Genomic DNA, 57,671 nt, shown 5'->3' with positions numbered 1-57,671 from the left:
CAGCAATTGCACCTCATGATTATCAAGACCTGAAACCGTAAACTGAACTAATTTGTAATTGATAGATTGAGAAGAATTGCTTCCTGCGAATGCCAAAATCTTAGCCATAACGTACTTAAATATGTGATTTGGCGAAAATATAGCAAATACAATTGATTTGCGAGTTTTTTATATAATTTTGACCGCGAAAACATCCAAAACAACTGTTTTACAAGTATATAGGTCGAAGACCTAAAACAAACAACAAAGGTGACCAATTCGTCAAAACGACTCTTTTTTATCGATGCCATCAGGGCATGGGCCATTCTTATGATGCTTCAAGGGCATTTTATAGATGGTTTGCTCGATACTGCTTTTCGCGACGATAGCAACGTCGGCTATTCTATCTGGAAATATTTTAGGGGAATCACCGCCCCTGTTTTCTTCACAGTTTCAGGGTTTATCTTCACCTTTCTTTTGGTAAAAGGAAAAGATGGTCAGGGTTTTAACAACCCAAGAGTGAAAAAAGGCATCAAAAGAGGGCTAGAACTCTTGTTTATCGGCTATTTGCTACGAACCAATTTTATGGGGCTGTTGAATGGCCAAATATATCCATCATTTTATATTGTGGATGTCCTTCATTGCATCGGGTTGTCGCTATTGGGCATTATCGGGATCTACTTGCTTACCTATCGCAAGAGAAATCTTGTATTCGGCCTAACACTTTCGGCCATTGCAATTGTTCTGTTTCTTTTCGAGCCGCTATATAAACAGTGGGGCTTTAGTTTTCTTCCGCAAGCGTTTGCCAATTACGTTACTAAAGCAAACGGATCGGTTTTCACCATCATTCCATGGTTTGGATATGCCGCTTTGGGAGCTTCAATATCTTTAATATTCAATAAATTACGTGACCGGAACTATTTCTTTCCGTTGACGATAGCAAGTTTGCTAGCAATAGGTTTCGCTTTGATCAAACTTAGCTCACCTTTCTTTTTGAGCATTTCGGAAGCCACAGGAATTAAATTGTTCTCTGATATTTTTTACAACAATTACCTTTTTATAAGACTCGGTGACGTTTTTGTCGTTTTTGCCATCTTTATGGTATTGGAACGCCTACTTCAAAACAGAACTTTGTTGAAGATTGGTCAGAGCACCTTATCAATTTACGTGGTTCACTTTATTATTCTCTACGGAAGCTTTACAGGGTTAGGCCTATATCGTTTTTTCCACCATTCGCTAAACCCTTATGTTGCGATACCCGGAGCCATTGCCTTCATGTATATTTCTACGTATACCGCCTTGAAATACGAAGACCATAAAGAAGAGATTAAAACTCAAATTGCAAAAGGAACTGAATTTACCATGAAGCAAATAGAATTTGCGGCCATTTATTCATACAACACCATTAAGCCTCGAATCATACGATTGCTTCGCCGTTTCGGATTGGCAAAAAACTAAACGCCCATTTTGGATGTGATATAAAAAATAAAAGCCCCTTTTCAGGGGCTTTTTTAATTGAATCTTGAATCTAACAAATATTTTAGATATGTAGCGCACGGTCTTCAGTAGCGGCCAAGGCTGCTTCTTTAACGGCTTCGGCAAATGTTGGGTGTGCGTGGCTCATTCGAGAAATATCTTCTGCAGAAGCTCTAAATTCCATCGCAGTAACCGCTTCGGCTATCAAGTCGGCGCAACGGGCACCTATCATGTGCACGCCAAGTACCTCGTCAGTTTCTTTATCAGCCAATATTTTAACGAAACCGTCCAAATCCATACTAGCTCTTGAACGACCCAAGGCCCTCATAGGAAACTGGCCCGATTTATAAGCCACTCCTTCTTCCTTCAATTGCTCCTCGGTTTTACCTACAGCTGCTACTTCCGGCCACGTATAAACGACACCTGGTATTAAATTGTAATCAATATGAGGCTTTTGTCCGGCCAATTGTTCAGCGACCAACGTGCCTTCTTCTTCCGCTTTATGGGCAAGCATGGCTCCTTTAATTACATCACCGATGGCATAGATATTAGACGTGGAGGTCTGTAAATGTTCATTGACCTCAATCTTACCGCGTTCGTCAATTTTCACTCCAGCAGCATCGGCATTTAACCCTTCGGTATAAGGTCTTCTTCCTACTGCCACTAAACAGTAGTCGCCTTTAATTTCGACCTCTTGTCCTTTTTTGTCATCAGCCTTTACTATAACTTCATCTCCGCTGCGCTCAACCGATTTTACTTTATGAGAAAGGTTGAACTGCACTTTCTGCTTCTTCAACACTTTGGTCAACTCTTTGGAAAGGGCCCCATCCATCGTTGGAATAATTCGATCCATATATTCCACCACTGTGACTTCAGCACCCAACCTTTTGTATACTTGGCCCAATTCTAAACCGATAACGCCACCGCCAATTACTATAAGGTGTTTTGGTATTTCTTTTAGTTTTAAGGCTTCTGTTGAAGTAATGATCCGTTCTTTGTCCAATTCAATAAATGGCAAAGTAGATGGTTTACTACCTGTAGCAATGATGGTGTTTTTGGCTTCGATAGTCTCCGATTTTCCATCGGTTTTTTTAATATCAATGTGAGTCGCGTCTTTAAAGCTACCGATACCCTCATAAACGGTAATCTTGTTTTTATCCATCAAAAACTCGATTCCTTTTGTCGTTTGGTCTACAACCCCTTGTTTGCGGGCAATCATCTTATCTAAATCGACCTTAACCTCACCGGCAATTTCAATTCCGTGGGCCTCAAAATGCTTTACGGCGTCTTCGTAATGATGTGAAGAGTCAAGTAAGGCTTTAGAGGGAATGCATCCTACGTTCAAGCAGGTTCCTCCTAGGGTGCTATATTTCTCGATAATAGCTGTTTTCATTCCCAATTGGGCGCATCTTATCGCCGCTACATATCCTCCGGGTCCTGAGCCTATTACGGCCACATCATATTGACTCATAAATTTTTCTTTGTTTTAAGTGTACAAAATTAACACATATTTCCCTTTTGACGAACCCTAATGCCAATTATACAATACAGTTGCACAAAGCGGTGTAAAATTGTAATATTACGCATTAGCTAAACCAAATTATATGCAAGAAAGTCAGGACGCCGAGCACAGAGAGAACGAGAATATCGTTGCGAACAAAGATCTTAACCTTTTTGAAGCCCTCATTCCTGTGGTAGCCTTGGTGTTAATGTTGGCATATAACGTTTTTGTTTTCGGCGATGATGCGCTGAGTGGATCGAACCAGTTTATTCTTCTCTTAGGGGGTGCCGTAGCGGCCATTGTAGGATTCTTGAACAAAGTAAGCTACAACCAAATGATAGATGAAGTTTCCGAGAATATCCGATCAACGACCGGTGCCCTTTTAATTCTATTGATGGTCGGCGCCCTTGCGGGAACCTGGCTGGTAAGCGGCATCATTCCCGCTATGATTTATTACGGACTACAAATTTTGAACCCCACCATATTTCTGGCCGCATGTGTCATCATCTGTGCTATTATTTCGGTGGCCACAGGTAGTAGCTGGACGACCTCTGCGACCGTAGGTATCGCTTTAATCGGAATCGGCGAAGCGTTAGGAATTTCTTTAGGCATGACCGCCGGAGCAATTTTATCAGGTGCTTATTTTGGGGACAAACTATCCCCTTTAAGCGATACGACCAATTTGGCACCGGCTATGGCAGGCGGTGAACTTTTCGAACATATCAAATACATGCTGTACACCACCGTGCCTACCATATCGATCACGCTCTTGGTATTCGTCATTATCGGTTTGAATATTGAAACCAGTGGTTCGGCCGAAGTAGGCTCGCTACTAGAATCCATTGAAGCCACTTTTAATATTAATGCTTGGTTGTTTATCGTACCCATCATCGTTATTATTTTGATCGTTAAGAAAACCCCACCTCTTGGGGCACTTCTGATAGGTACTTTGTTAGGTGGACTCTTTGCTCTGATTTTTCAACCCGGCATAGTTGCTGGCATTACGGAAGCAACATCCTTAACTTTTGAATCGGGATATAAAGGCATCTTAAAGGCTATAACGGTTGATACCTCGGTACCCACCGATAATGCTGCTTTGAACGATTTATTCTCATCTAGCGGAATGGCAGGGATGCTGGGCACCATTTGGCTAATCATTTGTGCCATGGTATTTGGCGGTATAATGGATGGAATCGGAGCACTAGACCGAATCACCAAATCATTATTGAACTTGGCTAAATCAACTTTCGGTCTTTTCGCCAGCACCGTTGGCAGCTGTTTGGCCCTTAACGTAACGGCTTCCGATCAGTATCTGGCCATTGTTGTACCCGGTAAAATGTTCAGTAAGGCCTATGCCGATAGAAATCTTGCTCCCGAAAACCTGAGCCGTACGTTAGAGGATTCGGGTACCGTAACTTCCGTATTGGTACCTTGGAATACTTGTGGAGCCTATCACAGCGGAGTTTTAGGTGTGGGAACGGGCGAGTATTTCCTCTATGCCATTTTTAACTGGCTCAGCCCTATTACAACCCTTCTTTTTGCTGCTCTGCATATTAAAATCAAGCAACTTTCCTCGAAAATATCCGCGTAAAAAAAATTTCTCGATTTTATTAAAAAATCACTTTTATCAGATTCAATATTTTGAACTGACATAATTGGGATAATGCCAATTTAGCACCCCTCAAATTAAGGCCTTCTCAACATTCAGAACAAAAGCGCATAGGCATTCATAAATACTATCTATCAATAAGATTTATTAATGTTCAAAGGGCTTTGACATCGTTCAATAGAATGTAATTTTGGGGAAAATAGAAATCACAAAACACACAATTAATTATGGCTTTAGTAGGAAAAAAATTCCCTAATCTATCTGTAAACGCAATGAACGATTTGGGCGATACTTTCAAAATCAACGTTTTGGAAGAAGCTCAAAAAAACAATAAAAAAGTAGTACTGTTCTGGTACCCAAAAGATTTCACTTTTGTGTGCCCAACAGAATTACATGCTTTTCAAGCAGCTCTTGGCGAGTTTGAAAAAAGAAATACAATCGTCATCGGTGCTTCTTGTGATACTGCAGAGGTTCATTTCGCATGGTTGAACACTGAAAAAGACAACGGCGGAATCGAAGGCGTTACGTACCCTTTGATTGCCGATAGCAACCGTAACCTCGCCTCTACTTTAGGTATTCTTGATATTACAAATGAAGAATATGATGAGGCCACAGGGGTTGTAACCGTAGAAGGAGACAATGTAACATATCGCGCAACTTACTTGATCGATGAAGAGGGTACTGTTTTTCATGAAGGAATCAATCACATGCCTTTAGGAAGAAACGTAAACGAATACCTTCGTTTAATCGATGCTTACACTCACGTTCAAGAAAAAGGTGAGGTTTGCCCAGCCAACTGGGAAGAAGGTAAAGAAGCAATGAAAGCCGATAGAAATGGTGTTGCCAGTTACCTTGCTGCACACGCCAACTAAGATTTATTCTGTTATAATGTAGTTTCTGCGCCCCGTCTGCCGGCGGGGCGCAATTCAATCACTAAAACCGAAAAAATAATGGTACTAGAATTAGATAAAGATAATCTACAAGAAATAATTGCGGATAAGAAGAATGTGGTCGTACAATATTCCGCTGGCTGGTGCGGCAATTGTAGAATTATGAAGCCCAAATTCAAAAAAGAGGCAGCGACACATGAAGACATCACTTTTGTAATCGCAGATGCCGAAAAGTTTCCTGAAAGCAGAAAGTTGGCGACAGTCGATAACCTACCGACTTTTGCGGCCTTTGCGAATGGAGAATTCAAGAATCAAGTACAGACCAATAAATACGACGTCTTAAAAGAATTGATCAATGAAGTTGCCAGTAATTAAGCATTTGACCAACTTTATTCAAGAGAATGACGAGGACTATGTTATCGAGACCATAGAAACTCTTGAAGCATTGACTGAGGTACCCTCGCTAAAAGATGAAGAGCTTGATACCATAGGTGAATTGATTTCCAATATGTACGGAGCAATCGAAGTACACAAATCGATCAAAGATGGTAAGCCTCAAAAAGAGGCACTCAACGAATTCATGCAGCGTGTCATGGGTTCAATAGATAAATAACGGATTGACATCTGTATAAAAAACTACGGTCGGTTATTTCTTTTGAAGTAACCGACCTTTTCTTTTTTATAACCTTTGTTTAAGGTAATTCAACTTTTATTTTTTTAATTTCACATCCAATCTTATAAAGAAATAAAAATGGCTACAGTTACCTTAAAAGGAAATGAAATACATACAAAAGGAAGCCTTCCAAGCAATGGAAGCCAAGCTCCTGCATTCACATTAATTAAAAGTGACCTGTCAAGCGCTTCACTTTCAGACTATTCTGGCAAGAAAGTGGTTTTGAACATTTTTCCTAGTGTTGATACCGGAACTTGCGCACAGTCTGTCAGACAGTTCAATGAAGAAGCGGCCGAGTTAGACGACACGATAGTGCTTTGTATTTCAAAAGACCTTCCTTTCGCGCAAGCACGTTTTTGTGGTGCCGAAGGAATAGATAATGTTGAAATGCTATCCGATTTTAGAGACGGGAGTTTTGGTGATGCCTATCAGCTGACCTTTACAGATGGCCCCCTACAATCTCTTCTATCTCGCTCAGTAGTGGTTATTGATGAAAACGGAAAAGTCATTTATTCCGAACAAGTTTCTGAAACGGTCGATGAACCTAATTATAAAGCTGCTTTAGAGGCATTGGCAGATGCGTAAAGAAACTTTCGTAGAAAATAGAATCAAAAGTGTGGGCTTCGCATTACGTGGAGCCCTTCTTCTGATTCGAACGGAAGCCAGCATCAAAATTCAGGTAGCACTTGCCGTTTTGGTAACGATTGCCGGCTTCTATTATCAGATTTCGAATACCGAGTGGATTTTACAGGTTTTGGCAATATCTCTGGTAGTCGGCATTGAAGGTGCCAATACAGCTATTGAGAAGATTTGCGATTTCATCCATCCAGATTTTGATGAACGCATAGGTTTTATAAAAGATGTTTCCGCCGGTGCCGTGATGTTGGTTTCTATAGGGGCCATTATTGTAGGGCTCATCATTTACCTACCAAAAGTATTTTAATGTACCGCCCCCAATAATTGTAACGATAACCACGTCCTTCCGCAAACGAGACAATAATTGTCTTTTTTATGTGTTTCTATTTGAAAAGACACCTATTAAATAGAACACTATCATGCCTTCTAAAAGTAGGTACAATCCCCAGCAAATAAGCCCTTTAAGGGCGACTTTTCAACAAACAAAAAAGACTTTAGGTAAACTTCGTGCCGAAATGCGCGTAATACGTACTTTTGCACACAGTGGAAAAATGTAATGGCGAGAAAGAAAACAACAACCAAAAAAAAGACCACAACGAAAAAGATGAGCCTTCGCCCATCTAAACAGAATACCATTATACTGGGCAGTTTATTGATTCTGTTTAGTATGGCGTTATTTTTCTCATTTGTATCCTTTTATTTTACCTGGCAAGACGATCAAAGCCTCTTGAGCGAGTTCGCCGACCGAAATGAACAAGCAAAAAATCTTCTAAATAAGTTCGGGGCCTCTGTTAGCCATTTTTTTGTGTATAAGGGGTTTGGGTTGGCTTCGCTTATTTTTACGGTCCTCCTTTGTATTACAGGCCTATACCTCTTCTTGAACCTGGATAAAAAAGGGTTGTTGAAGAAATGGATCTGGGGTCTCATTTTTATGATATGGATTTCAGTCGCATTTGGTTTTGTAGCAGAAACGCATCCCCTTCTTGGTGGTCTGGTTGGCTATGAAATGAATGATTTTTTAAAGGATTATACCGGAACCATCGGGGTCGTTCTTATTCTAATCTTCGGTCTGGTATTTATTTTGGTGAGGTTCTTTAAATTTTCGCCGGATAGCATGGCAAAAGCTTTTGCTAAAGGAGAAAAGACCATTAAGGACTCTAAATCAACAAAGACGGTCAAAGAAAGTATCAATGACGAAAGGGATACTCCAATAACCGAACCTGTGGAGGAAAAACCCGTGGTAATTGATACTTATACCCACAAGAAAGATATTCCGCATCTAGAGAAAGAAGATAATCCAAAGGACGATTTTCAGGTCAACGTTCCTGTTGAAGAAGAGGAATCGGAAAACCTGAACATGGAGGTAGAAAAAATTGTAGAGGAAAAAGAAGAGACCGACAACATTGCCGACAAATTGGTGCAAGATTTTGGCGAGTTCGACCCTACCCTCGAATTGGGCAATTATAAATTCCCTACTATTGAATTGCTTGATCAGCACGGCAGTACGGGCGGAATCACTATCAATCAAGAGGAGTTAGAGGAAAACAAGAACAAGATTGTCGAAACCCTCAAGAACTACAAAATTGGCATTTCTCAGATAAAGGCGACCATCGGCCCTACGGTAACCTTGTACGAAATTGTTCCGGAGGCCGGTATTCGAATATCCAAGATTAAAAATTTGGAAGACGATATCGCGCTTTCACTGGCGGCATTGGGTATTCGTATCATAGCCCCGATTCCCGGCAAGGGTACCATCGGTATAGAGGTGCCCAATAAAAATGCCTCTATCGTCTCGATGCGTTCGGTCATAGCCTCCAGTAAATTTCAAAAGGCCGAAATGCAGCTACCGATTGCGTTCGGTAAAACAATCAGTAATGAAACCTTTGTAGTCGATTTGGCCAAAATGCCCCACCTTTTAATGGCCGGTGCCACTGGTCAGGGTAAATCGGTCGGTTTGAATGCGGTTCTTACCTCATTATTATATAAAAAGCATCCGGCAGAAGTAAAGTTCATTTTGGTTGACCCCAAAAAGGTAGAACTTTCAATTTATAATAAAATAGAGCGACACTTTTTGGCGAAATTGCCTGACAGCGAAGAGGCAATTATTACCGACAATGCCAAAGTAATCAATACTTTGAACTCGCTATGTATCGAGATGGATAACCGCTATGAGCTCTTAAAAACGGCCATGGTACGGAATCTTAAGGAGTACAACGCCAAATTTAAGGCCCGAAAACTGAATCCGAACGACGGCCACAAATACCTACCTTATATCGTTCTGGTAATCGATGAGTTTGCTGACTTGATCATGACCGCAGGTAAAGAGGTAGAGACCCCTATCGCCCGATTGGCACAATTGGCCCGAGCCATTGGTATTCACTTGATTATTGCTACACAGCGACCTTCGGTGAACGTTATTACAGGTATCATTAAAGCCAACTTCCCGGCCCGAATAGCTTTTAGGGTAACTTCGAAAATCGACTCCCGCACTATTTTAGACACTCAAGGTGCCGATCAGCTGATTGGGCGTGGTGATATGCTATACACCCAAGGTAACGATGTTACACGTATACAATGTGCGTTTGTCGATACGCCAGAAGTCGATAAGATTACCGAATACATCGGTTCTCAAAGGGCCTACCCCAATGCGCATGAGCTTCCCGAATATTCCGGTGAGGAGTCTGGCACAAGTATTGATTATGAAATAGCGGATAGGGATGCAATGTTCCGCGAGGCGGCCGAGGTGATCGTCACCGCCCAACAAGGCTCTGCATCGCTCATCCAAAGAAAATTAAAACTTGGTTACAACAGGGCGGGTCGTATTATCGACCAACTAGAAGCCGCTGGTATTGTGGGTCCCTTTGAAGGAAGTAAGGCACGCCAAGTGCTGGTACAAGATTTGGTGGCTCTTGACCATTTATTAAGCAATGAAGGAAATTAAAATAGAAACAAAATAAGAAAATGAAGAAACTAATACTCGCATTGACCCTATTGTTAAGCTTTAATTCGCTTACCATTTCTGCCCAGAATTCGGAAGAGGCCAAAGCACTCCTGGAAGATGTATATAATAAGGTCAAAAGCTATGACAACATACACGTAGATTTCAAATATGTTCTCAATAATTCTGAAGCTGGCATCAATCAAGAAACTCGCGGCGATGTAACCTTACAAGGCGATAAATACCTAGGTAACTTCTTCGGGGCGACCCAATTATACGATGGCTCAAAAGTTTACACTATTGTACCTGAAAACGAAGAGGTTACTATCGAAGACAAATCAAATGATGAGAATGCCCTAACACCGGCAAAAATGCTTACTTTCTATCGTGAGGGCCACAATTATGAGATGGATATATTGCAAAATGTAAACGGTAGAAAAATCCTATTCGTCAAATTGACCCCAATAGATACCAACTCAGAGATAAAGAATATTTTATTGGGTATTGATGCCGAAACAAAACATATTTATAAGGTTATCGAAACCGGAAAAAACGGCACGACTACAACCATCACAGTTAATACTTTCAAAACGGACCAAACATTGTCAAAAACCTTGTTTACTTTTGACGAGGCCAAATATAAAAGCGACGGCTACTACATTATAAAAAACTAAGTCCGCAGCATTGAAAATTCTAGACCGATATATTCTATCGCGATTTCTTTATAATTTTCTCAGTTCGTTCGTCATACTGATGTTTATTTTCATCTTTCAGACGATCTGGCTTTTTATTGACGATTTTGCAGGTAAAGGACTGGATATCATGATTATAGGAAAGTTCTTTTTCTATATGATGCCTAGCCTAACGGAAAAGGTTCTACCCCTCACCGTTCTTCTGGCCTCTATTCTCACATTTGGTACTTTTGCCGAAAATTACGAGTTCGCCGCCATGAAGGCTTCTGGCATATCGCTACAACGGGCCATGTTAAGCTTAATCGTCTTTATGGTACTGTTGGGTGGTGTCACTTTTTATTTTGCCAACAACGTCATACCCGCTTCAGAACAGAAGATTTATAACATGCGGCGAAATATTGCCAAGGTAAAACCGGCCGCAGCCATTGAAAAGGGTGTTTTTAGTGACTTTGAAGGCATGAGTATCAAGGTCGATGACAAGTACGGTGAAAAGGATCGCTTTTTAAGGAATGTCATCATACATCAAAAATCAGAAACCAATGTAAACACCACGGTCATCAAAGCTAAGACCGGTGAACTAATCAGTAGTGAAGAGTCTGAATTGATACAATTGGTCTTAAGAGACGGCCATTACTACCGGGATGTTGAGAATAATAGTGACGACAACAAGAGAAAGTATCCTTTCGCTAAATCAAATTATGAGATTTATCGAATGAACATAGAGATTCCTGAAATGGAGCAAGATCTTGAAGAAGAAAATGTTTCTAACAGGGAAAAAATGAAGAATGTTTCCCGCTTATTGAAAGATATGGATTCTTTGGAAGACGATAACCGAAGAATTGTAACGGCCTTCTCAAAGAATATCGTCAATAGAATGGGTGCGTTTACTCCTATTATAAAAATCGATACTACAACGGCCAAAAAAGGCAAGGAACGAATCAAAGATTCCATTGCTCTTCAAGAATCTCCAATTGAGAAAGATAGTGCCCTCATATCAAAAGATTCAACCAATGCTTTAGCCACCTCTTCGGAAACAGAATTTTTTACCGGAGACATTATTGAACTATTCAAAGATTACCAAAAAGGACAAATTATTAATGCGGCGAAGAACTCCGTATCCAACATCATGACATCAATAGATGGCAAAAAAATGGAGCTAGACAAGCGCTATGAAATACACCGCAGGCATATTTTTTCTTTACATGATAAATACGCATTAGCGCTTTCTTGTATTATTCTGTTTTTTGTGGGCGCACCCTTGGGTGCAATTATCAGAAAAGGAGGCATAGGTCTGCCCATGGTGGTGGCCATTCTCTTATTCCTGGTCTATTATTTCTTGGGCGTTTTTGCCGAGAATTACTCTTACAAAGGCAACATTCACCCTATTTTGGGCGCATGGTTATCTTCAATGATAATGTTACCTTTGGGCATCTATTTAACACAGAGAGCTACTGCCGATCGGGGCATGATGAGTTTTGGAAACGGAATTGACAGAATTAAAAGAATTTTTGTTAAGAAGGCTAAACCAGCAGAGGAATGATTACCGATACTGAAAAGAAGACGAAATTGAATACCATAGAAGAGGCCATAGAAGATATTCGTAACGGAAAGGTCATCATCGTGGTAGATGACGAAAATCGCGAAAATGAAGGAGATTTCTTGGCTGCCGCAGAGTTGGCCACTCCTGAAACGGTCAATTTTATGGCTACCCACGGTAAAGGACTGATCTGTGCCCCTTTGACCGAAGGCCGATGTAAAGATTTAGGTCTCCACAAAATGGTGACCAACAATACCGACCCTATGGAAACCGCTTTTACCGTTTCCGTTGATTTAAGGGGAAAAGGGGTTACAACAGGAATTTCAGCTTCCGATCGTTCAAAAACCGTTTGCGCTTTGGTCGACCCAGAAACAAAACCGCATGATTTGGCCCGTCCGGGACACATTTTTCCGTTGATTGCCAAAGAAGGTGGTGTACTCAGAAGAACAGGCCATACAGAAGCTGCCATCGATTTTGCCCGTTTGGCAGGTCTACAACCCGCTGGAATCATTGTTGAGATTATGAACGATGACGGTAGCATGGCCAGATTGCCACAATTGTTCGAAGTGGCCAAGAAGTTCGACCTCAAAATAGTATCCATTGAAGACTTGATTGCCTATCGAATGGAGCATGACAGTCTAATATCTAAAAAAGAGGATTTCGAAATAACTACCCGATTTGGAAATTTCAGGCTCCGGGCCTATCAACAGACCACCAATGAGCATGTTCACTTGGCTTTAACCAAGGGCTCATGGACCAAAAAGGATGAAGTATTGACCCGTATTAATTCTACCATGGTCAATAATGATATCTTAGGTACCTTGACCAATAACATTGATAGTAAGCTAGAAGATATGTTTAAGGCTATCGATAAAGAAGGCCGCGGTGCGATTGTATTTATCAATCAAAACCCTGAGTCGTTAAATTTACTGGGGCGTTTAGCAGAACTTAAAGAACTACAGAAAAAGGGTGTCTACAAAGCTCCAAAAGTAGAAATGGATGCAAAAGATTTTGGAATTGGGGCCCAAATACTTCATGACTTAGGTATTGTTAAGTTGAAGGTACTTTCGAATTCCCCGCAAACGAAGAGAGTGGGCATTGTAGGTTATGGGCTTGAAATAGTGGATTACGTAGGTTATTAATTAACTAATCACCCATCCTAACAGCATAAAAAAAGGCAAGCTTTAGCTTGCCTTTTTCATTTGGGTAGTTGCCCCATTACAATCTTCTGATCCAAATATTTCTAAACTGTGTTTTATTTCCATGGTCTTGAAGTGAAATAACATCTTCGCCATGAGCCTCCGGGTAATTGTGAAGACCTATATAATAAGTGATCCCATTAATGTCGACATCGTTTTGTACCAAAACCCCATTATGTAAAACGGTAATGGTCGCTTTGGTGTCAATGGTACCATCTTCCTTAAATCTTGGCGCACGGTAAATAACATCATAAGTATTCCACTCTAACGGGCCGCGCATGGCATTTACCAATGGCGCATGGTCTTTGTAAATACTACCTGCCTGACCGTTTCGGTAGGTTCTGTTGTTGTAAGAATCCAAAACTTGCAGTTCGTAACGGTTTTGAAGAAAAACACCACTATTACCCCTACCCTGACTAGCACTTTCTACTTTATCGGGTGCACTGAATTCAATATGTAACTGACAGTCTCCGAACTTCATTTTAGTACTGATACCCCCAGAACCAGGCTCCACCTCCATATGATCATTATTAACAATATTCCAAGGTGCAGGTTTACTAGGGTCTTTTTGGCTTACCCATTGATCCAAACTGCTTCCGTCGAAAAGGATAATGGCGTCAGATGGGGCATCACCTAATTTTTTTCCAGGTGTAACCACTGGCACTTCAGGTTCCCATATCTCCGTCATTTCTGGTTTCATCGGCATCGGGGATTCTTTTGGAGGAACACTTGTATAAGTGTTTTGAGCCTGCAACTGCATCCCCATAGTTAAAGCAATCAAGAGAATGGAAATTTTTATAGATTTCATGTTCCTTTTAATTTTGGTTTGATAAATTTTATAGCTAATAAATATAAATAAATTAATTAAGTGCTTCCCCTATTATCTATCGGATAATGGCCGATAGTACCTCTACCATTTTATTGGCCCTTTCAAGTACTTCATTTTCAGACCAGCTCAATTTTATCAAGCAAGATATATTTCTACCGACCCAATGGTCAGATTTTGAAAAATCGGCCTCCGAATAGTCAGGAAGCAGTTCATTGACCTCAAAAGATAACTTTGTGAGCGATTGTTTTGTAGAAAGATGTTGCCACTTTCTATAATAGTGCCAATTATTATCGTACCAATAAAAGCAACCATCTACACCTGATTTTTTAAGAAGATCAGACGCCTTTTTAGCTTGCTCGCTATCGGGCATAAAAAAACTCAGAAAAGCATAACTTTCTTCACCTCCCTCAGGAACCGACCTAAAGGTAATTCCTTCTACTTTTGATAAGGCCTCTCTAATAATGGTGTAATTCCTCTTTTGAATGACTATAAAATCATCCAATCGTTTTAATTGCGCTAAACCTACCGCAGCGTTCAATTCTGAAATACGGTAATTGTATCCCATAAAAGGATGACCTTCGGCACCTCTATCTGAACCTATGTGATCATGCCCATGATCAGAATACCGGTCGGCATTTATTTTAAACTTTTCATTATTCGTAACGACGGCACCACCTTCACCACAGGTGATGGTCTTAACATAGTCAAAAGAAAAGCAACCTAAATCGCCGTAGGTGCCAAGAGCCTTACCTTCAAAGGTTCCTCCTATGGCTTGGCAAGCGTCTTCTAACAGAAGAAGCGAATGCCTATCACAAATAACCTTTAACTCTTTAAGATTCGCCATTGAGCCGCACATATGTACTGGCATAACCACCTTGGTTCGGTGATTGATTGCCTTTTCAACAGCCACAGGGTCAAGGGTAAGAGTCTCATCAACATCTACCAATATAGGAATGGCCCCTAGGGCCAGTATCGATTCAAAACTCGCAACAAAAGTAAAGGTGGGCATTATAACCTCATCACCCGCGCCTATACCTGCACTTGCCAATGCTACGGTCAATGCGGCTGTACCACTACTGACCAATTGTACATGGTCAACATCCATTTTCTTGGATAAGGCGGTTTCAAGCTCTAAGGCCTTATAATGTCCGTTTCTCATGGAGTCAAATCCGTAGCGCATTAAAACTCCAGACTGCAAAACGTCATTTACTTGGGCACGCTCTAGGTCCCCAAAAAGTTCAAATCCTGGCATTTATAAAATTTACAGTGATTATTTATTAATTGATATCTATAATACTGTCTTCTAGTTTTTTACGTACTTTTTTAAACTCAGAAAACATATCATCTTCGGCCCGATAGCCGACGGGAAGTACAAGAACAGGCTCGAGCCCTTTTTCTGCTAATTTTAGGTGATTTGTATATGCCTCAGGAACAAAGCCCTCCATAGGGCATGAATCGACTTCTTCCATAGCACATACGGCCAACAAATTCCCCAAAGCAAGGTAGGCCTGGTTTTTCGACCATTGCCTTATTTCTTCAACCTCTTTACTTGAAAAATCTTTGACCAAAGCCTCTCTAAAGGGGTTCAAAATTTCATCGGAAGTACCGCGAACGGTTCTTACATTTTCGAAATACTTTTGAATATATTCTTTATCTATTCTATTTTGGGTGCAGATGACCAATAAATGAGAGGCTTGCGCCACCTGCTCTTGACCGTAAGAATGCTGTACCAACAGCCGCTGCAATTTTTTATTGGTGATGACCAACAGCGTAATGGGCTGCAGACCATAGGAGGTGGCCGTTAGGTTAAACGCTTTTTTTAATCGCAATAACTTTTCGTTTGGCAACTCTCTATGCTCATCAAATTTCTTTACCGCATATCGCCATTCTAACTGTTTTACACTATCCGTCATATTCAAATTTCAATGTGCAGGTCTTTCGGTATTTTAAGGTACTACGCAAAGAACCTACTCTTACATTTAATAGCACTTTTAACAAAAATAGCCTTATTTTAATTCTTAAATCAAACCAATTTAGCAATTTAACGTCGGTTTATTGTAGAATATAAAAAGGGACCGTTGATTACGGTCCCTTAGCAGGAGTAACGGGACTCACCTTGTAAGTCCGCCAAATCATAAGTTAAGTAAGTTAAATTAGGGCACGGGAAAATTCCATTTCCTGCAATTTTCTTAAAGCCTCCGATTTTGAATTCACGTTCAGTTTCAGGTAAATATTCTGAATATGAAAATTCACTGCGCTGGCCGTCACAAATAATTTTTCGGCAATAGTCTTATAAGTGGCACCTTGACATAGGTATTCAACCACTTGGTTCTCTCTTTCAGAGAAAAATTCATAGGATTTACCTTGAAATTTTGAAATAATTTGACTGATAATGTCATTGCTCATGGTGGCGCCATCGCTTTTTATAGAATCTAAGGCGTTGTAAAGCGTGCGTTCGCTCACCGGTTTTGATAGATAGCCATTGGCGGTATTTTTAAATGCCTTTTTGACCATATCAAAATCTTTGTTTTTGCTGAGCATAATGATTTTAACATCAGCGTCTTTTTTTCTGAAAAGTTGAATGCCCTCAATACCAGAGGTGTCAGGCAATTCAACTTCAGAAAAAACAATGTCGGGCCTAATGGAATCGTAATCCGCCAGTGCGTTCTCTACGGTGGTGTAGATTCCCATTAATGAGTATTCTAAAAATGATTCAAAATACGTTTGGTAGGCCGAGTGAAACTGTACATCATTATCAATGACAATGATTTTAGATAATGTGGTATTCATGGTAAGATGGGATTTTAGAAAACAAGTTTCAAATCATTGATTTTAAACAAGTTATCATGGTTAAACTCATTTCAAAAAGTTCAACAAGCCCCTGTTGCCCAGCCCTCTATAATTTAAAATTAGGCATAGGTAGTTCATTCTTCATAGGTATCAACCTGTAAAGCGACAAAATAAGGTGACTGATTAAGCATCAATTTTATCAGGAGGGTACCCCTTTACAATCGAATCTTAAAGGCAACAGTAAATAATTTGGCTTTTGAACAGTTTACTCAAAAACTTGGTAGGGTTTTGAACAAACTTTAAATTTCACTCTCAGGAGATGAGAGGTTCTGCACTTGATTTAAACTTTAGACCAGTGCTCTTTTTTCGGAAATGTTTTTGGTAGTACTTCATGGTAAATGGGATTTGGGGGTTCATAACATAGGTTATTTCGATTTGGTTTACCAAACATACTAATTTTACTTTCCGAGCTAGTTTTTCACTATCTGTTTTCGTTAAAATACACCAAAAAACCACAGATAACTTCCATTCATCGGAATAAATAAACCACTTATCGATACTGTTTTACCTGTTAAAATGAGGGTTTTACCATCAAAAAATCGTCGTTCAAATGTATATAAACGAAAAAACAGCGGAGCCTCCCCCACTGTTTTCGCCTAATTTTCTACCAAAAAAATCAGGTCCCACTAACCATAAGTTAATATTTTAATCAATCATCATAGCTGTTATGCACTATTGCTGATTGGTCGTCAACTTGCATGATCCATTTTTCATTCAGGTACTTACCGTTCATATTGGATATGTAAGCTGTTTTTGCATCTTCTTTAAAATTGTAGTCTGCCAAGTACACATAGTACAGTCCGTTTTCTTTGTTATAGAATTGACCTGCTTCCAAACCTTGTTTCTTAAGGCTGTCCATAAAGGCATTCATATACTTTTTATTACTGTACACATTAGCTATTACATAGTAACCTGACTGTACACCGACGATATCGGCCTGGTTCAATACTCGTATCGGTAAATCAACTTGTTCTTTTAAGTCTTCGGCAACGTTCGTGTTCGCTTCTTTAAGAGGCTTAGACTCTGATTGAGCCACTCGTTGCTCTCTTTGAAGCTTTCTCGCTTCTTCTCTTTGATTGAAGAAAGCATCTACCGATTTATGAATCTCGTTCTCTACAACTGCATTCTCAATAGCGTCGCTCTGTTCTTCGGCCACATCTACCTGCTTAACTTCATTCGGCTCAGCCTTGGCAAGACGGGTTTCGGTAGCCTTTTTCTCCATTGACTTGACCGCTACGCCGGTATAATAGGTACGAGTACCTCCTTTTTCTTCTTTCGATTCAACACCACTACCTTTTACCTGACGTATCTCATCTTTCAAGACATCTACCAAGCTTGCCAATCGCGCCTCGAAGGCGGCATCTCTGGCGGCATCTATAGAGTCTTGTCTTAATATCATTTCATCTAGTATCAATCTGTTTTCGTATGCTAATGCATTACTTTCATCTTTTACAGCAAGTGAACTCGTAGCCTCTTTTTTCAAGGTTGTACGGTTATTGGCCCTTGCCATCTCATTTTCTTCTTTCAGCTTTAAAATCTGCTCCTCATAGTTTCTCACTATTCTATCTATCTGGGCATCGTTAGAAGCGTCTACAAGGCTGTTTACCGTTTCTCGATTGTCATTAAAGTTATAGGCCAATGAAACTTCGTGGTTCCACCCTAAGTCGGCATCATCTTGATTCAAGTCTTTTTCTAAAATGTAGCCTAAAGACATTCTTTTACTCAAATTAAAGCCTAAACCTCCACTAAGTCCATAAGTGTCATCATAATTGGCCTGAAACCATCCGAAGGTCGGCATATCCAACAAAATAGATCCTACATAATCAATACTACCATCTATGTTTTGGCCTACTTGGACCAGCGGCATTAGCCTAGCGTCTGCAAACAGACCTCTATTGGCCATAAAGCCATAGCTATATTGTACCGAAGCTTTGACGCTTTTTGTACTTAAATTGGTCATAAAAGAGTTCGCCGTCTGGTTGTACTTAAAGAGGTCGGTAGCATATAGACCGAAGTCAAAACTTCCCCAGGAAAGTGTTACACCTGGCTGAATGGCTACTTTGTTCTCTTTTTTAGAATCCAATATTTTGTTATCGTTTTCCACAGCTATAATTCTATTGCGATCCAAGCCCTCGCTGTAATAAGTGACGTTGGTACCAAAAGTGAGCTTCTGTTTGTCGCCCAATTTAACGGCCGTAGCATAGTTGGCATTGAAGCCGAACTCTTGTACAACCCCAGACCATTGGCTATATACACTGATACCCAATGCGGTATTGTTGTTCATGCGGTTGCTGAAGCCCAGAAAGTAATTCTGGTCGTTGTCTTCAAAAGTCGCATACTGGTTTCTGTGCAATATATTTATGTACGACTTGTTCTCTCTCACCAATGAAAAGGTAGGGTTGATCAAAAAGCGGTTATAGAACAACTGGTTGTGATATGTGCTTTTTGAATTGAACTGGGTGGTCGGCGCTTCTTGGGCCTTACCCATCTGTATCCCGATATAGGCGCAGAACAGCAAAAACAGAACGGTTCTCTTGGTAGTGTTACAATTATAGCTCATGGTAGTGATATTTGGGATTAACTGGTTGACCTATTTCAAGGCCGGTAAACGGGCAATAGCTTTTTATGTAGGCCGCAGGCGGTAACCGAACGGCCTACACTATTGTTCCATTTTTATTCATCTTCGAATACCGAAGTGGTATAGCGAATCTGTGACTCCGAATTCAAAGCCTCCATTAGGTTGTATTCGTTCTTATCTTCGGAAAGATTTTGGGTCTCTTCAGCGTAAGTGAAAGCAATGCGCTCAACCGAGTTTTTACCTTTACCTCTGTTCGACATGACATAGGCCTTACCGTTCTCGCTGGTAAATGCTATGGCAAAATCATCGTGATCGCTGTTAATCTCACTTCCTAGGTTTACGGCCAAGTCAACCTTTTTCTTGCTTACCTGCGTCATGTAAACATCTAAGCCACCATAACCTCTTCTTCCTTCAGAAGCGAAAAACAATGTTTGGTTACCCACCACTTTTGGGTAAAGGTCATTCTTCTTAGAATTCACTTTAGGGCCAAGGTTTTTGGCTACTCCCAAACTTCCGTCAGGGTTGATATCCGAAACATAGATATCGAAATCGCCATAACTTCCTGGCATATTCGAAGCAAAGAAAAGTCTTCTTCCATCAGCAGAAATTGCAGGATGCTTCGCCGATGAATGGTTTGGTGCTACGGCCACTTCATTAATATTGGTCCAGTCACCATTTACTCTTTCGGCACGGTAAATTTTATGTACTTGCTCCTTTTTTGAGAAAATACCGGTCAATGGTTTTTCTTTTACGGTCTTGCTGAAATAAGCCACATTACCGTTTGGCGTTACGGCCACGGGCATTTTATAGGCATGCTCTTTATCAACATCTTCGCCGATGTGAGCTCTTAGGCCCTCTTCGGCCACGCTTTGGTCATCGACCACGAAGGAACCGTTGGTGCTTTCAAAATCTAACTCTCTATATCTTTCGGTGACAGGTCTTTCTAAAAAGCTGGCTACCGTATTATTATCAATCTGATAATCGCTTCTTACTTCGGCTACCCAGTCGGTAGTTTCATCTTTTGAAGCATCAGCGGTCGCACCTGACATTTTCATAGCGTAATGATAACGCTTTTGGTAACTTTTGCTCAACGGAGCACCTTTTTTCGACTCTTTTAACTTCTCATACCAAAAAGATGCCGCAGCATAATTTTCGTTTAGAAAGTTGGCATTGCCCAAGTCTTCAAAAATTTCTTGGTCTTTGTAACCTTGTTCCTTTAAAATTCTGTAATGCTCCATCTTTCTTTCGACTTGATGGTCTGCCACAGTATTTGATTTGGTAGAGTACTGTGCTGTAGCGGTACTACAGTAACAAGTGATCAAACATGCAAAAAACATGTTAGAGGTTAGCGAATTTTTCATAACTAATTCGATTAGGGGTTCATATCTGTCGACAAAGTTCACTAAAACCCTCCTTCACCTACTTATTAAAAATTCATAGGTTTCACTCAATTTTCCTATAAATTATGTTAAAATTGGTATTTCAACGCTTATTTTTGACGCTTCAACCGAAAATTTAGAGGTGAAATAGGTTGAATGAGCTATGAATTTTTAGCTATCCTCTAAACATATCAACTAAAAACTTAAACGACCAACTAAACTACCTTAACGTGAAATTTGTAATAGCACCTGATAAATATAAAGACTCACTTACCGGATTTGAATTTTGTAACTGCGTAGAAAAAGGTATTCGACAAGTACTTAATGATGCCGAAATCGTAAAGATGCCCCTGGCGGATGGTGGGGACGGAACTATTGACGTGGTACAACATTATATAAAGGGTAGCAAAGTTCAATTGACCGTCAAAGATCCCCTGTTCCGACCAATTACCACATCTTATCTATATTCTGAAGAAGAAAAGATAGCCTACATTGAAATGGCGGAAGCCTCAGGCCTTAAGATTCTGGCAAAAAACGAGCGTAATTGTATGTATACTACAACTTACGGTACGGGAGAGTTAATTTTACATGCCCTAGATAAAGGTGCAGAAGAGATAATACTAGGCATTGGAGGTAGCGCTACCAACGACGGTGGTATAGGCATGGCGACGGCTTTGGGCTTTAAGTTTTTAGATTCTTTTGGAAATGAACTCAAACCAACTGGTGAAAACCTACAACATATATATAGTATAGATAAAAGCTTCGTACACCATCGCTTAAACGAGGTCAGCGTAAAAGTTGCTTGTGATGTTACCAACCCCTTTTACGGAGAAAATGGTGCGGCCTACATATATGGTGCTCAAAAAGGAGCGTCACCCAGTGAAATTAAGTTCTTGGACCAAGGTCTACGCAATTTGGCAAAACTTGTTGAAGATATAATGGACTTGAATTTGCAGGAAGTATCTGGAGCAGGTGCTGCCGGTGGTTTTGGAGGGGGTGCCATTGCCTTTTTAAACGGACAATTGGAATCCGGAATCAACATGGTCAAACACTTGGCGAACTTTGATGAAGCTATTATTGGAGCTGATTGGATTATTACGGGAGAAGGTCAGTTAGATGGACAAACCCTATCGGGAAAGACTATTGATGGTGTTGTTCAATCGGCAAAACAAAAGAGTATTCCGGTAGCTGCATTTTGTGGATCAGTAGCCATTAATCAAAATTTACAGGAGAATTTGGGCATTTCATACGCCACATCAATCATCAAAGGTATTTGTACGCTTGAAGAAGCTATGGCCGCCAGCGCCGATAATCTGACTTTCGCAAGTTATAATTTCGCCAAGTTGTTATAAAAAACTTCATTTCCCTATCGTTCTTGTTAGGCATAAAATTCTTAAGAAACGGACAAGAAGTTAAGCTTAAGGCCCTTGATTGTCATTTAATTTTTTACAATAATTAGCAAAATCTCAGGGTATTTTGCTCTGTTTTCTCATTTCCCAGAATACTTATTACAAGAACTTTTCAAAATTGAGCCCCTAGAAAATAAATGAATATTTATTATGTAGTTAAATAACTTCATTTATATTTGTAGTCAAATAGCTTCATAAAAAAATTCTTCATTAATCTAAAAACTCATTAAAATGAAAACTAATTTGCTTTTTGACTTTAAAGTCGACGAAGAAAACAATACCATTGAAATCAAAAGGGAGTTCGACACCGATTTACCCTTGGTTTGGAAAGCATGGACTACCTCAGAACTGTTAGATCAATGGTGGGCTCCTAAACCGTACCATGTAGAAACTAAATCTCTAGAGTTAATTGAAGGTGGTACTTGGTTGTACGCCATGGTCAGTCCTGAAGGTGAAAAAACATGGTGCAAGGCCGATTATAAAAAGATAGAAATGAATGAAGAGCTATCATGGCTTGACGCTTTTTGCGACCAAAATGGAAATAGTAACACGACAAAACCAAGGTCGTTATGGAACAATAAATTTTCTGCCAAAGACGGGCGAACATTGGTGAATATGACTTTACACCATGATAAATTGGAAGATATTCAAACCATGATAGAAATGGGCTTTAAAGAAGGCTTTACAATGGCTTTAGAAAACCTAGACCAATTGCTAGAGCGTTAAATTATGGTGTATCTTGTCGGTTTAAAGAGAAACCATTCATAATGCATTTTAAAAGATTGCCAAAACAATTTAATTGGACTAAAGGACATGCTATTCTCATGTTCTTTTTCTTTTTCGCCCTATACTCAACAGCACAATTACAGTCGAAACCCACCTTTAAATTTACGATTTCTGTCGAAAGGCCTGAATCTCATAATTATGAGATACAATTTGATATATCTGACGTAGAAAAAGATACGATTCTGCTCAAAATGCCAAATTGGATGCCGGGCTACTATCAGTTTATGAACTATTCCGAAGATGTTAAAAATATCTCTGCCACTCTTTCCGGTGGGGAAACAATACCAGTTGTAAAAAACTCGGATAATTCATGGCAGGTCGTAAATGCGACAAACAAATCAATAAGTATTTCCTATCAAGTTCAGACCCACAAAGAATTTGTAGCCAATAGCTATGTTGATATTGAACGTGCATACATCATACCTACAAATTCTTTCATGTATGTCGATGGATACCTAGACTACCCCGCTACTGTTCGAATAAACAACAACAAAATATGGACGTCGATTGCTACTGGGCTTCCAGAATCGGAGAATACCAAAAGTACTTTTCAATCACCAAATTTTGATATACTTTACGATTCCCCAATTCTTTTGGGCAACTTAGATTCCCTAACTTCCTTTTACGTGAATGGAATAGAACATCGCTTTTTGGGCTATAAACTTGGTAATTTCGACAGAAATTCATTCGTCGAAAAGCTTCGCCGTATCGTACAGTCATCAGTGAATGTTATTGGTGATATACCTTATAAGAATTATACATTTATAGGTATCGGCCCCGGACAAGGCGGTATTGAGCATTTAAACAATACCACAATTAGTTTCGATGGTAATCAATTGAACAATGAGGACCACCTTATGAAGGTGCTCAATTTTTTGGCTCATGAATATTTTCATCATTACAATGTGAAACGTATTCGTCCCTTTGAGCTGGGTCCTTTTGACTACGATGAGGGCAGTAAAACTACAATGCTATGGGTGAGTGAGGGGTTAACCGTTTATTATGAGTATCTGGTTGTGAATCGCGCACAAATATCTGATGATAAAACGTTGCTCCGCAATTTTGAAAGGCACATCAATCACTTTGAAAACAATCCGGGAAAAGCATTTCAATCTCTAGTACAATCAAGCTTTCAAACATGGAGCGATGGTCCGTTCGGCAACCAAGGCCCCGAAAAGGGAAAAACCATTTCTTACTACCAAAAGGGTCCTATAGTTGGATTGCTATTAGACTTTGCCATTAGAAATGCTACCCAAAATAAAAAATCGCTTGATGATGTAATGCGTTATTTGTATTGGGAATATTATAAAAATTTGAACCGTGGTTTTACCGATGCTGAGTTTCAACAAGCATGTGAAAATATTGCGGGCACTAAACTGACATCAATTTTCGAGTATGTATATACTACTAAACCATTAGATTATAAGGTTTATCTTGGTTTTGCTGGTTTAGAACTTAAAAAAGTAGGCGAAAACGAGAAGACCTATAAAATTGTTCCCGTTGATAACCCCACTTATTTACAGAAAGAGATATATAAGGGATGGATAATGGGTAGTAATTAAATATCTAAGCGAAGCGACCAAATTATTAATTTTAGCTGCGAAGAGCTATAAAACAATCGAATAGCCAATTTGGTGTGTCATTTCAAAAGTAGTTTGTGGCTATGAAACCAACAGATAATGAAATTTTTAGCTCGCGGATACTGAATTATTCTGTTGAGAAAGTATATCTGGCTTTCGAGAACCCTGACCATTTAAAAAACTGGTGGGGACCAAATGGATTTAGCAATACTATTCACGAGTTTGATTTGCGACCAGGTGGAAAGTGGGATTTGACCATGCACGGACCTGAAGTTGGTAATTATCGAAATACTTCCGCGTTTAAAATTGTGATACCTCAAAAATTAGTTTCTTGGAGACGCATCACCCAACCTTATTTTGACATGGAAGTTGGCTTCGAAAAACTGAGTGAAACAAAAACCAACATTTCTTTTCGAATGGTTTTTAATACACCAGAAGAATGTGCTAAAATTAGAAAATTCGCACTTCCGAAAAACGAAGATAATTTTGACCGATTGGAAAGAGTATTAGAAAATACACAATAGTTATATTAATTTCAATATGCTTATTATCAATTTATTAAATACCTTAATCTAAAGATAATTCTCTTATCTTAATTCTTAAAGTTTTACTTTAAGCTGTAACATTCCTTTCAATTACAATACAAATCTTTTATATTAATTATTCAAGCGAGTTCTCTTTGCAACTTCTCACAAACGACGTTATACTTCCGCAGAAAAAATGAACCATCAAAAAGTCGATTTACCTTATATCGTTATGGCTATGGCAGCCGTACTTTCCACTTGGCTTTTGCACGAATTTGCGCATTGGTTGACAAGCGTTTCTTTGGGCTACCAAAGTGCGTTGTATCTAAATGGCACCTCATTTGAAGACGTCGCCTCCCCAACTGAAGTACATCGAATACTGGTTTCAGCTGCTGGGCCTTTAATAACCATTATACAAGGTTTTTGCTTTTATTTTATCCTGAGCAGTAAGGGTTGGAATAAACATCTTTACCTTTTTCTTTTCAGCGCTTTTTATATGCGGGCTCTAGCGGGTTTTATGAATCTCATCAATGCCAACGACGAAGGTAGAATTAGTGAGTTTTTTAATCTAGGAACTTTCACCCTCCCTGCAATCGTTAGCCTTCTCCTCTTCTTTTTGGTTTACAAAATTGGTAAGATGTTTAATCTTAGTCGGAAATTTCATTTAGCGACTACTTTTTTGATTATGCTTTTCAGTTCTATCTTAATTATAGCCAATCAAATGCATGCCATAAGAATCATTTAATTATCTTTAAGTACGATAGAGCATTATAACTGCCATTCTTACTACATATGAAAGGATTCTTGTTCACTTTAAGCCTTGTCATGCTACTTTTAGGCTGCTCCAATGATGAAAAAGATTGCTGTACCTTTATCGATACTGCCATTACCATCAAATACCTCAACGCAGAAGGAGAAAATTTGTTTGAAGTAGCTAATGGGTACAAACTTTCAGAACTTACCGTATACCATAATATTAATGGCGTATGGGAAAGATATTACGAGGGAAACTTAGATTATCCCAAAGGATTAAATACGGTGGAAACAGACGGTGGCGTTGAACTTATAGTTTTTCCTAGCACGAACATGGTAGAAAATCATATTTCGGAGACGAAAATTCAATTCTCAGAGTCCGAATCAGATATCATCAAATCTCAGATAGAAAAATCCGGGTCCACTGAAATCGTCACAAAAGTTTGGTACAACAACGAACTAAAGTGGGAAAACAACCAGGCTGAAAGAGCTTTTCAAATTATCAAATAGGGTAACTATTAAAATCCTACCTTTTTATTAGTCCACCAACTTTTTAGGGTCAATCACCAAATATTTCACAGATTCCCGATTAAAGGTATAAGTAGCATGCACTAAACCATCTTTCGACTGTATTATTGCCGGATAGGCGTAACCGTGCTCTGATTCTTCATTTTCGATAGTCATAACGGGTATCCATTTAATACCATCATCTGAAATGGCTAAATTTAATAAGTCCCTACCCCTATTCTCCTTGGTGCGCACTTTATGATTATATATCAGCAGTTGTCGACCATCTTGTAAGGTTACGGCATCGGTTCCGGAATTCGGATTCGGCAAATTGATGCTTTTGACATCGCTCCATGTTTTACCATTGTCGCTCGACCATGATTGGGCCAAAACCCCCTGCCGGGTTCTCGCCAACACCATCAGTCTACCATCAGCTAATTGCATAATACTAGGTTGTATGGCATCAAAAGTAACTCCGTCATGAATAGGACCAATTACCTCCCAATTTTTCATCTTGGCGTCCGATTTTTCAAAATGTATTTTCCAAAAAGTCTCATCACCTTCAATTCTTTCACTGCTAGATGGGTGCAAAATACTTCCGTCTGCCAATTGAAACGATTTGTTCTTTACGGGACCCAATAAATGACCTACTTTCTCGTCTTCTCCAATCTTCTCACCATAAGACCAGGTATAACCATCGTCGGTAGAATACTTCATCATACCCCACCAGTCACGAGGGTTGGGGCCTTCCTTATAAAAAAGATAGAGAGGACCTTCTTTTGGTTGAAATAGTACAGGATTCCACGTGGCATACCGCAACGTATCATTATGAAAACCGTTAGCCACCTCCACCGGCCATGTCCACTTACCATCTTTTAAATGTGAAACCCGAATGCCTACATCGGGGTGATTCTCATGCGGACCGGCGAAAAAAGCAGCAACCATACCTGAAGGGGTCTCAACAATGGTCGAAGCGTGGGCGCTGGCCTCCGGTCTCTGGTCTAAGGGGTAGATGAACTCTCGTTTTAAGAGGGCCCCTTCCCCTACTTTCTCCATCGGAGGAATATAAAACTTGCCTGTTACATCATTAGGTTTTTGACCCAGAAGACAAAAATGGGTGATAAAAAGCAGAATTACTGCGTAATTAAGTCTCATAAAATTCATTTGATTTTTGCCAATATCTCAGCAATTGTCATAATAAACGCGAAAGATACGAAAGAAGCCCAGTAAAAAACTGCCTAATTCTTATCTGAAACTTATAGTTTTTTGGCTTTGCCCTAAAAGGAAATAGATGATAGAAAACATAACCTCGACTGACATTTGTCATATTTTTTAGATACCGATACATTTAAGTTTGCCCTAAAACGTTCATATGTGCCAACTTATTCAAAAATATAATGTAGCGGGGCCCCGTTACACGAGTTACCCAACCGTACCCTTTTGGAATATAAAAGAATTTTCAGGTAAAAAGTGGAACCTTTCGGTACAACAGAGCTTTAAAGAAAGTAGTGAAGAAGGTATAAGCCTGTATATACATTTACCATTCTGCGAAAGCCTATGTACTTTCTGCGGATGCCATAAGCGAATAACCAAAAGGCATGAAGTTGAAGTACCCTATATTCAATCCGTTTTAAAAGAGTGGCAACTTTATTGTAATCTATTTGGTAAGAAACCCATCATTAAACAATTACATCTGGGTGGTGGCACCCCCACATTTTTTTCTTCTGAAAATTTACAAATGCTCGTCAAAGGAATCTTTCGTAAAGCACACAAAGCAATAGATTATGAATTCAGCTTTGAAGGCCACCCCAACAATACTACCTACGAACAATTAGAAACCCTTTTTGAACTAGGTTTTAGAAGGGTCAGTTTTGGCGTTCAAGATTATAACCTGAAAGTTCAGAGAGCCATTCATCGCATTCAACCTTTTGAAAATGTAAAACGGGTTACCGAATGGGCCAGACAAATCGGTTACACGTCTATCGGTCACGATATTATTTTTGGCCTACCACATCAATCAAAAAATGATGTTATTGAAACAGTCAATAAAACTAACTTGCTTAGGCCCGACCGTTTGGCATTTTACAGCTATGCCCACACCCCTTGGCTTAAGGGTAATGGTCAACGAGGCTATAAAGAGGAAGATTTACCTACTGCCGATGAAAAACGTGAACAATACGAGGTGGGTAAGTCGCTTTTACAACAACATGGCTATTATGAAATAGGCATGGATCATTTTGCTCTACCCAGCGACAGTCTTTATCAATCGGTTAAAAGTGGTTCTTTACATCGTAATTTCATGGGGTATACCGATGCCACGACCCAGTTAATGATAGGCCTTGGCGTATCAAGTATTAGTGATAGTTGGTACGGTTTTGCTCAAAATGTCAAGAGCATTGAAGAGTATCAACACTTGGTCGATAATGAGGTAATCCCCATATTTCGTGGTCACATATTAACGGATGAAGACCAAAGCATTCGCCAACATATCTTGAACCTAATGTGTCGCTTAGAAACCAGCTGGACCAGGGAAGATAACGGATTGATGCAACCCGCCGCCCAAAAGTTAGAAGAAATGGAAAAAGATGGATTGGTCAATATTGGGAAAAATAGAATTGTTATAACAGAAAAAGGTCGACCCTATGTCAGAAATGTGTGTATGGCATTTGACCTTTATTTACAAAGAGACAAACCTACCAATCGCCTATTTTCGATGACGGTATAAGTTGGCAAACACGTTCGACCAACATTTTTAAATAGAATAGAAAAACAGAAATATCCGATTTGAAATATTCCGTAAATTAAAAAGTAAAAGAGATGATTGAAAATTTAGAAATATCAGGCTGCCTTGAACTACTTGGCGACAACTATATCGGGCGATTGGGCTTTATTTCCGGAAAGAGCCCTTGCGTTATACCCATCACTTATTTTCATGATGCAGAAGATAAGTGTATCATCAGTTACTCCTACGTGGGTCATAAAATAGAATCTATGAGGCGTTTTCCTTCGGTTTCGCTTCAAGTAGACGATATTAAAGATGTGCAACATTGGCAGTCTGTGTTGATACAGGGCAAATTTGAAGAATTAAAAGGAAGTGATGCCAAAAAATACCTTCATAAGTTTTCCGAAGGTGTCAAAATGGTCATCAATCAAAAAAAGAATGGGGAAGCAAAATTTATAAGTGATTTCTCGAGCAAACTCACCGGTGCAGAACCTCCAATTGTCTACATCATCCGCATAACAGATATCACTGGAAAATACAGAGGGAAGGAATAAGTATTTTATTTACACGGGGCTACTGGTTCTTAAAGTGGAGTGCTTACAAATGGTTTTAATTTATAATTTTCGATACAACCACCAGTTCATGTCCCTCGTTAGTTCAAAACCTAATTTTTCATATAATGAAATAGCCAAATTGCCCTTGTTCGTATGTAAAATCGGGGTTTTTCCGTCTTTTAGAATCTCCTTGGTCGTATGAGCGATCAATTGCTTCGCTAAGCCCTGTCGGGTATAATTGGGGTGGGTTACTACGGCGCTTACTTCAATAAATTGATCGGTCTGCATACGCTGCCCGGTAACTGACACCAATTTACCATCTCTGAAAATACCGAAGTACTTACCCATTTCATAGGTTCTTTTTCTGTAATAGCCCGGCATCACCATCCAAACCAAATCATAGATCTCATCCATCATTTCTTTTGCCAGGGGAAAGATTTTCTCCGTGATTTCAACATTTGCCAATTGGTTCAGTACCATCTGGCAACCGTCTATTTTTTTAACGAGCGCTACTTTCGTATCGTCTACCAAAGGAATTTGATTTTCAGAAACATAGAAAAATTCATCGGTTCCTTTTACATATTCATTGGAAGCTACAACAGTTTTCCCCACATCTTCAAAAGAACCAAAAGGGCAAACTTCAGGGTTGTAAAAACGTACCCCGTTTATTTCAACCGCAAATTTTTTGTGGGTTTCATTTAAGGAATGCCAAACAGGGTTTTTGAGTTGTTTCTCTAAAGCTATCATTATCAAATTGTATCTATGCTTTGGTAGAAAAAATGCAAAGATAATTGAAATGAAGCCTTAAGTTACCTTTTAATCCACAATAGGCACCAACTTAAATTTGAATCAATTATGGCACTCTATGGTAGAAGTGGCGGCTATTTGATGTACCGGTGCAGGAGAAACGTAGGGTATGCCCAAACCAAGACCTCGAAGAATGAAAAGACAAGCTACTAAAATCACAAATACGGGAATCAATTTTTGAACTTTCAATCTACGCTCTCCTCTTATCAACCCGCTAAAATAAACTACTCCGGTCATTAAAGGTACGGTGCCCAAGCCAAACAGAACCATGTACAAGGCTCCTTGACCGGGGTTTCCCATAGCTATCGAAGCAAATAATGACATGTAAACAAGGCCGCAGGGCAATAACCCGTTTAAAAACCCAATGGTCAAAAAAGTATCCGGTGTTTTCTTTTTCAATTCTTTGCCCAATCGTGATTTTATTTTGGAAATCGACCTATATATCGGTTTTGATAAACTATACTTGTCTAAGATTTTTGAAGGAAGCAATACCAAAAGAATCATTAGCAAACCTGTAGCGATCGATAGTTTTTGCTGTAAGCCAAAAACGTAAAGTCCTCTTCCTAACCAACCAAACAGTAACCCCAAAAGACCGTAGGATAAAAGACGCCCCACATGATAAATCGCTATTTGCAAAAGCCTCTTCAGACCTTTATTTCTATCAACTGGCAACATAAAGGCTATGGGGCCGCACATACCGATGCAGTGCAAACTGCCCATTAACCCTAAAATGATAGCCGAATAGAGCATTTTAATAAACTAAATTTTCTTTTTGTAAATAATCTTGGCCTTCGTAAGACCAGAATACCTTAATGTCCCAACGGCCACCCAACAAACGGTTGTCAGGTATAAGCAAATAATTGTTGGACAGACGTAAATCGAGGTCAAAGTCCAGATGCTTGTCGGATGGCCTGTAAAGGGACACTCTTCCTTTTATTTCTTGAGGATGTATTTCTTTTGGGAAGGCTATTAAAAGTCCTTCTTCCGTTTTTTCAATCGATAGTTGCTTGCCATTCTTGGCATTCTTCTCGGCATCTATTTCATGCTGATAGGCAAGTTCGTGCCTATAGTATTCTTCGGTAACCAAATCATGGTCTGCCCGATGGTCAACGCTCATTCGAATAACGAAAAAGAGTATAAAGGCAATAAATACAGTAAATGCCAGTACTATCGATGTTCCCCAATTGATTTTCATAATTGTTTATTTATAACTTCTAGGGCCTAAAAAGGCGGTAGAGGTTGTTTCTATTAATTGGTCACCACTATAGACCCCTATTTTTATTTTTTCCTTATCACTTTTTATAGCAGCTTGATCGATTTCAATGAACAATGTACCTTCGGCCAAATCTTGGGCGGGAACGGTAAACTTGTTATTACTGACCAAATTGATTTTTCCTTTATGAGAAATTAGTTTAAAGCCTACATTATCGATATCTTCAATCGTCTTGTTTACCAGTTTATAGGTATAGACATTACTAATTATATTATTCTCTTTATGCTCGTAAAGCTGACCTGGCAATCTAAGTATGTTGGCCTCTACATCGTTTCTCAAGAACAACATGCCCAAGAGAATGCCTGTTAAAATGGTCAATACCGCCGTATAGCCTTTTAGCCTTGGTGTAAACCTGAACTTTTCTTTTTTTTCAATATTGGCTTCACTGGCATAGCGAATAAGACCTTTGGGCAAATTCACTTTTTCCATAATGGTATCGCATTCATCAATACAAGCCGTACAGTTCACACATTCAAGTTGGGTACCGTTGCGAATATCAATTCCAGTAGGGCAGACATTAACACATTGAAAGCAATCGATACAATCACCAAAACCTAGAGACTTTCTATCTTCATTTTTTCTAAATTTCTTTCTCCCTTTTTCAGCCTCACCACGTTTATGATCATAGGCCACCACTACCGATTTTTCATCGAGAAGAACCCCTTGCATACGCCCATAGGGGCACGCGATTATGCAGACCTGCTCGCGAAACCAAGCGAAAACAAAGTAAAAGACACCTGTAAATATTAGGAGGGATAGCATGGTGCTCAAATGATCAAAAGGCCCTTCAGAGATATACCTCAGCAAACGGTCACTTCCGATTAGATAGGCCAAGAATACGTTGGCTATCACAAAGGAGATAATGAAAAAAAGAATCCATTTTAAAACTCTCTTTTGCACTTTTTCAGCATTCCACGGTTGACGGTCTAACTTTATTTGCGCTCCTCGGTCTCCCTCGATCCAATATTCGATTCTTCTAAAGACCATTTCCATGAAAATAGTCTGAGGGCACATCCATCCACAGAAAATACGGCCGTAGGCAACCGTAAACAGAGCCACAAAAATGACCCCGATAATCATTGAAATAACGACTAGATGAAAATCTTGGGGCCAAAACGGAAATCCGAAAATATTAAAGCGCCTTTCCAATACATTGAACATGAAGAATTGATTACCATTGATTTTCAAGAACGGCCCTGCCACCAATGTGGTTAGTAGCAGATAGCTGACATACTTGCGGTATCGGTAAAACTTTCCGCTAGGTTTCTTTGGGAATACCCATGCCCTTTTACCTTCATCATTGATGGTACCAATACTATCGCGAAAATGTTCTTGATCTTGAGACATGGTTCTAACTAACCCTTTTCGGTCAAAATAATTGAAGTCTTGATTATTCGGCACTTTCCGGTTCATCCCAGATATCGCCTTCAGGATCCTTCGGATTAGCGGGGGCCGTACCCTGAAAGCCGAGTACGTAACTGGCCACTTGTGCAATTTCCGCCGGCTTTAGGGTCTGTTTCCAGGCAATCATACCTTTACCATCTCTACCCCCTTCAGAAATGGTGTTAAAGACATTTTTGATTCCACCTCCAAGAATCCAGTGCCGGTCGGTCAGGTTAGGGCCAATACCCCCGCCTCCATCCGTCATGTGACAGGCTATACAATTACTTTCGAAAATGGCCTTCCCAGCGCTCAGGTCACTGGCATCGGTCAATAAGGTAACCGTATTGGCATCTACCAAATCTTTGGCGTTTTTCTTATACTCTTCTACTTCTTTAGCGGCCATACTCATTTCGGTCAAAAACTCTTCTTCTTGATCATAGTCATTAAAAATGTGAAAGCGGACCAAATAAATAATACCGAAGACGATAGTCGCATAGAACATATAGACCCACCACGGTGGTAGATTGTTATCGAGTTCTTGAATACCATCATAATTATGGTCGAGAATAATTTCACTTTCTTCTTCAATCGGCCTTGAGCCCAAAAGCTTTTTATACGTCTTTTTGCCCCATTGCCACTGCCATTGGGTATTTTTAGACAATAGGTATCGTTCTTTGGCCTCTTCTGAAAGTGTTTGATACATTACATTTTCAATAGCATTGATTATCAAAGCGATGGCTATCAGGAGTAATAGTACAAAAACCAAGAAAGCCTGAACCATCTTGTTCGATAAGAACGCGGGCATTTCACCAGAATCAACAAAGTACTCCGTGAGACCCAAAATCAAAAAGAAGGCAACCGGTATTTTAATCCACCAATTATTTTTCATAATTCCGTTTTTATTGGTTGTTTTCATCTAATGGTAATTCACTCATTTCGCGTACGTATCTTTTTGAGGCCGTGAAGACCCACCAAAAAAGCAAGGCGAAAAAGACAAAGAATATGAGCAATGAAATCATCGGGTAAGTGGCAATACCCTCAATACTTTCCATATGGCCTTTAACAAACTTCAACATGGTTATTGGTTTTTAGATAGTAATTCTTCAGTTTCCTTCACCTTTATGTCGGTGCCTAATCGTTGTAAATAGGCAATAAGGGCTACTATTTCACGATCTTTCATTTCAATGAAGGGTTCTCCGTTGTCATTGGCATACTTTTTATCCGCCTCATATGATTTGGCAAAATCTGGGTCGGAATAAAGGTTTTCTTCAATGCCTTTCGCTTGCGCTTCCATAGAAGAATTGGCATTATTAATATCATCTTCAGTATAGGGTACCCCAAGTGAAATCATGGCCTTCATTTTATCTTGAACCCCGCTACGATCATGTTCGTTTCGCACCAACCATTGGTAGGCTGGCATAATCGACCCAGATGAGGTACTTTGGGGGTCGTACATATGATTGAGGTGCCAATTATCGGAATACTTGCCCCCGACCCTCAAAAGGTCGGGACCGGTACGTTTACTTCCCCAAAGAAACGGATGGTCATAAACAAATTCTCCTGCCTTGGCATACTCGCCATATCGCTCGACCTCGCTTCTAAAAGGGCGAATCATTTGAGAGTGACATCCGACACAACCTTCACGTATGTAAAGATCTCGACCCTCCAGTTCCAATGGAGTGTACGGTTTTACACTCGTAATGGTCGGAATATTCGATTTCACCAAAATAGTTGGCACAATCTGTACAATGCCACCAATCAGAATGGCTATAGTGGCTAATATGGTTAACTGAATAGGCTTACGTTCCAACCAGGTATGTAAGGTTTCCCCAGCTGTTCTTCGTTTAGACACCCTCGTAAGAGCAGGTGCCTCGGCTAACTCATCCTCGACCTTACTACCCTTTTTGATGGTAACCACCACGTTATATATCATTATACAGGCACCGACTATGTATAAGCTTCCACCTATGGCTCGCATCCAGTACATGGGCATAATCTCGTTTACGGTTTCCAAAAAATTACCATAAACCAAGGTGCCATCGGGGTTAAAGTCTTTCCACATCAAAGCTTGGGTGAACCCGGCCACGTACATAGGCAGGGCGTATAGCACTATACCTAAGGTTCCGATCCAAAAATGAAAGTTGGCCAGACCTTTTGAATACAGTTGCGTCTTGGTCATTTTCGGAACCAACCAGTACACCATACCAAAGGTGAGAAAGCCGTTCCATGCCAAAGCGCCTACATGTACGTGTGCAATAATCCAGTCACTGAAGTGAGCAATGGCGTTGACGTTTTTAAGGGATAACATCGGACCTTCGAAAGTGGCCATGCCATATCCGGTAATCGCTACCACCATGAACTTTAAAACAGGGTCGGTTCTAACCTTGTCCCAAGCCCCTCGCAAGGTCAAAAGTCCGTTAATCATACCTCCCCAAGAAGGTGCGATAAGCATAACCGAAAAAGCGACCCCCAGGTTCTGTGCCCAATCGGGCAGCGAGGAATACAAAAGGTGGTGCGGGCCGGCCCATATATAAATAAAGATCAATGACCAGAAATGTACTATCGACAGACGATATGAGTATATAGGCCTATTAGCTGCTTTTGGAATAAAGTAGTACATAAGCCCCAAAAACGGTGTGGTCAAGAAAAAGGCCACGGCATTATGGCCATACCACCATTGCACCAAGGCATCTTGAACCCCGGCATATACCGAGTAACTTTTTAATGCACTAACAGGCAGCTCCAGACTATTAAAAATATGTAGTACTGCCACCGTGACGAATGTAGCCAAGTAGAACCAAATGGCAACATATAAATGGCGTTGGCGTCTCTTGAACAAAGTACCTATAAGGTTGGCTCCAAAAGCCACCCACACAACGGCAATAGCAATATCAATAGGCCATTCTAATTCGGCATACTCCTTAGAAGTAGTATAGCCTAAAGGTAGGGTAATGGCTGCTGCCACAATAATGGCCTGCCACCCCCAAAAATTAAAATTGCTCAAGAAATCGCTGAACATTCGGGCCTTTAACAAACGCTGGGTAGAATAATAGACCCCAGCGAATATAGCATTGCCTACAAAAGCAAAAATAACGGCATTGGTATGTAATGGCCTTAGACGACCAAAACTCAACCAAGAAATACCGTCCGTCAGGTTGGGGAACATGAACATGAAGGCCAATAAGAGACCAACCGACATACCCACGATGCCCCAAACCATGGTCGCATAAAGGAACTTCTTAACAATCTTGTTATCATAATAAAATTGCTGTACTTCCATAATCATTTATTTAGTTCGATAGGTTTATTTTGTTTCTCACTTTTTGATTTTGAGACCGGCTTTACAACTTCATCTTCAAACAGCATTCGCACCGAGGGCGTATATGAGTCATCATACTGCCCACTTTTAACCGATAGAATAAAGGCTAAAAAGAATAGTATGGCAACCGTAATACTTATGGCCAATAACACATAGATGACACTCATGCTTTCTTTAATTTGATGTAAAACTACTGTGGGTAAAACCCATTAAATATGATATTCATCAGGTTTTAAAATTATTTCAACTTGCGCCCGATGATATTGGTAGCAATGGTGGTAAAGGCCACAATACTAATAGAACTTAAAGGCATTAAAATGGCGGCGATGACAGGCTCTAGTTGGCCTGTGACCGCAAAATAAAGTCCGATGAGGTTGTAGAAGAGAGACAACAAAAAGCTGAGTTTTATAATCTTCAAGGCCTTTTTGGAAGCTTTGATATAATCGTATAGTCTCGTGAATTTTGAAGCATCTAAGATGGCATCGCAGGCGGGAGAAAAGACATTGATATTCTCGGAAATGACCAAACCCACATTTGCTTGGGCCAAAGCGCCGGCATCGTTGAGCCCGTCACCTACCATCAAAACTTTTTTTCCATGTTTTTGGAGGTCTTCAATAAATTGCAGCTTATCTACAGGTTTTTGATTGAAAAACATTGGTGTAGTCAAAGGCAATAGTTCTTGCAACCTCGCTTTCTCCCCATCATTATCTCCGGATAGAATGGCCAACTGCATGTAATCGGCCATTTCTGTAAACAGCCCTGAAGCACCGTCTCTGTATTGGGTATTGAAAACAAAGCGCCCCTTATACTCATCGTTCGATTGAATATGTACCGACGTCTTATTATCCTCTTCATTTCCACTTCTACCTACATAATGGGCCGAACCAATTTTCATTGAAGATGCCCCTTCCTGGGCGGAAATTCCCTTTCCGGTATGTTCTTCAAACTCATCTAAGGTCATGATATCATGCTGCGACAACATTTCATAGAGACTGCGGCTAAGGGGGTGATTCGAAGAACGCAAGGTACTTTTGAGCAAAGATTCTTCCTCCGGGGTAAGCGGCATACCTTGGTAGGCTGCCACAGTTTTGGCAGCTGTAGTAATGGTTCCGGTCTTGTCAAAAATAGCTGTATCGATTTGGGCCAATTGCTCAATCGTGTGGGTATTTTTCAGATAGAATTTTCTTCTACCAAAAATGCGAAGCAAATTTCCTAAGGTGAAAGGTGCCGCTAGGGCTACGGCACACGGGCAAGCGATAATCAATACCGCCGTAAATACGTTTAATGCCAGTTCAGGTCGATATACCAACCAAAACAGGGAAGCAAGAAAGGCAATACCTAGAACGGCGATGGTGAAGCGTTTTCCGATGCCATCGGTAAGGGTTTGAAATCGACTTGATTTTTCGCTTCCGAATACAGAATTGCCCCAAAGCTGGGTCAAGTAGCTTTGGGATACGGGCTTTGTAATTTCAACCTCTATGGCTCCGCTTAATTGCTTTCCACCAGCAAAGACCTTCTCCCCCACTTTTTTATAGACCGGTTCAGCCTCCCCGGTAACGAAACTATAATCGATATGGGCGTTACCTTTCAAAAGAATGGCATCCGCAGGTATCAATTCCTCATTTCTAATCAACAGTCGGTCGCCACGCTTCACATCATAAACCTGAACTATTTCTTCGTTTTCAGCATCGTTCAACCTTGTAACCGCAATAGGAAAGTACGATTTATAGTCTCGCTCAAACGAAAGGAAGGAATAGGTTTTCTGCTGAAAAAACCTCCCCAACAAAAGAAAAAATACCAACCCCGTGAGGGAATCAAAAAAACCTGGTCCCCGATCAAGCGAAATGTCAAGGGTACTTCTGATGAAAAGAACGAGAATTCCCAAAGCGATGGGCACATCAATATTGAGCAACCTACTTCGCAGACCTTTAAAGGCAGATGTAAAATAATCGCGAGCCGAATAAAATACTACCGGCAAAGAGAACGCGAACATAATCCACCTGAAAAGCGATTCGTATTCGTTAAGCCAAAATTCGCCTCCTGCCTCTCTATTCGCACTTAAATCAAAATAATCGGGGAAACTCAAGAACATGACATTGCCAAATGCAAAACCGGCAATACCGAGTTTGTAAATCAAACCTCGACCGACTGACTTAGGTCTTTTTTCGATATCGGCCAGAGTGATTTGGGGTTCGTATCCGATTCTGTTCAACAGCTGTACCAATTGCTTCAACTTCAATTTTTCTGGGTTAAAAGTGACCCTAACGGATTTCTTGGGAAAGTCGACTTGACAAGAAGAAACGCCTTGATGAAGTCTATTCAAATTTTCAAGTACCCAAATGCATGAGCTGCAATGAATATGAGGTATGTACAATTGAACAATCTGTAGGTTGCCATCGTTGAATTCCAACAACTTATCGGCTATTTCCGGTTGGTCTAGAAAGTCATACTTACCTTCTTGCTCCAACGGAGTGGCACCGGCAGCCGCCTGAAGTTCGTAATAATACCCAAGGTCGTTCTCAGAAAATATTTCGTAGACCATCTTACACCCATGACAACAGAACCATTTCTCATCGTAATGAAGAGACGATTTACCACAGTCGTTGCCACAATGGTAACAATCAACAGTTTTCATACACTTTGCTTATACCCTGCAAAGTTCTGATCAACAAAAAAGAAGGAATATGATTTTTGTCAGGTTTTAGCTAAATTAGGGGAGTTACCTTTGTAAGGTCAGGTATAAAAAAGTAAATAATGGAAAGCAGATGTGAAAATTGCATTGTACGGCAATTCAATTCGCTACGGGCCATGAGCAAAGAGGAACTTAAAAAAGTTTCTGATGCAAAGGTTTTCAAAAAAGTAAAAAAAGGGGAACCTCTTTTTGAAGAGGGACAAAAACTGGATGGTGTGTTTTGTGTTCGCGATGGCGTTTCGAAACTCTCGAAACTAAGCACCAACGGTAAAGACCAAGTAGTGAAATTGGCCACCAAGGGTGCGGTTATCGGTCAGCGTTCGGTCATTGCCGGCGAACACACCAATTTAAGTGCAGTAGCCGTCAACGATATGGAAATCTGCTTTGTACCCAAAGAAAACATTTTAAATACGTTACAGAAAAATCCTGAATATGCCGTTGAGGTATTGCGCCATATGGCCCATGACCTGAAAGAGGCCGATGACGTAATCGTGAATATGAGCCAAAAAACGGTAAAGCAACGAATTGCCGAAGCCTTTTTATACCTTCAACAGAACTTTGGGGTCGACAAAGAAGGCTTTTTGGCCCTGACCCTTTCGCGAGAAGACATCTCAAGTGTTGTAGGAACGGCCACTGAATCTTGTATTCGAATCATTTCAGAATTCAAGAAAAAAGGTTATTTAGAAACATCGGGCAAGCGAATTAAGATTGCCGACGAAAAGGGTCTTCAAGAACTGGTACAAGGTTTTTAGGGCCGCCCCGACAATTACCGAAACGGCCCCAATACTTTAAGCATAATTTTTATACTTCTTGTTGATTCCAGAATTGACAAATTCATACCTAGAACTGTGTTTCATTCTTCGGTACAGGTCTTCATTTACGTTTACTGGAACCTTTAGATTAGGAAATTGAATCTGGTAGGTATTGTCGGCCGATTTGCCAATCAATGAAACTTTGACAGGTTTATTCTTCATAATCTAATGAATTTTAATGATTAAACTATTTAAAACAACCAATTGTTGACCGGACAAAGGTTGTGCCACGCCATCTTTTAAAAGATGATAAATGTCATAGATTCAGCCTACTGACATTTCTACCTTTATCAACGTTCACTTTGACATTTATTTTATGAAACAAATCTTGATACCTACCGATTTTTCAGAAAATGCTTGGCTGGCTACCCTTTATGCATTGCGATTGTATCAAAACGAAGAGTGCGTTTTTCATCTCTTAAACACTTACACCCCCGCTATCGTGAGTTCTCGTTTCATTGCCGAGAACAAGTCAAATGCCTCCTCTGTTCAAACGTCTGCCGACTATTCAGAAAGACAGCTCAAAAGTCTATTGTCTAAAATTGAAAATGAGTACCCGAACGCCCGACACTATTTTGAGACCTATTCATCATTCAGCTTACTCGGCGATGAGGTTCGGTATCTGGTCGAAAAAGAGCAAATCGACCTAATAGTAATGGGTGCCAAAGGCATTTCAAACGAAGACTATGTTTTCATGGGTAAAAATACGGTCAAACTTCTGAAGTATATTCGCCATTGCCCCATATTGGCCGTACCGTCGAATGCTACTTTTGAAGTACCCAACGAAATTTCGTTCTATACTAATTTCGATAAATTCTATACCCGCGCCGAATTGACACCCTTGTTAGAAATGGTCGATACCTTTAAAGCTACCGTGCGTGTCGTTCATCTGCAACACGAACTACGGCCATTGAACGAATTGGAGCAGTTTAATCTAGGAATGCTCAGAAAATACTTTGGTGAACGCGAACATTACATTCATACCATTTCACAAATCAACACGGTTTCAAGAACCTTACGGCATTTTAACCGTGAACTGAACATTCACCTTTTGGCATTATTAAATTTCCGGAACAGTTATATGGATGTCGTCACCTCTGAACCACAGGTAGAAAAAGAAGTGTTCTCTTCCCATGTACCCTTTCTCGTAATACCTGAAATGACTATGGCCTTAAAAAATGTAAGAAACCGCACCCTTGTGGGCAGCAACAGTATTAATGGCTAACTATCAACTAACACTTAGTCATGTAGAAGCCCCTTAGCCGGGGCTTTTATTTTCAAAAACAATCTCATGGATTAGCTGCATTATGGGATACAAGAAATAAGTCTTGAGGACTTGTTTAATCTCCCTTCAAAGTCCATCGACTACCTCCACAAAGCTTGCAAGTTTTAAAATTTCCGAAAATAGCTACTGTAACACATCGCGAAAATAGAATACTCATCTTTCGATGATAAAAAATATATTACTGCCCATCAAATATGCACTACCTCAATTATTTGTTTACAGAAAAAAGGCAGCAACCAGAAGACCAGTTGCTATATAATCGAATTTCAATTCTTACCTTTCCAAAGAATTTAATATAGGTTAATGACGATTTTAGATACGATTAAAAAAGAAACCAAGAGCCATCACCAGCAGGTAGAAACAGTATTAGTTTCTGAACTTAAAAGCCTCAAAACCAAAGATGACTATGCTGGGCTTCTTGCACGACTTTATTCTTTTTACAAACCCATCGAAGATGAAGTGCACCGTACTATCGATGCAGAAATAATTACCGATATATCAAAGCGTGAACACACTTCTCGCATTGTAGAAGATTTGCAGCTTTTGGAGCATAGAGAAGAGACGCCCTTACCCGAGCCCCAACTGACCATGAAATCTCTATCCTATGCGCTAGGGGTGCTGTACGTGATGGAAGGTTCTACTATGGGCGGACAAATTATCTCTAAAATGATTCATAAGAATGTAGATATGAACGGCGCAGATGCCGTAAATTATTTTAGCTCTTATGGTGACGATACCCATAAAATGTGGGCAAAATTCAAGATCCAAGTAATAAAAATAGAATCTACATTAAACCATAAAGAGGTCATTAGTGGTGCCGAAGATACTTTTAACCAATTAAGGCAATGGCTATTGGCTACGAAACCTTTGGAAAGTACAAGCGTATAGTGGCACCTTCGTTGGGTTGACCCTGGGCATCGATAAAACCACGATGCTTCAACATGATCTTTTTACAAAATGCCAAACCGATACCCGTACCCTCGTAATCGGATTTACTGTGCAGCCTTGAAAAGATCTTAAATATCTTTTCATTGTGCTGGTTGTCAAACCCAATGCCATTATCTTGAATTGATATAACCGAGTACATGTCTGATTTAGAATGATTTTGGTCATCGAAAATACGAATCCGCAATCTTCTATCAGGATGTTTAAACTTTATGGCATTATGAATGGGGTTGAGAAGGCATTGCTTGATCAGAAACTGTAAACCAGAAACTTCTGGCAAATACCCTTCTATAACGAGTTCGGCTTTTTCTTCCTCTAAAGTTTCTTTCAGTTCTTTTTTAATTTCTTGAAGCAAATCGTTTAAATCGACCTTTTCAAAATTATCCTCTTCTGAGCTGGCCCGATTATATTCTAAAATATCCTTAATCAAAGTCTGCATGCGTTCAGCCGACTTCGACATTCTTGAAATTCTTTTCTCGGCCACTTCGGTTACTTGAAACCTTTGCTGGTCTTCAAGCATTGTTGACGCCATCATTCGAATCTTTCTTAGGGGCTCTTGCAAATCATGGGCACTGATCCAACCAATATTTTCTAATTCGCTATTGACCGCTTTTAGGTTTTCGGTGAGAATTCTTTGCTTCTCCTTATCCTCATTGGTTAGAATGGCCCTAAGAAATGATTGAAAGAAAAACTTAAACTTGTTACAGGCATCTATTTCGGGTTGTAGCCAAGGTTTACTAGTATCCTTCACATTCTCGGTGAAGGTTTCAAAAGACTTTCTAGGGGAGAGTCCCTTTTTATCCTTTTCAATCGCTTTAGAAGGGTCACCGGCCCATTTGATGTTCTTAATGGTAGGCTCGCGAAACCACATGAGGTAATTGGTATCATCCAGCATATGAAAATTGATACCTGGGAATTTTTCCGCCACCGAGCCCAAACCTTTGTTTTGACGGGGAAACGTAGAGGTTATCACCTTTCCGTCACTTTGTATATCAAATAGAACTTCCGATATCAGTCGAATATCCTCTTCGGTGGGTGTTTCACCGTTACTATAAACTTTTCCATCGATGCAGGCCGAAAAGCCACTACCATTACATAGTTGATAGATAGCATCATCCTGAAAAAGCGATGTTAATGAGTCTCGTTTAAATTCTAGACTTTTAGAGGATAGCTTATCTACATATTCATTCGCTTTCTTGGCAACTTCATACTGCTCATTTAAAATTCTAACATCAATCTGTGAAGTAATAAAGTACCCATAGAGCTTTACCGCATTTCTGGTTTCTTGGCTTAAAAATTTGGTCGAATAATGATGGCACGCCACCAGGCCCCAAAGTTTACCTTTATGTATCAAGGAAACCGTGAGGGTGGCCCCTACCCCCATGTTCTTTAAATATTCTACATGTATGGGGGAAACGCTTCTTAAAACTGACAAGCTTAAGTCTAGCGTATCTACTTTGCTTTCTACATAAGTGTAAAGTTTAGCAGGCACATAGTCGATGTTGCCAATGATACGCAACAAATTCTTGATATATAAGGCCCTGGCCTGTGGGGGAATATCTGTATGCGGATAATGTAGCCCTAAAAAGGGTTCTAAGTGCTCTTCCCTGACCTCGGCATAGACTTCACCATTATACTCATGGTCAAACTTATAGATCATCACTCGGTCGTAACCGGTGATATTCTTGATGGCAGTAGCGACCGATTGGCTTAATTCTTTAAGACTGTTGGTGTCTTCAATAGAGCTCAATAATCTTTTGCTCGATTCAAAAAGGTTGCCTTCTTCGTTTAACGGAACCTTATTAGGTTCTGCCTCGAAGATTATGTTTTCTTGACTCTTATGAATCGTAAGGGCGTAGGATTGATCGTTGTAAGTAAGAAAGACTGTTTTCTTTTCTAGAGAGTTGCTTTTGAATTCTCGTAACGTCTCTTTAAAATCTTTCCCAAGAATGTCATCAATTCTTTTTCCTAAGATTTCATTGTATCTATAATCGAGAAATTGAGAGATGTTTTCGCTACAGACATTAATAATCTCCTTATCCGCATCTATAGAAATTAAAAATCCATGAGGTTGTATCAATCCGGGGATGTGTATCGCCTCATCTTCACAATTTTCAAGATTGACCACATCCCTATTAACAATATCCTTTATCTTCATTAATCTATATAGCCAGCTTATTCAGTAAAAAGTCGTTTGGTGGGGCAGTATCGGTATTAAAATCTAGCGAAAGAGCTTTGCTTATTAATTTGATAACATCTCTAAAACTGCTCGGTTTAACGGCATAATAATTGGCGCCTAACTTCTTACTCTTTTCAATATTTTGCTTATCGGCACTAGTGGAATACATAATGACCGGGGTTGTAGCGACTAAACTATTCGATCTAATGTCTTCTAAATGCTCAAAACCTGACTTGGCCGGCATATTCAAATCCATAAAAACGACGCTATTGTTCGCTGCGGTTTGGCTAATGACCTCTAAAAGATTTTCACCATTTTTTACAAGATGAAGATTTATCTTGACGGCCTCATCACCTGATAAGGAGTAAACGGCCTCTTCAAAAAACATTAAATCATCTTCATCATCATCTGCATAGAAGATCGAATATTCTTTCATTTTAATTTAAGCAGTATGTTAAATTTAAAACCATTGCCAATCTCTGAAGGATTAGCATCAATAAGATGCCTGTAAAATACTAAAATTTTGTTAAATATCCACAAGGGGATACACGCGCCCAACTTACTGAAAGTCAAAATATTTGAAAAACAGAAAGCTTCTTTGGGTTAAATAAAATCTCATCAAAAGGTCAAATTCCGTCCCTTCCTATCGCATGGAAAGCCCTATTCGGAAAGGTCTTTCGATTTTCTACATTCTTAAAGACTTAGTTGATTAATGGTGCTAAGATAAATGAACTTTTGAGATTCCAACACTCAACCAAACTGACTAATCCAAATAAAAAAAGCCCCTGATTTAGGGGCTTTACAATTTACTCAGCGGAGGAAGAGGGATTCGAACCCCCGGAGGTGTGACCCTCAACAGTTTTCAAGACTGCCGCATTCGACCACTCTGCCATTCCTCCTTAAGCGGGTGCAAATATAAAAACCTTTTTCTGTTCATTAAAGTAAAAATTGAAATTTATTCTCACTTAAGTTTTATGGCCTACCATAAAAGCAATAAAAACGGTGCTTTTCATTAAATTGCCAACATGCAGCAACCACTGGTCAGTATACTGATTCCCTTCAAGAACACCGCGCCATTTTTAAAGGAATGTATTGAATCGATCATTCAACAGACTTATACAAATTGGCAGGTTTTAGCGGTCAATGACCATTCCGAAGACCGCAGCCTTCAACTTGTTTCAGATATGGCTAAAAAAGATGATAGAATTTTGGTTTTCGAAAACAGGGGAAAGGGTATTATTTCTGCGCTTCAAACTGCTTATCAACAAAGTAGCGGAGACTTAATCACCCGTATGGACTCTGATGATGTAATGGTGAAAACCAAATTAGAGGTTCTCGTTACCTCTCTACTTAAAAATGGTAAAGGCCATATAGCCGTAGGCCAAGTAAAATACTTTTCACATCGTGGTATCAGTAATGGTTATGAGCGTTATGAGCAATGGTTGAACCATTTAACATCTAAAGGTTCTAACTATACTGAAATATATAAAGAATGCGTAATACCTTCCCCTTGTTGGATGACTTACCGCGATGACCTGAACGCATGTCAAGCTTTTGAACCCGACCGCTACCCTGAAGATTATGACCTTACTTTTCGTTTCTATCAGAATGGTCTTTCGTGCATACCATGCGATACCGTATTACACCACTGGCGAGACTACGATACCCGTACCTCTAGAACCAGTGAACACTACGCCCAAAATTATTTCTTGAACATCAAACTTTTTTATTTTTTAAAAATCGATAGAAAACCGAATCGGGTGTTGACCGTTTGGGGAGCGGGGAAAAAAGGAAAGGAGATCGCCAGAGGACTTAAAAAAAGAGGAATTGATTTTTTTTGGTTGTGCGATAACCCAAAAAAAATCGGTAAGAAAATCTATGGCATAAAAATGCATCATTTTTCAATTTTAAAAGACCTTAGATTACCGCAAAGTATTATTACCGTAGCAAATGAAGAATCACAATCTGTCATTCGAGATTACCTTACCCGATTAGGTCACCTACCAATGAAAGATTTCTTCTTTTTCTGTTAAGGGGCCATCATGCAATTCTCCTCCTTTTTTAATTATCTTTGTGCACTCAATTCAGGACATGCAGTTTAAACATCCAGAACTTCTTTGGGCGCTATTCTTACTCCTGATTCCTATTTTCATTCATCTTTTTCAGCTCAGAAGGTTTCAGAAAACTCCTTTTACCAATGTCAAACTTTTAAAAAAGGTAGTAGTTGAATCGAGGCGTAGCCAAACTTTAAAAAAATGGCTGCTTCTGCTCACAAGATTATCTTTGTTGGCCGCATTGGTTATTGCTTTTGCCCAACCTTTTTTTGCATCAAAAGTCGCGTTAAAAGAGAAAGAAACCATTATCTACTTAGATAATTCGTTCAGCATGCAACTGAAGAATAACGGTGCGTCCCTTCTACAAAACGCGGTTCAGCAGTTGCTGAAAGTGCTGCCCAAAAATGAGCGAATCACTATTTTTACCAATGACCGAACGTTTAGAAATGTACTTCTGCAAGACTTTCAAAACCAACTTTTAGAAATCAATTTTACCGACGAACAACTAACCCTAAATCAAATACAGTTTAAGGGAGAGACTTTATTCTCTGAAAATAGCGATACCGATAAAAATTTGGTGATTGTTTCAGACTTTCAAAGGTCATTACAATTTAATGGGTCGGATTCTCTAAGTACCGTTAAAAAGCATTTGGTTCAACTTTCAGGTGATTCAAAAAATAATGTCTCAGTAGATTCCGCCTATATAAAGACCAATGATGAAAATCATTTAGATTTAAACGTATTGTTGTCGGCAAAGGAAGAGCTTGAAAGCATACCGGTTTCCCTTTATAACGATACCATCTTGACAGCAAAAAGCTCAGCGAAGTTTGATGAGAACTTAAGCGGTAGCATACAGTTTACAATTACTAATTTTGAAGAGTTTAAGGGAAAGATTCAGATCACCGATAACGCGCTGGATTATGATAACCAGTTGTATTTTTCAATTGGTGAACGCCAAAAAATAAAAGTATTAGCTGTAAGTGATGCGGATGACAGTTTTCTGAAAAGACTTTTTTCAGATGATGAGTTTGAGCTCACAGCCGTTTCGATAAACCAATTGAACTACAGCGATATTTCCCGACAGAACTTTATAATTTTCAACGAATTAACATCGATACCCTCACCTTTGGTCTCTAGCATCAAAGAGTTTACAAATGACGGAGGACACTTGTTGGTCATACCTCCTATTGAAATCGATTTACAATCCTATCAAGTGCTCACCTCACAATTTTACGGTACGGCGTTTGGCGAGAAGAACGCCTCTGAAAAAAATATTACACAGATTAATTTTGCCCATCCGTTATACCAAAACGTATTTGACAAAAAAGTAGATAATTTTCAGTATCCGAAGACTTCCTCTCAATATACTTTAAAATCGGCCGCCCCTTCCATTTTACGTTTTCAAGACCGCACCCCCTTTCTGATAGGAGACAATAACTTTTATGCATTCTCGGCCCCCTTATCCTCAGAAAATTCAAATTTCAAGAATTCACCATTGATAGTTCCTACCTTTTACAACATGGCCATCAACAGCTTAAAATCTCCTGAACTATACAACCAATTGAGAAAAGATGTATTTGTTGATGTGCCCATTTCTTTAGAACAAGATGGTATTTTAAAAGTGGTTAAAGGTGAAATTGAGTATATACCCCAACAACAATCGATGGCTCAAAAGGTACATATGGTGTTTAATGATGAATTAAACGAAGATGGTATTTACAGCATTGATTATCAAAATAAATCGTTAGGCCTCTTAAGTTTCAATTACGATAGAAAAGAGAGCATGCTAGAATACTTGCACCCAGAAGAACTAGAATCGACCAGTTTAGATACCTCGATTACCTCATTGTTTGAAACCTTCGAAAAAGACAATCGCGTAACCGAGCTTTGGAAATGGTTTGTTATTTTAGCGCTGTTATTTCTAATGGTTGAAATACTCATTCAAAAATTTCTTAAATGAACATCCTTTTAAAATCGGCCATAATTATTGATCAAACCCAAAAGGACCTTCATTTAAAAAAACGAGACATTTGGATCAAGAATGGAAAGATAGCTAAAATTGCCTCTAAAATAGAAGCAGAATCAAGTACGAAGGTTATTCAACTTGAAAATTTGCATGTATCCATCGGGTGGTTCGATAGTAGTGTGAGCTTTGGTGAACCAGGCTTTGAGGATAGGGAAACCATCGAAAATGGCTTGCTCACCGCCTCCAAAAGCGGATTTACGCAAATAGTTCTCAACCCGAACGTACAACCCGTTCCTGATTCTAATTCCGATATTGTTTTTCTAAAAAATGCATCAAAAGATGCAGCTACTGAACTATATCCTTTAGGCACCATGACCATGAAGGCAGAGGGCAATGACCTTGCAGAGCTTTATGACATGAAAAATGCCGGAGCCGTCGGGTTTTACGATTTTAAAAGTCCGGTAGATAATGGCAATCTGCTAAAAATTGCATTGCAATACACGCAGAATTTCAAGGGTCTTGTCTATTCTTTTCCAATGGATAAAAAGATTGCTGGCAAGGGCATCGTAAACGAGGGAGAAGTTTCTACCAAGCTTGGTTTAAAAGGTATCCCTTCATTGGCTGAAGAACTACAAATCATACGAGATTTGTTTATTCTTGAATATGCTGGGGGAAGGCTTCATATACCCACCATTTCAACTTCCAATTCGGTAAAGCTTATTGCAGATGCCAAAAAGAAAGGGCTTAATGTAACTTGTAGCGTAGCGATTCACAACTTGTTTTTCACTGATTCGTGTTTAGAAGAGTTTGATTCCCTTTTTAAAGTACTTCCACCCTTACGAACGGAGAAAGACACCAAAGCGCTTATGAAAGGTTTAAAGGATGGCACCATCGATTTTGTGACCAGTGACCATACGCCTCTAAATATTGAAGAAAAGAGAGTGGAATTTGATAATGCCGAATACGGAAGTCTTGGGCTAGAAAGTTCTTTTGGTGTAATGAATAAACTTTTTGGTACCGAGACCGCTATTGAACTGTTATCAAAAGGTCGGGAAGTTTATGGTTTAGATATACCTGAACTGAAGGAAGGTGAAAAAGCCAACCTTACCATTTTCAATCCTGAGAAAAAGTTTACACCTGCCGAAGAGAATCTTTCATCAACCTCTAAGAACAGCATGTATCTAGGCAAATCGCTAAAAGGGATTGTTTATGGTACAATCAATAACGGAAAAGCGGTGTTAAATTAAACTAATATTGAGCTCGATTTATAAACCAAAATCAACCTAATTATGGACCAATTTACAGTTAAGGAAGGTAAAACTATAGCTATAATCAGTTATATTACTTTTATTGGGCTGATAGTAGCTGTCATCATGAACAACAGTAAGAACAACGCTTTTGCCCAATTTCACATAGGGCAATCGTTCAGAATAGTAATAGCAAGTCTTGCCAATTCGGTGCTATCATGGTTTTTACCATCTTCATTAATGATGATTTCAACCATCATCAGTCTTCTAATTTTGGTACTCATTATTCTAGGTATCGTAAATGCAGTGAACGGCAAAGCAGAACCGCTACCTGTTATAGGTACTATAGGTGATTAATTTTACTGTTTATATTTTAATATTCCTTATTCGTATTAAAGGAAGCTTTAAAGATTATTTATGAGTACTGTTAAAGATGGTAAGACTGCTGCCATAATTGCCTATTTTACGATTGTAGGGGCATTGATTGCCATAAGCATGAATGCCGAACCAAAGAATGATTTCGCAAGATTTCACACCAGACAAGCATTTGGTCTTCACCTTCTATTTATTGCTTTCGGAATTCTTTCCAGTAATTGGGGAAATATCTATTCTTTCTTTGGTCTCATGTTGTCTTATACCATATTATGGTTTTACGGTTTCTTTGGCGCATTGGCAGAAAAGAAGCAATCGATACCCGTATTAGGCCCCTATTTTCAAAAATGGTTTACCTTTATCGGCTAACTTTTTTAGCAATTACCGTGTAATCAATTCTCCCCGACCAAAATGACCACAGCACCACTATCATTAGAACACATCATAAAACCTTCTTCTATATCGGAAGGAAAAGCACCTGTTTTGTTTATGTTTCACGGGTATGGAAGTAATGAAGAAGACCTTTATTCCTTTGCCCCGGAATTACCTGAGGAACTCTGCATTATATCGGTACGGGCACCTTATACCCTAGAACCCTTCGGATACGCTTGGTATGCCATCAATTTTGATGCGGTTCAAGGCAAATGGAGTGACGATTCGCAGGCTAGAGAATCAAGGGAAAAGATAATCGCTTTCATCGACGAGGCCTGTAAAACCTACGGTTTAGATGAGAAAAGAGTCACTTTGTTAGGTTTTAGCCAAGGAACCATCCTCAGCTATGCCGTTGCACTTTCATATCCTGAAAAAATTAAGAATGTTATTGCCCTAAGCGGCTATATCAATGAGGCCATTATTGCTGAGAATTATACAGAAAAAGAGCATCAAAATCTAAAGATATATGCCTCACATGGTCAAGTAGACCAAGTAATCCCGCCTGAATGGGCCCAAAGAGCACCTGAGTTTCTTTCTAAATTAGATATTGAACATATTTATGAAGAATTTCCGGTAGGTCACGGGGTATCACCACAGAATTTTTACTCTTTTAAAAAGTGGCTTTCGGATAAGATTTAGAAAAAGGAATAGAGGTTGACTAAGTTTTAATTGCTACGGGTATATAGCAAATGATCAAGGGTAGTAAAATCGACTCCTAAATCATCTTTCAATTCATATTTTATCAAAAGCTCGCCCCAATATTTTCCATCGGAAAAATCGGTGATTATCCACTTATGGTTCAGCACCTTGATTTTATTAATTTTAAAATCACTTTCCATTCCCTCATAGGGCACCAAAGGGTTATCGCCCTTTGTTTCATTGGTTTCCAATAACTTGTCGGAAATATAACGAGAAGGATCATTCATTTGTAAATGGTCATAATAAGCCAAGGCATCATCATTGTTCTCTAAAGAGAAATACTGCATTTCAAGAACCTTTAATTGTAAGGCCTGTACCGAATCTTGTAATTGTGTAACATCAGCATTCAATTTTATGATTTGGTCATCTTTAGCCTTCGCCATTTTACCACTACTCACAAAAAGATAAAGGCATATTAGTGAAACGAATACGAATAGATAAAGAAAGATTTTACTTTTCATGGTAAATAAACTTGAATTATATTTTTCAGATGTTCAATATTAAATTGTCATAGGCAAGGTGCACCCCTTTTGGCAATTTTTTCTCAACTTCTTCATGAAAACCCAATAGGTGGCTAATGTGGGTGAGATAAGCCTTTTCGGGTTTTATATCCTCAATAAAGCTTAAGGCCTCCTCTAAATTAAAATGTGAATGATGGGCTTCTTCCCGAAGGGCGTTTACAACTACTATCCTACTTCCCATTATTTTGCTTTTTTCCTCCTCTGAAATAGTCTTTACATCGGTTAGATAGGTGAAATCGCCAAAACGAAAACCAAAAACCTGAACCCGATTATGATTGGCCTCAATCGGTACTACCGAAAGGTCTCCTAATAGAAACGGCTCATTCTTTTCGATAGTATTTACCGCTACGGCAGGAGCTCCAGGGTAACGGTTGGCATCGGTAAAAATATAATCAAAACGCCGCCGCAGCGAATCGGCTACTCGTTGGTGGGCGTAAATGGGAATATCGCCTTGTCTAAAAAAAAAAGGGCGTATATCGTCGAGACCCGCAGTATGGTCAGAATGTTCGTGGGTAAATAGAATTCCGTCAATTCTCGAAACATCATGGGTAAGCATTTGCTGTCGAAAATCAGGTCCGCAATCAATCACATAATTGTACTTGCCCCAACAGACCATAACGGAAACCCTAAGTCTATTATCTTTAGGGTCAGAACTTAAGCAAACAGGGTGTTTACTGCCAATAATAGGTATGCCTTGCGAAGTGCCCGTACCCAAAAAAGTGATTTTCATTGGCTCTTTCATGTGCACTCAAATTTATAACTAAATAATTTAATAGGTGACCCGAACTTATTAACTTTGTTTTCATCAAAATCGTGAAAATGGCTTCAGTTCTAAAAAGGGACTCCACCTTTGAAAACATCCCATCCATTAAGGCTAAAACTCTGAGAATCAACCTAAATCCGGATATTTATGGCACTTTTGCCGAAATCGGTGCAGGTCAAGAAACAGCCAGACATTTTTTTAGGGCCGGAGGGGCTTCTGGAACCATTGCCAAGGCAATGAGTGCCTATGACAAAGATTTTAGCGATGCCGTTTACGGTATAGAAGAAGATGGGCGTTATGTAACACAATCAAGATTAAAGAAGATGCTTTCGCATGAGATGCGGTTAATGGAGGAACGTATTAGCCGAGAAAGGCATCCTGACCGATTGTTTTTTGCATATGCCAACACGGTGGCAACCATAGACTTCTCAAAACGATACAAAGGCCATGGTTGGGTGGGTATACGATTTCAATTAGACCCTACGCAAAAAGAGTTTGACGAAATTGTACTGCACATTCGATTTAAACAAAACGAAGCACGTCTACAGCAAGAAACACTGGGCATGCTGGGTGTTAACTTGATTTATGGTGCCTTTTACAAGTATCATAAACCTCGTAAAATGCTGAAATATCTGTATGACCATATCGATAAGGATACAGTCGAAATAGATATGATCAACTTTTCAGGGCCTAATTTTAAAGATGTAGATAACCGTTTAATGAGTTTGCAACTCATTCGAAACGATATGACCGATGCGGTAATGTTCGGCCCAGATGGTAACAACCTATTGCCTGCCGCAATTCTTTACAAAAAAAATATCTTGGCGTTAAGAGGTAGTTTTAGACCGGTGACCAAGGTTAATATGGATATGTTCCATAAATCACACGATATTTTTATTCGTGATCCTGCCGTTGACCAAGATAATACCATGGTCATTTTTGAGATTACCCTCTCGAATCTAAAAGCAGCGGGCGAAATAGACGAGCAAGACTTTATGGATCGGGCCGAATTATTGTGTGCCCTTGGCCATACCGTAATGATATCGAAATTTCAAGAATATTATAAGTTGGTCGAATACCTTAATAACTATACTAAGGCCAAAATTGGTCTTACCATGGGTGTGAACAACTTGGTAGATATTTTTGATGAAAAATACTATCGTCATTTAAGTGGTGGTATTCTCGAGGCTTTCGGAAAGCTGTTCTTTAAAGAGCTTCAAGTTTATCTCTACCCGATGAAGAATGCGGAAACAGGTCAAATTATGACCAGCAACAACGTCAAGGTACATCCACGGATGAAAGAACTCTACAAATTCTTTAAGTACAACGGTAAGGTGATGGATATTATAGATTACGATCCTGAAATTATGCATATTTTTTCTAGGGATGTACTTAAGAAAATCATCAATAATGAAGAAGGTTGGGAAGAGATGCTACCTAAGGGTATCGCCGAAACCATTAAGGATAAAAATCTCTTTACCAGAAAAATATTGAAAGGCGAAGAAGATAATGTCTAATTAGACAAATCAGGTAAAAACAAAAAAGCCGAACCATTTAAGGTTCGGCTTTTTTGTTCATGCTTCTTTTACGAATCAATCTAATAATTGGGCCGCATGGTCTTTGGTCTTTACCTTATCGATGACCCTCTCCACTACTCCATCTTCATCTATAAGAAAAGTGGTTCTAAGAATTCCTTCAAATTCCCTACCCATAAACTTTTTAGGCCCCCAAACGCCAAAGGCATCGATTACCGTATGGTCTTCATCTGATAAAAGAGGAAATGGCAGCTCATACTTATTTTTAAAATTGGTCTGCTTTCTAGCAGAATCTTCACTTACCCCTAAAAGCTCGTAGCCCGCTGCTTTTAAAGAGTTATAATTATCGCGAAGATTACAGGCTTCGGCTGTACAACCGGGTGTATTGGCCCTAGGGTAGAAAAACACTATCAGTTTTTTTCCTTGAAAATCGGATAATTTGATAATCGTACCGTCTTGGTCTTTTGATATAAAATCAGGAACCTGATCACCTACTTTCAACATAGTCATTCTTATTTTTGAGTTACCTTCGCACCGCGAATAAATTTCAACGAAACTAAGTAAAAATGACCAAAGCCGAAAAGGTTGAGTTTGTAATAAATACGCTTCAAAAATTATATCCTGAAATACCTATTCCCTTAGACCATAAAGACCCCTATACATTATTGGTAGCCGTACTCATGTCTGCCCAAAGTACCGATGTAAGGGTCAATCAAATTACCCCTTTGCTTTTTGCAAGGGCAGATAACCCGTACGATATGATTAAACTTTCGGTAGATGAAATTCGGGAAATCATTAAGCCCGTAGGGCTTTCACCTATGAAATCGAAAGGTATTCACGGGCTTTCGCAAATTTTGGTCGATAAATACGATGGTGAAGTGCCACAAGATATCTCATTGCTTGAAGAACTGCCGGCTGTGGGCCACAAAACGGCCAGCGTAGTGGTCTCGCAAGCTTTTGGGATTCCTGCATTTCCGGTAGATACTCATATACATAGGCTAATGTACCGATGGGGATTTTCAAATGGGAAAAATGTGGTTCAGACTGAAAGAGATGCCAAAAGACTTTTTCCTGAGGAAATATGGAATGACTTACACTTACAGATTATTTGGTACGGTAGACAATACTCACCGGCCAGAGGTTGGAACCTAGATCAAGATATCATTACCAAAACAATTGGTAGAAAATCAGTTCTCAAAGAATATTTAAAATCAAAAAAGCCCCGTTAAATGGGGCTTTTTGTAATTAATTTAAACTGTTTTCAAATCGGAGGTTTCTAAATTCCGTTACATGAAACTGTTTGGAGAAATCCAATAAAAATCGAATTGTCTCAGCACTAGTTTTTACGAATTTACCTTTTTCAAGGTTTTCAGAGTAGATTTTTTCCATATCAGTAGCATAGTTATACAAGGATAACGCCGCTACATATGAAATATTGTTGTAAACCGGTCTCTAATTATTAATTTGTTAGAACAATGTTGTTCTTTTCAATGATTTTTCTAAGGTTGATAAGGGCATATCGCATTCTTCCTAAAGCAGTATTAATACTAACCCCAGTGTTTTCAGAGATTTCTTTGAAGCTCATATCTCTGTAGATTCTCATGATCAAAACTTCTTTTTGGTCATCTGGTAATTCTTCTACCAAATGTCTAAGGTCGCTATCGATTTGATCCTTGATCAATTGCTTTTCAGCATTCAACTTCTCATCACCGATTACCGAAAAGATATTGAAATCTTCGTTTCCTTCGAACATTGGCATTCTTTTGTTCTTTCTGAAATGGTCGATGATCAAGTTATGGGCAATTCTCATTACCCAAGGCAAAAATTTACCTTCTTCACTGTAGTTGCCTTTTTTCAAGGTACGTATTACCTTAATAAAGGTATCTTGAAAAATGTCTTCGGTAATGTCTTTGTCCAATACCTTGGAATAGATGAAGCTTGTAATTCTTTGGTTGTGCCTGTTGATTAGAATTTCCAAGGCTTTTTCATCTCCGGCGATGTAATCTCTAACTAATACTGAGTCTTCGGTCTGTAGGTTCATGCGTGCAGTTTTTAAGATTTGAGGCAATCATTTTGATTGCTTTACGGTCATTAGTTTATATTTCAATTAATCTATTGGGGGATAGCTTGTTTTAATTCTGATATAAAACTAGAAAGATTGACCCTCGCACAAAAAACATTGTTGTCAAACTGCCAGATTCTGATGTGAAACCCTACATTTTCTGTTTTCTATAAAATAAATGTGAAATACGTGCGTTGAAAATCGCCAAAACTACTGATATTAAGCACTCAACAACTAACAGAGAGAGGCTTTATAAGGCTCAGAATAGCGGTTTAGGCGGTTGTATGCAGGTAAATTAGTGTGGTGAAAACTAAAAAAGGTCTTGAATCGTTGATTCAAGACCTTTTTCTATTGGTTACCTTTAATATCAATTCATGTTCGACTCGAACTTGATTCCTTTTGCTTCGGTAAACTTCAATGATTTAGAATAATCTAACAAAAACTTTACGGTTGAAGCGCTAGCCTTTACTTGTTTTATTCCTTTTTGTTCAGCAGAGTAAATTTTTTCCATATCTAATATCCGTATTGTTATAGTACTCTAACGCCACGAATATAAATTTAATGAAACCGTTCGACCTATGGCACATTAAATCGTTAAAAGAATATCGTTCTGTTCAATTATCTTACGAAGGTTGATCAAAGCGTATCGCATTCTTCCCAAAGCTGTATTGATGCTAACACCTGTATTCTCTGAAATTTCTTTGAAACTCATATCCTTATATATACGCATCACCAAGACTTCTCTTTGGTCGGCTGGTAGTTCATTGATCAACTTGCCCAAATCGGTGTCAATTTGGTCTTTTATTATTTGATGCTCGGCATTCAGCTTCTCATCACTAATGAGCGAGAAAATATCAAAAGTGTCGGCACCATCGAACATAGGCATTCTGCTACTTTTACGAAAATGATCGATTATTAGATTGTGTGCAATGCGCATCACCCAAGGCAAGAATTTACCTTCTTCATTATAAGTACCCCTTCTCAAAGTTCGAATAACTTTAATAAAGGTATCTTGAAATATATCTTCGGTAATATCGCGACTATTGACTTTTGAATAAATAAAACTACTCAGTCGCTGATTGTGTTTTTCGATAAGGGCCTCAAGCGCTTTTTCATCGCCTGCCACATATCTTTTAATAAGAAGGGAATCGTCAAGTTGTACATCCATAGCTATTACTTTTTATTAAAAACGCACACCTATCTTTTTCAAAAGGCGCGGTAGAAACTCGTTTTAAACTGTAAAAAGTAATTTTATGCTATAGGCTTCTTAACATTTTGTTAGGCTCAAATATAGAAAAAATTAAATGGTTCATAAAAAAATCTTTATAAGAGCACATTGTGGTAATACCTAATACCGTGCCACATTTTTATTGACGGCTTCATTGTATCTTTGCAGTACATATATGAAAAAGACAGTGAATTTAGAGGTAAACCCCAAAGAGAATATCATTATAAAAGGTGCTAAACTGCACAATCTGAAAGATATTAATGTCGTCATACCACGAAATAAATTGGTAGTGATCACAGGCCTATCAGGCTCCGGTAAGTCTAGTTTGGCTTTCGATACACTTTATGCAGAAGGTCAACGAAGGTATGTAGAAAGTCTTTCTTCGTATGCCAGACAATTCTTGGGAAAACTAGATAAACCGAAGGTTGATTATATTAAAGGTATAGCACCCGCAATTGCCATTGAGCAAAAAGTAAATTCTACCAATCCTCGGTCT

General features: G+C 39.4%; 58 protein-coding genes and 1 tRNA gene (2 of these 59 cut by a window edge). 31 read left to right on the top strand and 28 right to left on the bottom strand.

The features are described from left to right. On the bottom strand, positions 1-108 hold the 5' end (the start) of the coding sequence (locus IL356_RS09520; protein ID WP_121849225.1) for an NADPH-dependent FMN reductase. Its footprint begins 426 nt before the window's first position; 108 of the gene's 534 nt are visible here — the first part of the coding sequence; its start codon is at positions 106-108; its stop codon lies off the left edge, out of view. A gap of 141 nt (positions 109-249) precedes the next feature. On the opposite strand from IL356_RS09520, the gene IL356_RS09515 reads away from it, so the two are divergent. Beyond that, entirely contained in the window at positions 250-1,437 is a 1,188-nt protein-coding gene (locus tag IL356_RS09515) for an acyltransferase family protein (RefSeq protein ID WP_121849226.1), read from the top strand. An 82-nt stretch (positions 1,438-1,519) separates the two neighbouring features. Here IL356_RS09515 and lpdA read toward each other — a convergent pair whose 3' ends face one another. Next, positions 1,520-2,926, bottom strand: coding sequence for a dihydrolipoyl dehydrogenase (gene lpdA, locus IL356_RS09510; RefSeq protein WP_121849227.1), 1,407 nt, complete (start codon positions 2,924-2,926; stop codon positions 1,520-1,522). A gap of 133 nt (positions 2,927-3,059) precedes the next feature. Between lpdA and nhaC the strand changes: the two genes are divergently transcribed. From nhaC to ribB, 10 genes are all read left to right on the top strand, one after another. After that, on the top strand, positions 3,060-4,547 hold the full coding sequence (gene nhaC / locus IL356_RS09505) for a Na+/H+ antiporter NhaC (RefSeq protein ID WP_121849228.1): 1,488 nt from the start codon (positions 3,060-3,062) through the stop codon (positions 4,545-4,547). A gap of 245 nt (positions 4,548-4,792) precedes the next feature. After that, complete coding sequence (locus IL356_RS09500) at positions 4,793-5,437, top strand: peroxiredoxin (protein WP_121849229.1); 645 nt, start codon at positions 4,793-4,795, stop codon at positions 5,435-5,437. Positions 5,438-5,515: 78 nt separating this feature from the next. Then, on the top strand, positions 5,516-5,830 hold the full coding sequence (locus tag IL356_RS09495; protein ID WP_121849230.1) for a thioredoxin family protein: 315 nt from the start codon (positions 5,516-5,518) through the stop codon (positions 5,828-5,830). Then, on the top strand, positions 5,811-6,068 hold the full coding sequence (locus IL356_RS09490) for a DUF6952 family protein (protein ID WP_121849231.1): 258 nt from the start codon (positions 5,811-5,813) through the stop codon (positions 6,066-6,068). The genes IL356_RS09495 and IL356_RS09490 overlap by 20 nt, the downstream gene beginning before the upstream one ends. Positions 6,069-6,206: 138 nt before the next feature. Then, positions 6,207-6,713, top strand: a complete 507-nt coding sequence (gene tpx, locus IL356_RS09485) for a thiol peroxidase (RefSeq protein WP_121849232.1) — start codon at positions 6,207-6,209, stop codon at positions 6,711-6,713. Continuing rightward, the gene (locus tag IL356_RS09480) at positions 6,706-7,071 is read left to right on the top strand and encodes a diacylglycerol kinase family protein (protein WP_121849233.1); all 366 of its coding nucleotides are present in this window, start codon (positions 6,706-6,708) and stop codon (positions 7,069-7,071) included. The genes tpx and IL356_RS09480 overlap by 8 nt, the downstream gene beginning before the upstream one ends. A 249-nt stretch (positions 7,072-7,320) precedes the next feature. Beyond that, positions 7,321-9,705 carry a DNA translocase FtsK gene (locus IL356_RS09475; protein ID WP_121849234.1) on the top strand — a complete coding sequence of 795 codons (2,385 nt, stop codon included), beginning with the start codon at positions 7,321-7,323 and terminating at the stop codon, positions 9,703-9,705. 20 nt (positions 9,706-9,725) lie between these two features. Beyond that, positions 9,726-10,376, top strand: a complete 651-nt coding sequence (locus IL356_RS09470; RefSeq protein ID WP_121849235.1) for a LolA family protein — start codon at positions 9,726-9,728, stop codon at positions 10,374-10,376. 79 nt (positions 10,377-10,455) lie between these two features. Next, positions 10,456-11,934, top strand: coding sequence for an LptF/LptG family permease (locus tag IL356_RS09465; RefSeq protein ID WP_240467916.1), 1,479 nt, complete (start codon positions 10,456-10,458; stop codon positions 11,932-11,934). Beyond that, complete coding sequence (gene ribB / locus IL356_RS09460) at positions 11,931-13,073, top strand: 3,4-dihydroxy-2-butanone-4-phosphate synthase (RefSeq protein WP_121849237.1); 1,143 nt, start codon at positions 11,931-11,933, stop codon at positions 13,071-13,073. The genes IL356_RS09465 and ribB overlap by 4 nt, the downstream gene beginning before the upstream one ends. Before the next feature lie 76 nt (positions 13,074-13,149). Here the strand turns inward: ribB and IL356_RS09455 are convergent, their stop codons facing one another. The 6 genes from IL356_RS09455 to IL356_RS09430 form a co-directional block, all read right to left on the bottom strand. Next, the gene (locus IL356_RS09455) at positions 13,150-13,938 is read right to left on the bottom strand and encodes a 3-keto-disaccharide hydrolase (protein WP_121849238.1); all 789 of its coding nucleotides are present in this window, start codon (positions 13,936-13,938) and stop codon (positions 13,150-13,152) included. 76 nt (positions 13,939-14,014) lie between these two features. Further along, on the bottom strand, positions 14,015-15,211 hold the full coding sequence (locus IL356_RS09450) for a DegT/DnrJ/EryC1/StrS family aminotransferase (RefSeq protein WP_121849239.1): 1,197 nt from the start codon (positions 15,209-15,211) through the stop codon (positions 14,015-14,017). A 25-nt stretch (positions 15,212-15,236) separates the two neighbouring features. Next, positions 15,237-15,872, bottom strand: a complete 636-nt coding sequence (locus IL356_RS09445) for a nitroreductase family protein (RefSeq protein ID WP_121849240.1) — start codon at positions 15,870-15,872, stop codon at positions 15,237-15,239. Between the two features lie 235 nt (positions 15,873-16,107). Further along, complete coding sequence (locus IL356_RS09440; RefSeq protein ID WP_121849241.1) at positions 16,108-16,749, bottom strand: response regulator transcription factor; 642 nt, start codon at positions 16,747-16,749, stop codon at positions 16,108-16,110. A gap of 709 nt (positions 16,750-17,458) precedes the next feature. Next, positions 17,459-19,369, bottom strand: a complete 1,911-nt coding sequence (locus IL356_RS09435) for a PorP/SprF family type IX secretion system membrane protein (RefSeq protein ID WP_121849242.1) — start codon at positions 19,367-19,369, stop codon at positions 17,459-17,461. A gap of 113 nt (positions 19,370-19,482) precedes the next feature. Beyond that, positions 19,483-20,748 (bottom strand): TolB family protein, encoded by a 1,266-nt coding sequence (locus tag IL356_RS09430; RefSeq protein ID WP_121849243.1) that lies wholly within the window; start codon positions 20,746-20,748, stop codon positions 19,483-19,485. A gap of 248 nt (positions 20,749-20,996) precedes the next feature. Here IL356_RS09430 and IL356_RS09425 point away from each other — a divergent pair, with 248 nt between their 5' ends. The 6 genes from IL356_RS09425 to IL356_RS09400 all read left to right on the top strand — a co-directional run bounded on the left by IL356_RS09425 (position 20,997) and on the right by IL356_RS09400 (position 26,328). Further along, the gene (locus IL356_RS09425) at positions 20,997-22,118 is read left to right on the top strand and encodes a glycerate kinase (protein ID WP_121849244.1); all 1,122 of its coding nucleotides are present in this window, start codon (positions 20,997-20,999) and stop codon (positions 22,116-22,118) included. A 288-nt stretch (positions 22,119-22,406) separates the two neighbouring features. Further along, entirely contained in the window at positions 22,407-22,901 is a 495-nt protein-coding gene (locus IL356_RS09420; RefSeq protein WP_121849245.1) for an SRPBCC family protein, read from the top strand. 41 nt (positions 22,902-22,942) lie between these two features. Beyond that, a complete protein-coding gene (locus IL356_RS09415) occupies positions 22,943-24,523 on the top strand; it encodes a M61 family metallopeptidase (protein ID WP_121849246.1) in 1,581 nt (526 codons plus the stop codon). 101 nt (positions 24,524-24,624) lie between these two features. Beyond that, entirely contained in the window at positions 24,625-25,065 is a 441-nt protein-coding gene (locus IL356_RS09410) for an SRPBCC domain-containing protein (protein ID WP_121849247.1), read from the top strand. A 196-nt stretch (positions 25,066-25,261) separates the two neighbouring features. Next, a complete protein-coding gene (locus IL356_RS09405) occupies positions 25,262-25,810 on the top strand; it encodes a hypothetical protein (protein WP_121849248.1) in 549 nt (182 codons plus the stop codon). 47 nt (positions 25,811-25,857) lie between these two features. After that, positions 25,858-26,328: a hypothetical protein gene (locus IL356_RS09400; protein ID WP_162987902.1), complete on the top strand. Its 471-nt coding sequence runs from the start codon at positions 25,858-25,860 to the stop codon at positions 26,326-26,328. 27 nt (positions 26,329-26,355) lie between these two features. On the opposite strand, the gene IL356_RS09395 is transcribed toward IL356_RS09400, so the two are convergent. Beyond that, the gene (locus tag IL356_RS09395; protein WP_205601247.1) at positions 26,356-27,480 is read right to left on the bottom strand and encodes a sialidase family protein; all 1,125 of its coding nucleotides are present in this window, start codon (positions 27,478-27,480) and stop codon (positions 26,356-26,358) included. 217 nt (positions 27,481-27,697) lie between these two features. Between IL356_RS09395 and hemN the strand changes: the two genes are divergently transcribed. Beyond that, positions 27,698-29,050 carry an oxygen-independent coproporphyrinogen III oxidase gene (gene hemN, locus IL356_RS09390; protein ID WP_121849251.1) on the top strand — a complete coding sequence of 451 codons (1,353 nt, stop codon included), beginning with the start codon at positions 27,698-27,700 and terminating at the stop codon, positions 29,048-29,050. A 92-nt stretch (positions 29,051-29,142) separates the two neighbouring features. Then, the gene (locus IL356_RS09385) at positions 29,143-29,601 is read left to right on the top strand and encodes a pyridoxamine 5'-phosphate oxidase family protein (protein ID WP_121849252.1); all 459 of its coding nucleotides are present in this window, start codon (positions 29,143-29,145) and stop codon (positions 29,599-29,601) included. 60 nt (positions 29,602-29,661) lie between these two features. Here the strand turns inward: IL356_RS09385 and IL356_RS09380 are convergent, their stop codons facing one another. The 9 genes from IL356_RS09380 to IL356_RS09340 all read right to left on the bottom strand — a co-directional run bounded on the left by IL356_RS09380 (position 29,662) and on the right by IL356_RS09340 (position 39,018). Then, positions 29,662-30,348: a GNAT family N-acetyltransferase gene (locus IL356_RS09380; protein WP_121849253.1), complete on the bottom strand. Its 687-nt coding sequence runs from the start codon at positions 30,346-30,348 to the stop codon at positions 29,662-29,664. A 102-nt stretch (positions 30,349-30,450) separates the two neighbouring features. After that, complete coding sequence (locus IL356_RS09375; protein WP_121849254.1) at positions 30,451-31,158, bottom strand: sulfite exporter TauE/SafE family protein; 708 nt, start codon at positions 31,156-31,158, stop codon at positions 30,451-30,453. Position 31,159: 1 nt separating this feature from the next. Beyond that, entirely contained in the window at positions 31,160-31,603 is a 444-nt protein-coding gene (locus tag IL356_RS09370) for a FixH family protein (RefSeq protein WP_121849255.1), read from the bottom strand. Positions 31,604-31,609: 6 nt separating this feature from the next. Further along, positions 31,610-33,028: a cytochrome c oxidase accessory protein CcoG gene (ccoG, locus tag IL356_RS09365; RefSeq protein WP_121849256.1), complete on the bottom strand. Its 1,419-nt coding sequence runs from the start codon at positions 33,026-33,028 to the stop codon at positions 31,610-31,612. A gap of 43 nt (positions 33,029-33,071) precedes the next feature. Beyond that, positions 33,072-33,953: a cbb3-type cytochrome c oxidase N-terminal domain-containing protein gene (locus tag IL356_RS09360; protein WP_121850727.1), complete on the bottom strand. Its 882-nt coding sequence runs from the start codon at positions 33,951-33,953 to the stop codon at positions 33,072-33,074. 10 nt (positions 33,954-33,963) lie between these two features. Next, positions 33,964-34,140, bottom strand: coding sequence for a CcoQ/FixQ family Cbb3-type cytochrome c oxidase assembly chaperone (locus tag IL356_RS09355; protein WP_121849257.1), 177 nt, complete (start codon positions 34,138-34,140; stop codon positions 33,964-33,966). Positions 34,141-34,142: 2 nt separating this feature from the next. Beyond that, positions 34,143-36,344, bottom strand: coding sequence for a cytochrome-c oxidase, cbb3-type subunit I (gene ccoN / locus IL356_RS09350; RefSeq protein ID WP_121850728.1), 2,202 nt, complete (start codon positions 36,342-36,344; stop codon positions 34,143-34,145). A gap of 2 nt (positions 36,345-36,346) precedes the next feature. Further along, on the bottom strand, positions 36,347-36,550 hold the full coding sequence (gene ccoS / locus IL356_RS09345) for a cbb3-type cytochrome oxidase assembly protein CcoS (RefSeq protein WP_121849258.1): 204 nt from the start codon (positions 36,548-36,550) through the stop codon (positions 36,347-36,349). 71 nt (positions 36,551-36,621) lie between these two features. After that, positions 36,622-39,018: a heavy metal translocating P-type ATPase gene (locus IL356_RS09340; RefSeq protein WP_121849259.1), complete on the bottom strand. Its 2,397-nt coding sequence runs from the start codon at positions 39,016-39,018 to the stop codon at positions 36,622-36,624. Between the two features lie 119 nt (positions 39,019-39,137). Here IL356_RS09340 and IL356_RS09335 point away from each other — a divergent pair, with 119 nt between their 5' ends. Next, entirely contained in the window at positions 39,138-39,827 is a 690-nt protein-coding gene (locus tag IL356_RS09335) for a Crp/Fnr family transcriptional regulator (RefSeq protein ID WP_121849260.1), read from the top strand. A 36-nt stretch (positions 39,828-39,863) separates the two neighbouring features. Here IL356_RS09335 and IL356_RS09330 read toward each other — a convergent pair whose 3' ends face one another. Continuing rightward, complete coding sequence (locus tag IL356_RS09330) at positions 39,864-40,049, bottom strand: hypothetical protein (protein ID WP_121849261.1); 186 nt, start codon at positions 40,047-40,049, stop codon at positions 39,864-39,866. 154 nt (positions 40,050-40,203) lie between these two features. Here IL356_RS09330 and IL356_RS09325 point away from each other — a divergent pair, with 154 nt between their 5' ends. Together IL356_RS09325 and IL356_RS09320 are read left to right on the top strand one after the other, a co-directional pair. Continuing rightward, positions 40,204-41,112, top strand: coding sequence for a universal stress protein (locus IL356_RS09325; RefSeq protein WP_121849262.1), 909 nt, complete (start codon positions 40,204-40,206; stop codon positions 41,110-41,112). Positions 41,113-41,475: 363 nt separating this feature from the next. Further along, the gene (locus IL356_RS09320; RefSeq protein ID WP_121849263.1) at positions 41,476-42,060 is read left to right on the top strand and encodes a biliverdin-producing heme oxygenase; all 585 of its coding nucleotides are present in this window, start codon (positions 41,476-41,478) and stop codon (positions 42,058-42,060) included. Here the strand turns inward: IL356_RS09320 and IL356_RS09315 are convergent. From IL356_RS09315 to IL356_RS09305, 3 genes are all read right to left on the bottom strand, one after another. Further along, on the bottom strand, positions 42,029-44,275 hold the full coding sequence (locus tag IL356_RS09315; RefSeq protein ID WP_121849264.1) for an ATP-binding protein: 2,247 nt from the start codon (positions 44,273-44,275) through the stop codon (positions 42,029-42,031). The genes IL356_RS09320 and IL356_RS09315 overlap by 32 nt on opposite strands. Positions 44,276-44,279: 4 nt before the next feature. Then, complete coding sequence (locus tag IL356_RS09310) at positions 44,280-44,732, bottom strand: response regulator (RefSeq protein ID WP_121849265.1); 453 nt, start codon at positions 44,730-44,732, stop codon at positions 44,280-44,282. A gap of 378 nt (positions 44,733-45,110) precedes the next feature. Continuing rightward, positions 45,111-45,195 (bottom strand) — tRNA-Ser (locus IL356_RS09305). 126 nt (positions 45,196-45,321) lie between these two features. Here IL356_RS09305 and IL356_RS09300 point away from each other — a divergent pair. The 6 genes from IL356_RS09300 to IL356_RS09275 are packed head-to-tail and all read left to right on the top strand — an operon-like array spanning position 45,322 to position 51,006. Continuing rightward, positions 45,322-46,329 (top strand): glycosyltransferase, encoded by a 1,008-nt coding sequence (locus tag IL356_RS09300; RefSeq protein WP_121849266.1) that lies wholly within the window; start codon positions 45,322-45,324, stop codon positions 46,327-46,329. A gap of 58 nt (positions 46,330-46,387) precedes the next feature. Then, the gene (locus IL356_RS09295; protein WP_121849267.1) at positions 46,388-48,310 is read left to right on the top strand and encodes a BatA domain-containing protein; all 1,923 of its coding nucleotides are present in this window, start codon (positions 46,388-46,390) and stop codon (positions 48,308-48,310) included. Beyond that, positions 48,307-49,563, top strand: coding sequence for a dihydroorotase (locus IL356_RS09290; RefSeq protein ID WP_121849268.1), 1,257 nt, complete (start codon positions 48,307-48,309; stop codon positions 49,561-49,563). The genes IL356_RS09295 and IL356_RS09290 overlap by 4 nt, the downstream gene beginning before the upstream one ends. 42 nt (positions 49,564-49,605) lie before the next feature. Beyond that, positions 49,606-49,920, top strand: coding sequence for a hypothetical protein (locus tag IL356_RS09285; protein ID WP_121849269.1), 315 nt, complete (start codon positions 49,606-49,608; stop codon positions 49,918-49,920). A gap of 60 nt (positions 49,921-49,980) precedes the next feature. After that, positions 49,981-50,304 (top strand): hypothetical protein, encoded by a 324-nt coding sequence (locus IL356_RS09280; RefSeq protein WP_121849270.1) that lies wholly within the window; start codon positions 49,981-49,983, stop codon positions 50,302-50,304. A gap of 42 nt (positions 50,305-50,346) precedes the next feature. Continuing rightward, positions 50,347-51,006: an alpha/beta hydrolase gene (locus IL356_RS09275; RefSeq protein ID WP_121849271.1), complete on the top strand. Its 660-nt coding sequence runs from the start codon at positions 50,347-50,349 to the stop codon at positions 51,004-51,006. Between the two features lie 26 nt (positions 51,007-51,032). On the opposite strand, the gene IL356_RS09270 is transcribed toward IL356_RS09275, so the two are convergent. After that, positions 51,033-51,527, bottom strand: coding sequence for a hydrolase (locus tag IL356_RS09270; RefSeq protein ID WP_121849272.1), 495 nt, complete (start codon positions 51,525-51,527; stop codon positions 51,033-51,035). A gap of 25 nt (positions 51,528-51,552) precedes the next feature. Beyond that, positions 51,553-52,317: an MBL fold metallo-hydrolase gene (locus tag IL356_RS09265; RefSeq protein WP_121850729.1), complete on the bottom strand. Its 765-nt coding sequence runs from the start codon at positions 52,315-52,317 to the stop codon at positions 51,553-51,555. Positions 52,318-52,406: 89 nt separating this feature from the next. Here IL356_RS09265 and IL356_RS09260 point away from each other — a divergent pair, with 89 nt between their 5' ends. Next, complete coding sequence (locus tag IL356_RS09260) at positions 52,407-53,867, top strand: TonB-dependent receptor (RefSeq protein WP_121849273.1); 1,461 nt, start codon at positions 52,407-52,409, stop codon at positions 53,865-53,867. A gap of 75 nt (positions 53,868-53,942) precedes the next feature. Here the strand turns inward: IL356_RS09260 and bcp are convergent, their stop codons facing one another. Continuing rightward, entirely contained in the window at positions 53,943-54,395 is a 453-nt protein-coding gene (gene bcp / locus IL356_RS09255; protein WP_121849274.1) for a thioredoxin-dependent thiol peroxidase, read from the bottom strand. A 56-nt stretch (positions 54,396-54,451) separates the two neighbouring features. On the opposite strand from bcp, the gene IL356_RS09250 reads away from it, so the two are divergent. Then, positions 54,452-55,114, top strand: a complete 663-nt coding sequence (locus IL356_RS09250; RefSeq protein ID WP_121849275.1) for an endonuclease III domain-containing protein — start codon at positions 54,452-54,454, stop codon at positions 55,112-55,114. A gap of 230 nt (positions 55,115-55,344) precedes the next feature. Here the strand turns inward: IL356_RS09250 and IL356_RS09245 are convergent, their stop codons facing one another. The 3 genes from IL356_RS09245 to IL356_RS09235 all read right to left on the bottom strand — a co-directional run bounded on the left by IL356_RS09245 (position 55,345) and on the right by IL356_RS09235 (position 57,115). Then, on the bottom strand, positions 55,345-55,926 hold the full coding sequence (locus IL356_RS09245) for an RNA polymerase sigma factor (protein ID WP_121849276.1): 582 nt from the start codon (positions 55,924-55,926) through the stop codon (positions 55,345-55,347). A 388-nt stretch (positions 55,927-56,314) separates the two neighbouring features. Next, positions 56,315-56,458, bottom strand: a complete 144-nt coding sequence (locus IL356_RS09240; RefSeq protein ID WP_162987903.1) for a hypothetical protein — start codon at positions 56,456-56,458, stop codon at positions 56,315-56,317. A 75-nt stretch (positions 56,459-56,533) separates the two neighbouring features. Beyond that, positions 56,534-57,115 (bottom strand): RNA polymerase sigma factor, encoded by a 582-nt coding sequence (locus tag IL356_RS09235; protein ID WP_121849277.1) that lies wholly within the window; start codon positions 57,113-57,115, stop codon positions 56,534-56,536. Between the two features lie 235 nt (positions 57,116-57,350). Between IL356_RS09235 and uvrA the strand changes: the two genes are divergently transcribed. Then, positions 57,351-57,671, top strand: the 5' end (the start) of a protein-coding gene (uvrA, locus tag IL356_RS09230; protein ID WP_121849278.1) for an excinuclease ABC subunit UvrA. 2,463 nt of this gene lie beyond the right edge of the window; the window shows 321 of its 2,784 coding nt (coding positions 1-321); the start codon lies at positions 57,351-57,353; its stop codon lies off the right edge, out of view.

It is taken from the genome of Euzebyella marina (assembly GCF_014855515.1).
In the GTDB taxonomy this organism is placed as follows: Bacteria; Bacteroidota; Bacteroidia; order Flavobacteriales; family Flavobacteriaceae; genus Euzebyella; species Euzebyella marina.
This window is presented reverse-complemented; position numbering and strand designations above follow the sequence as displayed.

What these genes read in the sequence shown, in the direction of transcription:
- lpdA (WP_121849227.1), bottom strand. Translation starts at nt 2,926, where the DNA reads ATGAGTCAATATGATGTGGCCGTAATAGGCTCAGGACCCGGAGGATAT.
- nhaC (WP_121849228.1), top strand. Translation starts at nt 3,060, where the DNA reads ATGCAAGAAAGTCAGGACGCCGAGCACAGAGAGAACGAGAATATCGTT.
- IL356_RS09500 (WP_121849229.1), top strand. Translation starts at nt 4,793, where the DNA reads ATGGCTTTAGTAGGAAAAAAATTCCCTAATCTATCTGTAAACGCAATG.
- IL356_RS09495 (WP_121849230.1), top strand. Translation starts at nt 5,516, where the DNA reads ATGGTACTAGAATTAGATAAAGATAATCTACAAGAAATAATTGCGGAT.
- IL356_RS09490 (WP_121849231.1), top strand. Translation starts at nt 5,811, where the DNA reads ATGAAGTTGCCAGTAATTAAGCATTTGACCAACTTTATTCAAGAGAAT.
- tpx (WP_121849232.1), top strand. Translation starts at nt 6,207, where the DNA reads ATGGCTACAGTTACCTTAAAAGGAAATGAAATACATACAAAAGGAAGC.
- IL356_RS09480 (WP_121849233.1), top strand. Translation starts at nt 6,706, where the DNA reads ATGCGTAAAGAAACTTTCGTAGAAAATAGAATCAAAAGTGTGGGCTTC.
- IL356_RS09475 (WP_121849234.1), top strand. Translation starts at nt 7,321, where the DNA reads ATGGCGAGAAAGAAAACAACAACCAAAAAAAAGACCACAACGAAAAAG.
- IL356_RS09470 (WP_121849235.1), top strand. Translation starts at nt 9,726, where the DNA reads ATGAAGAAACTAATACTCGCATTGACCCTATTGTTAAGCTTTAATTCG.
- IL356_RS09465 (WP_240467916.1), top strand. Translation starts at nt 10,456, where the DNA reads ATGTTTATTTTCATCTTTCAGACGATCTGGCTTTTTATTGACGATTTT.
- ribB (WP_121849237.1), top strand. Translation starts at nt 11,931, where the DNA reads ATGATTACCGATACTGAAAAGAAGACGAAATTGAATACCATAGAAGAG.
- IL356_RS09455 (WP_121849238.1), bottom strand. Translation starts at nt 13,938, where the DNA reads ATGAAATCTATAAAAATTTCCATTCTCTTGATTGCTTTAACTATGGGG.
- IL356_RS09450 (WP_121849239.1), bottom strand. Translation starts at nt 15,211, where the DNA reads ATGCCAGGATTTGAACTTTTTGGGGACCTAGAGCGTGCCCAAGTAAAT.
- IL356_RS09445 (WP_121849240.1), bottom strand. Translation starts at nt 15,872, where the DNA reads ATGACGGATAGTGTAAAACAGTTAGAATGGCGATATGCGGTAAAGAAA.
- IL356_RS09440 (WP_121849241.1), bottom strand. Translation starts at nt 16,749, where the DNA reads ATGAATACCACATTATCTAAAATCATTGTCATTGATAATGATGTACAG.
- IL356_RS09435 (WP_121849242.1), bottom strand. Translation starts at nt 19,369, where the DNA reads ATGAGCTATAATTGTAACACTACCAAGAGAACCGTTCTGTTTTTGCTG.
- IL356_RS09430 (WP_121849243.1), bottom strand. Translation starts at nt 20,748, where the DNA reads ATGAAAAATTCGCTAACCTCTAACATGTTTTTTGCATGTTTGATCACT.
- IL356_RS09420 (WP_121849245.1), top strand. Translation starts at nt 22,407, where the DNA reads ATGAAAACTAATTTGCTTTTTGACTTTAAAGTCGACGAAGAAAACAAT.
- IL356_RS09415 (WP_121849246.1), top strand. Translation starts at nt 22,943, where the DNA reads ATGCATTTTAAAAGATTGCCAAAACAATTTAATTGGACTAAAGGACAT.
- IL356_RS09410 (WP_121849247.1), top strand. Translation starts at nt 24,625, where the DNA reads ATGAAACCAACAGATAATGAAATTTTTAGCTCGCGGATACTGAATTAT.
- IL356_RS09405 (WP_121849248.1), top strand. Translation starts at nt 25,262, where the DNA reads ATGAACCATCAAAAAGTCGATTTACCTTATATCGTTATGGCTATGGCA.
- IL356_RS09400 (WP_162987902.1), top strand. Translation starts at nt 25,858, where the DNA reads ATGAAAGGATTCTTGTTCACTTTAAGCCTTGTCATGCTACTTTTAGGC.
- IL356_RS09395 (WP_205601247.1), bottom strand. Translation starts at nt 27,480, where the DNA reads ATGAGACTTAATTACGCAGTAATTCTGCTTTTTATCACCCATTTTTGT.
- hemN (WP_121849251.1), top strand. Translation starts at nt 27,698, where the DNA reads ATGTGCCAACTTATTCAAAAATATAATGTAGCGGGGCCCCGTTACACG.
- IL356_RS09385 (WP_121849252.1), top strand. Translation starts at nt 29,143, where the DNA reads ATGATTGAAAATTTAGAAATATCAGGCTGCCTTGAACTACTTGGCGAC.
- IL356_RS09380 (WP_121849253.1), bottom strand. Translation starts at nt 30,348, where the DNA reads ATGATAGCTTTAGAGAAACAACTCAAAAACCCTGTTTGGCATTCCTTA.
- IL356_RS09375 (WP_121849254.1), bottom strand. Translation starts at nt 31,158, where the DNA reads ATGCTCTATTCGGCTATCATTTTAGGGTTAATGGGCAGTTTGCACTGC.
- IL356_RS09370 (WP_121849255.1), bottom strand. Translation starts at nt 31,603, where the DNA reads ATGAAAATCAATTGGGGAACATCGATAGTACTGGCATTTACTGTATTT.
- ccoG (WP_121849256.1), bottom strand. Translation starts at nt 33,028, where the DNA reads ATGTCTCAAGATCAAGAACATTTTCGCGATAGTATTGGTACCATCAAT.
- IL356_RS09360 (WP_121850727.1), bottom strand. Translation starts at nt 33,953, where the DNA reads ATGAAAAATAATTGGTGGATTAAAATACCGGTTGCCTTCTTTTTGATT.
- IL356_RS09355 (WP_121849257.1), bottom strand. Translation starts at nt 34,140, where the DNA reads ATGTTGAAGTTTGTTAAAGGCCATATGGAAAGTATTGAGGGTATTGCC.
- ccoN (WP_121850728.1), bottom strand. Translation starts at nt 36,344, where the DNA reads ATGGAAGTACAGCAATTTTATTATGATAACAAGATTGTTAAGAAGTTC.
- ccoS (WP_121849258.1), bottom strand. Translation starts at nt 36,550, where the DNA reads ATGAGTGTCATCTATGTGTTATTGGCCATAAGTATTACGGTTGCCATA.
- IL356_RS09340 (WP_121849259.1), bottom strand. Translation starts at nt 39,018, where the DNA reads ATGAAAACTGTTGATTGTTACCATTGTGGCAACGACTGTGGTAAATCG.
- IL356_RS09335 (WP_121849260.1), top strand. Translation starts at nt 39,138, where the DNA reads ATGGAAAGCAGATGTGAAAATTGCATTGTACGGCAATTCAATTCGCTA.
- IL356_RS09330 (WP_121849261.1), bottom strand. Translation starts at nt 40,049, where the DNA reads ATGAAGAATAAACCTGTCAAAGTTTCATTGATTGGCAAATCGGCCGAC.
- IL356_RS09325 (WP_121849262.1), top strand. Translation starts at nt 40,204, where the DNA reads ATGAAACAAATCTTGATACCTACCGATTTTTCAGAAAATGCTTGGCTG.
- IL356_RS09320 (WP_121849263.1), top strand. Translation starts at nt 41,476, where the DNA reads ATGACGATTTTAGATACGATTAAAAAAGAAACCAAGAGCCATCACCAG.
- IL356_RS09315 (WP_121849264.1), bottom strand. Translation starts at nt 44,275, where the DNA reads ATGAAGATAAAGGATATTGTTAATAGGGATGTGGTCAATCTTGAAAAT.
- IL356_RS09310 (WP_121849265.1), bottom strand. Translation starts at nt 44,732, where the DNA reads ATGAAAGAATATTCGATCTTCTATGCAGATGATGATGAAGATGATTTA.
- IL356_RS09300 (WP_121849266.1), top strand. Translation starts at nt 45,322, where the DNA reads ATGCAGCAACCACTGGTCAGTATACTGATTCCCTTCAAGAACACCGCG.
- IL356_RS09295 (WP_121849267.1), top strand. Translation starts at nt 46,388, where the DNA reads ATGCAGTTTAAACATCCAGAACTTCTTTGGGCGCTATTCTTACTCCTG.
- IL356_RS09290 (WP_121849268.1), top strand. Translation starts at nt 48,307, where the DNA reads ATGAACATCCTTTTAAAATCGGCCATAATTATTGATCAAACCCAAAAG.
- IL356_RS09285 (WP_121849269.1), top strand. Translation starts at nt 49,606, where the DNA reads ATGGACCAATTTACAGTTAAGGAAGGTAAAACTATAGCTATAATCAGT.
- IL356_RS09280 (WP_121849270.1), top strand. Translation starts at nt 49,981, where the DNA reads ATGAGTACTGTTAAAGATGGTAAGACTGCTGCCATAATTGCCTATTTT.
- IL356_RS09275 (WP_121849271.1), top strand. Translation starts at nt 50,347, where the DNA reads ATGACCACAGCACCACTATCATTAGAACACATCATAAAACCTTCTTCT.
- IL356_RS09270 (WP_121849272.1), bottom strand. Translation starts at nt 51,527, where the DNA reads ATGAAAAGTAAAATCTTTCTTTATCTATTCGTATTCGTTTCACTAATA.
- IL356_RS09265 (WP_121850729.1), bottom strand. Translation starts at nt 52,317, where the DNA reads ATGAAAATCACTTTTTTGGGTACGGGCACTTCGCAAGGCATACCTATT.
- IL356_RS09260 (WP_121849273.1), top strand. Translation starts at nt 52,407, where the DNA reads ATGGCTTCAGTTCTAAAAAGGGACTCCACCTTTGAAAACATCCCATCC.
- bcp (WP_121849274.1), bottom strand. Translation starts at nt 54,395, where the DNA reads ATGACTATGTTGAAAGTAGGTGATCAGGTTCCTGATTTTATATCAAAA.
- IL356_RS09250 (WP_121849275.1), top strand. Translation starts at nt 54,452, where the DNA reads ATGACCAAAGCCGAAAAGGTTGAGTTTGTAATAAATACGCTTCAAAAA.
- IL356_RS09245 (WP_121849276.1), bottom strand. Translation starts at nt 55,926, where the DNA reads ATGAACCTACAGACCGAAGACTCAGTATTAGTTAGAGATTACATCGCC.
- IL356_RS09240 (WP_162987903.1), bottom strand. Translation starts at nt 56,458, where the DNA reads ATGGAAAAAATTTACTCTGCTGAACAAAAAGGAATAAAACAAGTAAAG.
- IL356_RS09235 (WP_121849277.1), bottom strand. Translation starts at nt 57,115, where the DNA reads ATGGATGTACAACTTGACGATTCCCTTCTTATTAAAAGATATGTGGCA.